The sequence below is a fragment of the Promicromonospora sp. NPDC060204 genome (assembly GCF_042728455.1).
Classification (GTDB): Bacteria; Actinomycetota; Actinomycetes; order Actinomycetales; family Cellulomonadaceae; genus Promicromonospora.
Map to the genome: position 1 here is coordinate 1 of NZ_JBHWZO010000002.1, position 56,189 is coordinate 56,189.

General features: G+C 72.1%; 49 protein-coding genes and 1 tRNA gene (1 of these 50 running past the window's edge). 23 read left to right on the top strand and 27 right to left on the bottom strand.

The genetic code is table 11. The annotated features are described in order from the left end of the window. Positions 1-143 precede the first annotated feature (143 nt). On the bottom strand, positions 144-857 hold the full coding sequence (locus ACFWEJ_RS00335; protein ID WP_377227208.1) for an SDR family oxidoreductase: 714 nt from the start codon (positions 855-857) through the stop codon (positions 144-146). Positions 858-891: 34 nt separating this feature from the next. Beyond that, complete coding sequence (locus tag ACFWEJ_RS00340) at positions 892-1,971, bottom strand: alkene reductase (RefSeq protein ID WP_377227209.1); 1,080 nt, start codon at positions 1,969-1,971, stop codon at positions 892-894. A gap of 278 nt (positions 1,972-2,249) precedes the next feature. On the opposite strand from ACFWEJ_RS00340, the gene ACFWEJ_RS00345 reads away from it, so the two are divergent. The 6 genes from ACFWEJ_RS00345 to ACFWEJ_RS00370 all read left to right on the top strand — a co-directional run bounded on the left by ACFWEJ_RS00345 (position 2,250) and on the right by ACFWEJ_RS00370 (position 8,513). Further along, the gene (locus tag ACFWEJ_RS00345) at positions 2,250-3,101 is read left to right on the top strand and encodes an alpha/beta fold hydrolase (protein WP_377227210.1); all 852 of its coding nucleotides are present in this window, start codon (positions 2,250-2,252) and stop codon (positions 3,099-3,101) included. 83 nt (positions 3,102-3,184) lie between these two features. Continuing rightward, positions 3,185-4,180: an NADP-dependent oxidoreductase gene (locus ACFWEJ_RS00350; RefSeq protein WP_377227211.1), complete on the top strand. Its 996-nt coding sequence runs from the start codon at positions 3,185-3,187 to the stop codon at positions 4,178-4,180. Between the two features lie 42 nt (positions 4,181-4,222). After that, positions 4,223-5,089 (top strand): alpha/beta fold hydrolase, encoded by an 867-nt coding sequence (locus ACFWEJ_RS00355; protein WP_377227212.1) that lies wholly within the window; start codon positions 4,223-4,225, stop codon positions 5,087-5,089. A 138-nt stretch (positions 5,090-5,227) separates the two neighbouring features. Further along, complete coding sequence (locus ACFWEJ_RS00360; RefSeq protein WP_377227213.1) at positions 5,228-5,842, top strand: TetR/AcrR family transcriptional regulator; 615 nt, start codon at positions 5,228-5,230, stop codon at positions 5,840-5,842. A gap of 540 nt (positions 5,843-6,382) precedes the next feature. Then, positions 6,383-6,955, top strand: a complete 573-nt coding sequence (locus tag ACFWEJ_RS00365; RefSeq protein ID WP_377227214.1) for a TetR/AcrR family transcriptional regulator — start codon at positions 6,383-6,385, stop codon at positions 6,953-6,955. A 37-nt stretch (positions 6,956-6,992) separates the two neighbouring features. Continuing rightward, positions 6,993-8,513: an aldehyde dehydrogenase family protein gene (locus ACFWEJ_RS00370; RefSeq protein WP_377227215.1), complete on the top strand. Its 1,521-nt coding sequence runs from the start codon at positions 6,993-6,995 to the stop codon at positions 8,511-8,513. 220 nt (positions 8,514-8,733) lie between these two features. On the opposite strand, the gene ACFWEJ_RS00375 is transcribed toward ACFWEJ_RS00370, so the two are convergent. From ACFWEJ_RS00375 to ACFWEJ_RS00405, 7 genes are all read right to left on the bottom strand, one after another. After that, entirely contained in the window at positions 8,734-9,183 is a 450-nt protein-coding gene (locus ACFWEJ_RS00375) for a roadblock/LC7 domain-containing protein (protein ID WP_377227216.1), read from the bottom strand. Positions 9,184-9,219: 36 nt separating this feature from the next. After that, positions 9,220-10,062, bottom strand: coding sequence for an SDR family NAD(P)-dependent oxidoreductase (locus ACFWEJ_RS00380; protein WP_377227217.1), 843 nt, complete (start codon positions 10,060-10,062; stop codon positions 9,220-9,222). 56 nt (positions 10,063-10,118) lie between these two features. Then, positions 10,119-11,384 (bottom strand): P-loop NTPase fold protein, encoded by a 1,266-nt coding sequence (locus tag ACFWEJ_RS00385; RefSeq protein ID WP_377227218.1) that lies wholly within the window; start codon positions 11,382-11,384, stop codon positions 10,119-10,121. Between the two features lie 593 nt (positions 11,385-11,977). Continuing rightward, on the bottom strand, positions 11,978-12,205 hold the full coding sequence (locus ACFWEJ_RS00390; protein ID WP_377227219.1) for a helix-turn-helix domain-containing protein: 228 nt from the start codon (positions 12,203-12,205) through the stop codon (positions 11,978-11,980). Further along, a complete protein-coding gene (locus tag ACFWEJ_RS00395; protein WP_377227220.1) occupies positions 12,205-12,681 on the bottom strand; it encodes a DUF2975 domain-containing protein in 477 nt (158 codons plus the stop codon). Before ACFWEJ_RS00395 ends, ACFWEJ_RS00390 begins: the two co-directional genes overlap by 1 nt. Before the next feature lie 52 nt (positions 12,682-12,733). Further along, positions 12,734-13,957, bottom strand: coding sequence for an FAD-dependent monooxygenase (locus ACFWEJ_RS00400; RefSeq protein WP_377227221.1), 1,224 nt, complete (start codon positions 13,955-13,957; stop codon positions 12,734-12,736). A 66-nt stretch (positions 13,958-14,023) separates the two neighbouring features. Further along, a complete protein-coding gene (locus ACFWEJ_RS00405) occupies positions 14,024-14,983 on the bottom strand; it encodes a zinc-binding alcohol dehydrogenase family protein (RefSeq protein WP_377227222.1) in 960 nt (319 codons plus the stop codon). A 69-nt stretch (positions 14,984-15,052) separates the two neighbouring features. On the opposite strand from ACFWEJ_RS00405, the gene ACFWEJ_RS00410 reads away from it, so the two are divergent. Next, positions 15,053-15,688 (top strand): TetR/AcrR family transcriptional regulator C-terminal domain-containing protein, encoded by a 636-nt coding sequence (locus ACFWEJ_RS00410; RefSeq protein ID WP_377227223.1) that lies wholly within the window; start codon positions 15,053-15,055, stop codon positions 15,686-15,688. 27 nt (positions 15,689-15,715) lie between these two features. Here ACFWEJ_RS00410 and ACFWEJ_RS00415 read toward each other — a convergent pair whose 3' ends face one another. Together ACFWEJ_RS00415 and ACFWEJ_RS00420 are read right to left on the bottom strand one after the other, a co-directional pair. Then, complete coding sequence (locus tag ACFWEJ_RS00415) at positions 15,716-17,227, bottom strand: carboxylesterase/lipase family protein (RefSeq protein ID WP_377227224.1); 1,512 nt, start codon at positions 17,225-17,227, stop codon at positions 15,716-15,718. Between the two features lie 20 nt (positions 17,228-17,247). After that, positions 17,248-18,162: an MBL fold metallo-hydrolase gene (locus tag ACFWEJ_RS00420; protein WP_377227225.1), complete on the bottom strand. Its 915-nt coding sequence runs from the start codon at positions 18,160-18,162 to the stop codon at positions 17,248-17,250. Between the two features lie 156 nt (positions 18,163-18,318). On the opposite strand from ACFWEJ_RS00420, the gene ACFWEJ_RS00425 reads away from it, so the two are divergent. Beyond that, the gene (locus ACFWEJ_RS00425; protein WP_377227226.1) at positions 18,319-21,093 is read left to right on the top strand and encodes an AAA family ATPase; all 2,775 of its coding nucleotides are present in this window, start codon (positions 18,319-18,321) and stop codon (positions 21,091-21,093) included. A gap of 114 nt (positions 21,094-21,207) precedes the next feature. Continuing rightward, positions 21,208-22,863, top strand: coding sequence for an FUSC family protein (locus ACFWEJ_RS00430; RefSeq protein WP_377227227.1), 1,656 nt, complete (start codon positions 21,208-21,210; stop codon positions 22,861-22,863). Here the strand turns inward: ACFWEJ_RS00430 and ACFWEJ_RS00435 are convergent. From ACFWEJ_RS00435 to ACFWEJ_RS00465, 7 genes are all read right to left on the bottom strand, one after another. Further along, positions 22,848-23,537 carry a LuxR C-terminal-related transcriptional regulator gene (locus tag ACFWEJ_RS00435; protein WP_377227228.1) on the bottom strand — a complete coding sequence of 230 codons (690 nt, stop codon included), beginning with the start codon at positions 23,535-23,537 and terminating at the stop codon, positions 22,848-22,850. The two genes, ACFWEJ_RS00430 and ACFWEJ_RS00435, sit on opposite strands and share 16 nt — an antisense overlap. Further along, on the bottom strand, positions 23,534-24,901 hold the full coding sequence (locus ACFWEJ_RS00440; RefSeq protein ID WP_377227229.1) for a sensor histidine kinase: 1,368 nt from the start codon (positions 24,899-24,901) through the stop codon (positions 23,534-23,536). The genes ACFWEJ_RS00435 and ACFWEJ_RS00440 overlap by 4 nt, the downstream gene beginning before the upstream one ends. Positions 24,902-24,996: 95 nt before the next feature. Next, positions 24,997-26,199 carry an FAD-dependent monooxygenase gene (locus ACFWEJ_RS00445; protein WP_377227230.1) on the bottom strand — a complete coding sequence of 401 codons (1,203 nt, stop codon included), beginning with the start codon at positions 26,197-26,199 and terminating at the stop codon, positions 24,997-24,999. After that, positions 26,196-27,614 carry an MFS transporter gene (locus ACFWEJ_RS00450; RefSeq protein WP_377227231.1) on the bottom strand — a complete coding sequence of 473 codons (1,419 nt, stop codon included), beginning with the start codon at positions 27,612-27,614 and terminating at the stop codon, positions 26,196-26,198. Before ACFWEJ_RS00450 ends, ACFWEJ_RS00445 begins: the two co-directional genes overlap by 4 nt. A 220-nt stretch (positions 27,615-27,834) precedes the next feature. Further along, positions 27,835-30,087: an FtsX-like permease family protein gene (locus ACFWEJ_RS00455; protein ID WP_377227232.1), complete on the bottom strand. Its 2,253-nt coding sequence runs from the start codon at positions 30,085-30,087 to the stop codon at positions 27,835-27,837. Further along, entirely contained in the window at positions 30,087-30,890 is an 804-nt protein-coding gene (locus ACFWEJ_RS00460; RefSeq protein ID WP_377227233.1) for an ABC transporter ATP-binding protein, read from the bottom strand. Before ACFWEJ_RS00460 ends, ACFWEJ_RS00455 begins: the two co-directional genes overlap by 1 nt. A gap of 139 nt (positions 30,891-31,029) precedes the next feature. Then, positions 31,030-31,890, bottom strand: a complete 861-nt coding sequence (locus ACFWEJ_RS00465) for an enoyl-CoA hydratase/isomerase family protein (protein ID WP_377227234.1) — start codon at positions 31,888-31,890, stop codon at positions 31,030-31,032. 55 nt (positions 31,891-31,945) lie between these two features. Here ACFWEJ_RS00465 and ACFWEJ_RS00470 point away from each other — a divergent pair, with 55 nt between their 5' ends. Next, positions 31,946-32,302: a winged helix-turn-helix transcriptional regulator gene (locus ACFWEJ_RS00470; RefSeq protein ID WP_377227235.1), complete on the top strand. Its 357-nt coding sequence runs from the start codon at positions 31,946-31,948 to the stop codon at positions 32,300-32,302. Positions 32,303-32,318: 16 nt separating this feature from the next. Here the strand turns inward: ACFWEJ_RS00470 and ACFWEJ_RS00475 are convergent, their stop codons facing one another. Continuing rightward, positions 32,319-32,780, bottom strand: a complete 462-nt coding sequence (locus tag ACFWEJ_RS00475) for an Lrp/AsnC family transcriptional regulator (RefSeq protein ID WP_377227236.1) — start codon at positions 32,778-32,780, stop codon at positions 32,319-32,321. Positions 32,781-32,889: 109 nt separating this feature from the next. Here ACFWEJ_RS00475 and ACFWEJ_RS00480 point away from each other — a divergent pair, with 109 nt between their 5' ends. Continuing rightward, entirely contained in the window at positions 32,890-34,206 is a 1,317-nt protein-coding gene (locus ACFWEJ_RS00480) for an amino acid permease (protein ID WP_377227237.1), read from the top strand. Positions 34,207-34,241: 35 nt separating this feature from the next. Further along, entirely contained in the window at positions 34,242-34,367 is a 126-nt protein-coding gene (locus tag ACFWEJ_RS00485) for a hypothetical protein (RefSeq protein ID WP_377227238.1), read from the top strand. A gap of 173 nt (positions 34,368-34,540) precedes the next feature. Here the strand turns inward: ACFWEJ_RS00485 and ACFWEJ_RS00490 are convergent. Together ACFWEJ_RS00490 and ACFWEJ_RS00495 are read right to left on the bottom strand one after the other, a co-directional pair. Then, positions 34,541-34,625 (bottom strand) — tRNA-Leu (locus ACFWEJ_RS00490). 176 nt (positions 34,626-34,801) lie between these two features. Next, positions 34,802-35,728 carry an SDR family NAD(P)-dependent oxidoreductase gene (locus ACFWEJ_RS00495; RefSeq protein ID WP_377227239.1) on the bottom strand — a complete coding sequence of 309 codons (927 nt, stop codon included), beginning with the start codon at positions 35,726-35,728 and terminating at the stop codon, positions 34,802-34,804. Between the two features lie 101 nt (positions 35,729-35,829). Here ACFWEJ_RS00495 and ACFWEJ_RS00500 point away from each other — a divergent pair, with 101 nt between their 5' ends. Further along, positions 35,830-36,723 carry a helix-turn-helix transcriptional regulator gene (locus ACFWEJ_RS00500; protein WP_377227240.1) on the top strand — a complete coding sequence of 298 codons (894 nt, stop codon included), beginning with the start codon at positions 35,830-35,832 and terminating at the stop codon, positions 36,721-36,723. On the opposite strand, the gene ACFWEJ_RS00505 is transcribed toward ACFWEJ_RS00500, so the two are convergent. From ACFWEJ_RS00505 to ACFWEJ_RS00515, 3 genes are all read right to left on the bottom strand, one after another. Then, positions 36,698-37,618, bottom strand: a complete 921-nt coding sequence (locus ACFWEJ_RS00505) for an NADP-dependent oxidoreductase (RefSeq protein ID WP_377227241.1) — start codon at positions 37,616-37,618, stop codon at positions 36,698-36,700. The genes ACFWEJ_RS00500 and ACFWEJ_RS00505 overlap by 26 nt on opposite strands. A 128-nt stretch (positions 37,619-37,746) precedes the next feature. Next, positions 37,747-38,493 (bottom strand): phosphotransferase family protein, encoded by a 747-nt coding sequence (locus ACFWEJ_RS00510; protein WP_377227242.1) that lies wholly within the window; start codon positions 38,491-38,493, stop codon positions 37,747-37,749. 52 nt (positions 38,494-38,545) lie between these two features. Then, a complete protein-coding gene (locus ACFWEJ_RS00515; RefSeq protein WP_377227243.1) occupies positions 38,546-39,364 on the bottom strand; it encodes a DUF427 domain-containing protein in 819 nt (272 codons plus the stop codon). Between the two features lie 191 nt (positions 39,365-39,555). On the opposite strand from ACFWEJ_RS00515, the gene ACFWEJ_RS00520 reads away from it, so the two are divergent. From ACFWEJ_RS00520 to recQ, 4 genes are all read left to right on the top strand, one after another. Next, positions 39,556-39,990 carry a hypothetical protein gene (locus ACFWEJ_RS00520; RefSeq protein WP_377227244.1) on the top strand — a complete coding sequence of 145 codons (435 nt, stop codon included), beginning with the start codon at positions 39,556-39,558 and terminating at the stop codon, positions 39,988-39,990. A 61-nt stretch (positions 39,991-40,051) separates the two neighbouring features. Next, positions 40,052-40,504 carry a hypothetical protein gene (locus ACFWEJ_RS00525; protein ID WP_377227245.1) on the top strand — a complete coding sequence of 151 codons (453 nt, stop codon included), beginning with the start codon at positions 40,052-40,054 and terminating at the stop codon, positions 40,502-40,504. A gap of 141 nt (positions 40,505-40,645) precedes the next feature. Further along, complete coding sequence (locus tag ACFWEJ_RS00530; protein WP_377227246.1) at positions 40,646-41,812, top strand: aminotransferase class I/II-fold pyridoxal phosphate-dependent enzyme; 1,167 nt, start codon at positions 40,646-40,648, stop codon at positions 41,810-41,812. Between the two features lie 70 nt (positions 41,813-41,882). After that, positions 41,883-43,766, top strand: a complete 1,884-nt coding sequence (recQ, locus tag ACFWEJ_RS00535; RefSeq protein ID WP_377227247.1) for a DNA helicase RecQ — start codon at positions 41,883-41,885, stop codon at positions 43,764-43,766. A 9-nt stretch (positions 43,767-43,775) separates the two neighbouring features. On the opposite strand, the gene dinB is transcribed toward recQ, so the two are convergent. The 3 genes from dinB to ACFWEJ_RS00550 are packed head-to-tail and all read right to left on the bottom strand — an operon-like array spanning position 43,776 to position 48,469. Then, entirely contained in the window at positions 43,776-45,032 is a 1,257-nt protein-coding gene (gene dinB / locus ACFWEJ_RS00540; RefSeq protein ID WP_377227248.1) for a DNA polymerase IV, read from the bottom strand. Between the two features lie 42 nt (positions 45,033-45,074). Continuing rightward, entirely contained in the window at positions 45,075-47,582 is a 2,508-nt protein-coding gene (locus tag ACFWEJ_RS00545) for a HEAT repeat domain-containing protein (protein ID WP_377227249.1), read from the bottom strand. Between the two features lie 59 nt (positions 47,583-47,641). Further along, complete coding sequence (locus ACFWEJ_RS00550) at positions 47,642-48,469, bottom strand: GNAT family N-acetyltransferase (RefSeq protein ID WP_377227250.1); 828 nt, start codon at positions 48,467-48,469, stop codon at positions 47,642-47,644. 71 nt (positions 48,470-48,540) lie between these two features. On the opposite strand from ACFWEJ_RS00550, the gene ACFWEJ_RS00555 reads away from it, so the two are divergent. From ACFWEJ_RS00555 to ACFWEJ_RS00580, 6 genes are all read left to right on the top strand, one after another. Next, positions 48,541-49,203 (top strand): GntR family transcriptional regulator, encoded by a 663-nt coding sequence (locus ACFWEJ_RS00555; protein ID WP_377227251.1) that lies wholly within the window; start codon positions 48,541-48,543, stop codon positions 49,201-49,203. Positions 49,204-49,368: 165 nt separating this feature from the next. Further along, complete coding sequence (locus tag ACFWEJ_RS00560; protein WP_377227252.1) at positions 49,369-50,733, top strand: MFS transporter; 1,365 nt, start codon at positions 49,369-49,371, stop codon at positions 50,731-50,733. Then, positions 50,730-51,638, top strand: a complete 909-nt coding sequence (locus ACFWEJ_RS00565) for a dihydrodipicolinate synthase family protein (RefSeq protein ID WP_377227253.1) — start codon at positions 50,730-50,732, stop codon at positions 51,636-51,638. Before ACFWEJ_RS00560 ends, ACFWEJ_RS00565 begins: the two co-directional genes overlap by 4 nt. Then, complete coding sequence (locus ACFWEJ_RS00570; RefSeq protein ID WP_377227254.1) at positions 51,635-52,795, top strand: mandelate racemase/muconate lactonizing enzyme family protein; 1,161 nt, start codon at positions 51,635-51,637, stop codon at positions 52,793-52,795. The genes ACFWEJ_RS00565 and ACFWEJ_RS00570 overlap by 4 nt, the downstream gene beginning before the upstream one ends. Next, positions 52,792-54,366 (top strand): aldehyde dehydrogenase family protein, encoded by a 1,575-nt coding sequence (locus ACFWEJ_RS00575; RefSeq protein WP_377227255.1) that lies wholly within the window; start codon positions 52,792-52,794, stop codon positions 54,364-54,366. The genes ACFWEJ_RS00570 and ACFWEJ_RS00575 overlap by 4 nt, the downstream gene beginning before the upstream one ends. A gap of 530 nt (positions 54,367-54,896) precedes the next feature. Beyond that, positions 54,897-56,189, top strand: partial view of a hypothetical protein gene (locus ACFWEJ_RS00580; protein ID WP_377227256.1) — the 5' portion only. It continues 192 nt past the right edge of the window; the window shows 1,293 of its 1,485 coding nt (coding positions 1-1,293); it begins with the start codon at positions 54,897-54,899; its stop codon lies beyond the right edge, outside the window.

Below are 56,189 nucleotides of genomic sequence, written 5' to 3' on the forward strand. Positions count from 1 at the left end.
CCGGGGTGGGTGCGGCCCCCGCGGTTTTGTTATCCCGCCCCCCCGGGCCCGGCTCGTGGGGCCCCGCCCCGGGTTTTGGCCTGGGGGGCCCCGCGCCCCGGGGTACCGGGCCCGCGGTCCCCCGGGTGCCCCCGCCAGGACCGCTAGGCCTGTGCAGTCGCCAGCTCGGGGTAGACGGCCTCGAGCGGGGCGCTGAGCCCGGCCTTCACCTGGACGGACGTGACGTCGGCAAGGACCTCGTACTGCCCCGCCTCGGTGGCGTCGAACACGACACGCACCAGGTCGGCCGGGTCGGTCTTGGGGTCGGTGGTGTGCGCGGCCATCGGGGTGTCGACCCAGCCGACGTGCACCCCGACGACGTGCACCCCTGCGGGTGCGAGCTCGAGGCGCAGGGAGTTGGTCACGGACCAGAGTGCGGCCTTGGTCGCGCTGTAGATGCCGGCGACGGCATACCAGCTCAGGGCGGAATGGACGTCGATGATCACCGCGCCCGGCTTCGCCGAGAGGAGCGGCGCGAACGCACGCGCCAGGAGCAGCGGGCCGACGAAGTTGGTCTCGACGCTGCGGCGGATCTCCTCGTCCGTGTGGGTGAGGATGCCCGCACTGGACACCGACGTACCGGCGTTGTTGATCAGGACGGTCACGTCGGAGGCCGCTTCGACCGCTGCCTGGATGGATCTTGCGTCGGTGACATCCAGGAGGAGCGGCACGATCCGCTCGTCGTCCCAGGTGCGGGGGTTTCGGGCGGTCGCGTAGACCTTGGCCGCGCCGAGGTCGAGGGCCTGCCGCACGAACTGGGTGCCGATTCCGCCGTTGGCTCCTGTGACCAGGACGACGGCTCCGTTGAGTGAAGGCATTGGCTTCTACTTTCCGAGGGATCTGGATGCGGGGTCAGGCGTGCGTGAGGGCTGGGTAGTCCGTGTATCCGGCCGCGCCGCCGCCGTACAGGGTGGCCGGGTCGAGCTCGTTCAGCGGCGCGTCGGTGCGCAGCCGCTCGACGACGTCGGGGTTGGCCAGGGCGAAGCGGCCCAGAGGCGCGATGTCGGCAAGCCCGGTGTCGATGTCGTCGGCGATCTGCTCACGGCCGCGCCCGTACCGGACCACGAGTACCGCCGTGGTCCACAGGTCGCGGAGGGAGCGCAGCAGGTCGTCGTCGCCGAGGTGGTGCACGTGCAGGTACGCCAGCCCCAGCGGGGCGAGCTCGCCGACCAGGTGCCGGTACTGCGCGCGGACGCTCTCCACGTCGCCCTCGTCGATCCCGCCCAGGGGGAAGGCGGGCGAGATCCGGATGCCGGTCCGGTCGGCGCCGATCTCGTCGGCCACCGCTCGGGCGACCTCGACCACGAACCGGGACCGGTTCTCCACCGATCCGCCGTACTGGTCGGTGCGGTGGTTCGCGTTCGGGGAGAGGAACTGGTGGAGCAGGTACCCGTTCGCGCCGTGGATCTCGACCCCGTCCGCGCCCGCGGCGATCGCGGACGCCGCCGCGTGCCGGAACTCGCCGATCACGGTCTGGATGTCCTCGACGGTCAGCTCGCGCGGCACCGGTGTCCTCTGCGGTCCGGTCGCGGTGAACATGTCCTGCTCGGCGGAGATGGCGGACGGTGCAACGGGCTGGCGGTGGTGCGGGGTGTTATCCGGGTGCGACATGCGGCCGACGTGCATCAGCTGGATGAACAGCGACCCGCCACCGGCGTGGATGGCGTCGGCGACCTTCCGCCACCCCTCGACGTGCTCGGGGGTGTAGATGCCGGGGGTGTTGAAGTAGCCCTGCCCGTCCTCCGAGGGCTGGACGCCCTCGGTGATGACCAGGCCGAGCCCGGCCCGCTGCCCGTAGTACTCGGCGGCCAGCTCGCCGGGCGTGCCGTCCGGGTTGGCCCGGTTGCGGGTCATCGGCGCCAGTGCGAGCCGGTGCGCGAGCTCCACGCGGCCGAGGGCGAACGGCTGCCAGAGGGAAGTTGACAAGGCCATGGGTACGAGTCCTTACGTCGATCGGTCTTGAGTGGCCGCCACTGCCGCGACGGTTGCAGCCCACGTGCAGTAGTGACTGCGCTCATAACTGAGCATAGTCATAATTTGTTCCCGCCGGCGACCGGGCAGGTCAGGCGAGGAGATCCTCGCCGGCAACCCCCGCTCCCCGGCGCTCGATCGGCGAGCGCCCCACACGCCCCCTTGACAAGTTTTTCTGAGCGTGCTCATTATTGACCATGCTCACATGAGCCGGGCTGGACGAGAACCAGGAGAACGACATGCCGCAGCAAGGGACGGCCCAGAGCTACGCGGACGCTCCGACGAGGACGGTCGCGGCGGGCGACGCCGTGTTCGCTTACCGGGAGCTCGGCCCGCAGACCGAGATCCCGCTGATACTGCTGACGCACCTCGGGGCGAACCTCGACGGCTGGGACCCGCGCATCGTCGACGGACTGGCACGCGACCGCAGCGTGATCGCCGTCGACTACCGCGGTGTGGGTGGCTCCAGCGGACGCGTGCGCACCTCGGTCGAGGAGATGGCCGGCGACGTCGTGGCCGTGATCCGGGCGCTCGGTCACGACCGCGTGGACATGTTCGGCCTGTCGATGGGCGGGATGGTCGCCCAGGCCGTCGCCGCGCAGGCGCCACGGCTCATCGACCGGCTCATCCTCGCGAGTGCGGGCCCCGCCGGTGGGCCCGGGCTGACCGCCATGACCGCCGTCATTGTCAGGACCGTGCTCCGCGCCGGACTCACCGTCAACGACCCGAAAACACTGCTCTTCTTCACCCGCACCACCGAGGGAGAGCACGCCGCCCGCACCTACCTCGCGCGGCTCAAGGAACGCACGACAGGACGCGACAGGCCGGTCGCTCCTGGCGTGTATCAGGCGCAGCTGGCCGCCGTACGCCAGTGGGGCATGCAGGAGCCCGCCGACCTGACGGCCTTCACCGGACCCGTGTTCATCGTGCACGGCGACAGCGACCGGATGGTGCCGCCCGCCAACGCCACGGCGCTGGCCCGGCGTCTGCCCGGCGCCGCCGTCACGGTCTACCCGAACTCCGGGCACGGCGTCGTCTTCCAGTACCACCGGGAGTTCGTCGCCGGAGCACGGGATTTCCTCCGCCGGTAGTCACCGCCGGCCCGTGGCCGCCTCAGACCGGACGACCAGACAAACCACCAGACCAAGTCACCAGAACGAGAAGGAAGAGCACCATGCGCGCGTTCGTCGTCCGCAAGTACAAAGGACCGATCCAGGAGGCAGACGTCCCGGAGCCCGTGGTCGGGGAGCACGACGTGCTCGTCCAGGTACAGGCCGCAGGGCTCAACATGCTCGACGAGAAGATCCGCGCGGGCGAGTTCAAACAGATTCTCCCGTACGAGCTGCCGCAGGTCCTGGGCAACGACGTCGCCGGAACCGTCATCGCGGTCGGCGGCAAGGTGCGGGGATTCGGGCTCGGCGACCAGGTGTACGCCCGGCCCGACAAGGAGCGCATCGGGACCTTCGCCGAGCGGATCGCCGTGGCCGAGACCGACCTGGCGCTCAGGCCGGCCTCGGTCAGCATCGAGGAGGCCGCGTCGCTCCCGCTGGTGGCCCTGACCGCATGGCAGGCACTCGTCGAGAGGGGCAATGTCCAGCCCGGTCAGCGGGTCCTGATCCACGCCGGCGCAGGCGGCGTGGGGACGATCGCGATCCAGCTTGCCAAGCACCTCGGCGCGACGGTCGCCACGACGGTCAGTGGCGGCAACGCCGACTTCGTCCGCGAGCTGGGTGCCGACCGCGTCATCGACTACCGCACCCAGGACTTCGAGCAGCTCCTGGACGGGTACGACCTCGTGCTGGACAGCCTCGGCGGCCAGAACCTGGAGAAGTCCCTGCGAGTACTGCGCCCCGGCGGCAAGGCGATCGGGATCGCCGGGCCGCCCGACCCCGCCTTTGCGAAAGAGGTGGGCCTGAACTCTGTACTGCGCCTCGCGATCGCGGGGATCAGCGGCAAGATCCGCAGGCAGGCCAAGCGCCTCGGCGTGACCTACGAGTTCCTCTTCATGCGCGCCAGCGGCGACCAGCTCCGCGAGATCACCGCCCTCGTCGACAGCGGCGCGCTGCGCCCCGTCGTCGGACGCGTCTTCGACTTCGGCCAGACCGTCCAGGCCGTGCAGTCCCTCGAGAGGGGCGGCATCCGCGGCAAGGCCGTCGTCACCAGAGCCTGAACGAGCCGCTCACCCATCACGATCCAAGAACAGGGGAACATCATGTCCACCAACGAAAGCTCGAACGAACCCGTCGTCACGTCCTACGCGCAGGCACCGGCCCGCACCGTCACCGCGGGCGACGTCAGCTACGCGTACCGGGAGCTCGGACCGATGGGCGGGATCCCCGTCGTCTTCTTCGTGCACCTCGCCGCGACCCTGGACAACTGGGACCCCCGGATCGTCGACGCCGTCGCGCAGAGCCGCCACGTCATCACCTTCGACAACCGGGGCGTGGGCGCCTCCACCGGCAGCGTCCCCGACGACGTCGAGGCGATGGCCGACGACGCCCACACGTTCATATCGGCGCTCGGCTTCGACACGATCGACGTGTTCGCCTTCTCCCTGGGCGGCATGGTCGCGCAGGACCTGGTGGTCAAGCACCCCGAGCTCGTCCGCAGGCTCGTCCTGACCGGCACCGGGCCCCGAGGCGGCAAGGACATCGACAAGGTCGTGGCCACCACCTACTGGGACATCCTGCGCGCGACGCTGACCCGGTCGGACCCGAAGGAGTTTCTGTTCTTCAACCGCAATGCCACCGGCAAGCCCGCGGCGAAGGCGTTCGTCAAGCGCCTGCAGGAACGCACCGTCGACCGTGACGAGGGCATGTCACTGAAGGGATTCCGCACCCAGCTCAAGGCGATCCGGAAGTACGGGCGCTCAGCCCCCTCGGACCTGTCTACGATCACCCAGCCGACCCTGATCGCCAACGGCGACAACGATCGCATGGTGCCCTCCGTGCTCTCCGAGGACCTGCACCGCCGCATCAAGGACTCCACGCTCATCATCTACCCGGACTCCGGGCACGGCGGCATCTTCCAGTACCACCAGAAGTTCGCCCCTGTCGCCGCCGAGTTCCTCGCCGGCTGACCCGGCCACCGACCGACTCACCGGGAGCGGGCCGGTCGACGCGTTCTAGCCGAAGCTGCGGGGCACCGGGGCGCCTCGGGTCGCCATGGGAGAATGAGCGCCGAGCGCCAGCCAGACCAGCAACGAAGGAGGGCAGCAATGCCACTCGCCTCCGGGTCGCCGTCCGCGTCCCTCAGCCGGCGCGAGCGGAACAAGCAGCAGAAGCTCGAACGCATCGTGGCCGCCGCCACCGAACTCTTCGCCGAGCGCGGCATGGACGACGTCACCACCCAGGAGATCGCCGACAAGGCCGACATCGGAGCGGGCACGCTGTTCCTCTACGCCAGAACCAAGGGCGAGCTCCTGCTGCTCGTGCAGAACTCCGCGTACGCCGAGGCCCTCGCCCAGGGTCGGCAGGCGGCCGAGAACGTGACGGATCCGCTGGACGCGGTGATGGCTGTCGTGCGGCCGGTCGTGGAGTGCAACCGCAAGCAGGTCGACAACGGGCGGACCTATCTGCGCGAGATGGTCTTCGGCGACCCGGCCGAGCCACACCACCGCGAAGCCCTCGGCCTGAGCGCGCAGACCGAGGAGGCGATCGCCGCCGTCCTGCAGCGCGACGGACGCCTCCCCGCGCACGACGCCGCGGCACGAGCGCGGATCGTCTCAGCGATCATGTTCCTGAGCATGGCCGTGTCCTTCAACGCCGCCATGCCGGTCGACGACGTCGTGCGCGAGATCCGGGACCAGGTACGGCTGCTCCTGCCGGAGTGACGTCATCGCTCGCGGTGAGCGGGACAGCTTCCACGGCGGGGCAAGCTCCACGAGCAGCGCGCCGGCGCCCGACGCCGGGATCAGAAGTTCCAAGTTCTCGCCTGACGGCCCGTCCATGCCGGTGTAGCGACTTAGAAGCTCGCCACAAGCATGGGGAACGCCGGGCGGGAGCCACATGGAGCGGGTCGTGCAAAGAGGCGCTCGCCCGATCTGGTGTTCGCCGTGGAAGCGCATGAGGACATCTCCGTCGTCCGAAGCCCACACATGGCCTACCCATTGAAGATCTTGCACAGCTGGTCGGGTCGTCCCAGCCGTCCGACCGCAGAACTTCGCTGGGACGAACCGGCGCAGGAGCGAGAGCCGGACCGGATCCTTCCGGACATGACCGTGCAGGAGCCCAGTTCGTCCGCCCGAAGGCGGTGTGCCGGCCCAGTCGTCACGCTCGTCCTGGCTCAGTTCGTCGCTCGACTGGCACGTGACCTTCTGCACCGCATAAACCGATCAGTTTCCGCTCTGGTTCTGCGTGACTAGACTCACCGTATGACCACCACGGAGGCGAAGGCGGGCCCTCGAGAGCGCCTGCTGGAGGCGGCAGCGTTACTGACCTACCGTGAAGGCATCAGTGTTGGCATCCAGGCGCTGTGCCAGGAGGCGGGAGTGTCGAAGCGCTCCATGTACCAGCTCTTCGACAGCAAGGACGAGCTGCTGGCGGCGAGCCTGGAGCAGGGCGCGCCCGCCTACACGGTGTGGCTCCTGCCAACCGCGGACGACGACCGGTCGCCGCGTGAGCGAATCCTGCACGTCTTCGGTCGGCTGGAGTCGCAGTCGGCCACTCCCGGCTACCACGGCTGCCAGTACCTGGCCGTCCAGATCGAGCTCAAGGACCCCACCCATCCTGCCAGCCGGGTGGCGCGCGGCGTGAAGGACGGCCTGGCCAGGTTCTTCCGTGCCGAGGCCGAGCGGGGCGGGGCGAGCGATCCCGACCTGCTGTCCCGGCAGCTCATGCTGATCTTCGACGGTGCCAGCGCTCGTGCCGGGATCGGCGTCGATGACCTGACAGGGCTCGTCTCCCCCACGGTAGGCAGCCTCCTGGATTCCGCAGGCGTGCACTGACGCCGCAGACGACAGAGCACGAGCAAGGGACAACCGGATGACCATCGCCGCATTGACCAGCCTCACCGAAGGCACCGTCATCCCCTTCGGCGGAGACCGGTACACGACGGTACCGGCCGAGCTCGCTGCGGCTTTCCGCGCGGGTGACCAGCTTCACGTGATCCAGTCGACCGGGGCCCTGCTGCACGTCCCGGAGGCTGTGCGTACGGCCGTGGCGGCCCAGGTCGACGCGGCGGTTGATGCGTTCACGCGGCTACGGTCCACGAAGCCCGGCGCGGTCCACGACTTCTACAGCGCGTTCGCTGGTGCCCTGGCTGACGACGCCGTGTGGGACCAGATCCAGGCCGCCAACGCCGAGGACGTGGCCCGCGCGGAGCGGCTCGGCCGCTCGACGACCAGGCTGCGCGTCTCGGAGCGGATGCGCCACGACATGATCACCGGCTTGCACGGCTGGGCGGAGCAGCAGGCAGCCCGCCCCGAGGACGGTTCCGCCGACCTGGTCGAGCAGGTGGCGCACGACGGCTGGTCCGTCGAGATCGTCTCCGCACCGCTCGGGGTGATCGGTTTCGTCTTCGAGGGCCGCCCCAACGTCTTCGCTGACGCCGCCGGCGTGCTGGCCACAGGCAATACCGCGGTGCTGCGCATCGGCGGCGACGCGCTCGCGACGGCTCAGGCGATCGACCGGCGAGCCCTGCGCCCGGCCCTGCATTCTGCGGGCCTGCCCGAGGGCGCCATCACCCTTGTTCCCGTGCGTGACCGGGCGGCCGGCTGGGCTCTGTTCAGCGATTCTCGGATCGCGCTGGCCGTGGTGCGCGGCTCGGGTGCCGCGGTGACCCAGCTCGGCAGCGTCGCCCGCCAGAGCGGGACCCCCGTCAGCGCGCACGGCACCGGCGGCGCGTGGCTGGTCGCCGACCATGGCGCGGATGCCGGGCGGTTTGCCGACGTCGTGCAACACTCCCTGGACCGGAAGGTGTGCAACACCCTCAATGTCGCGGTCGTCGTGCACGACCGCGCGGACGAGCTCGTGCCGCTCCTGCTGCAGGCCGTAGACCAGGCCGCTGCCGCCCGAGGCGGCGTCGCCAGGCTGCACGTGGCCAGGGGCAGCGAGCAGTGGGTGCCGCCAGTCGAGTTCGAGCGCCGCATCCTGGTTCGGCGGCCCGAGGGTCCGTACGACGAACCCCGGGCGAGCCTCCTGCCGCTCGACGAGCTCGGCACCGAATGGGAGTGGGAGGACACGCCGGAGCTGAGCCTCGTCGTGGTCGACGACATCGACGAGGCAGTCACGCTGTTCAACACATACAGTCCCCAGTTCGTGGCGTCCCTCGTCTCGGCGGACCCCGTCGCGCATGCCCGGTTCCGCGACCTGGTCAACGCCCCGTTCGTGGGCGACGGGTTCACCCGCTGGGTCGATGGCCAGTACGCACTGGCACGACCGGAGCTGGGACTGTCGAACTGGGAAGACGGGCGGCTGCTGGGTCGCGCCGGCGTGCTCACCGGGTCCGACCTCACGACCCGGCGCATGTTCGCCCGTCACGACAGCTCCGACCAGCACCGCTGACCGACGCCATCATGGCTCGCCCACGGACGGACCTTCCGGGCACACGCGACCAGCCCCCTCACGATCCTCGACACGGGCCGTATCCTGCGGGCGCAGCAGTCCGACCTACTCGTCAACGCCGTCCTGAGCCTCGGTCAAACCGCCACCGCCACGCTCTGAGCCAACAGGGCTGGGACCCCTCGCCACACCGTGGATCCCAACCCTGTCCTCCGCGAACGTGTCAGTGCCGCGCGGGACCCCGCACGTGTCCGTCGGCGGGCAGGTTGCCGCGCATCTCGGAGATCAGCTGCGGGGTGAGGGTGGCCTCGGTGCGAGAGACAAGGAGGGCCATCTCGTAGCCGACGAGGCCGATGTCACACGTGGCCTCCGCGACGACACCGAGCACGGACCCGTTGGAGACGCTCATCAGGAAGAGGAACCCGTTGTCCATCTCGATGATCGTCTGACGGACATTGCCGCCGTTGAGCTGACGCGACGCTCCGCGGGTCAGGCTCGACATGCCGGAGACGATCGCGGCGAGCTGGTCGCCGCTGGTGCGGTCGAGCTGGTCGGACATCGCCATGAGCAGGCCGTCAGCCGACACCACGAGCGTGTGCCGGCTGCCCGGGACCGTGCGCACGAAGTTGTCGAGCAGCCAACCGAAATTAGTTGCCTCGGTACTGAGTGTCACTCTTTGCTCCTCTGGTGCCCGTTGCCCATACAGGGGCTAGCCGGGCAGCTGGTTGTACTTCCGGACGGGGGCGTCAAACATGTGCGGGGCACGGATCTGAGCCGGGGCGACGCGGCTCAGCGCCAGCGCCTCGAGGCGACCTCCCGGTATCGCCGCGGCATACCGCGGCCGCGGGTCAGGCGTGGTCGCTGCGGTCACAACAGCTCTCGCGATGAGAGCCAGGGGCCTATCGGCCTGAAGGCTGGCCGCCCCTTGTTCTGTGATGCGCCGTCTCTTGCCCTCCAGCGGGCGTGCGTCGTCCGTCGCGCAGGTCACCGCCGTCGTGCGTCCCAGCCGGGAGCCGTCACCGCTCGCCCCGGGCACGACGACGAGCACGCGCACGCCGTCCTGCCGGACCTCGTGGTCCACCGCCGTCGAATACCCTTCGACCAGTTGCCGGGACGCTCGCTCAGCGGCCAGGTACGGCCCGTCGACCAAGCCAGCGATCGAGGGGAGGTTGATGATGCGGCCGCTGCGCTGAGAGCGCATGAACGGCAGGACAGCCTGTGTCATACGGACCAGGCTCAAGAGGTTGCTGTCGAGGTCGCACTGCGCCCGCGCGCCCGAACTCAGCGGACGCTCCGAGCCAACGACGGCCGTGTTGACCAGGACGTCAATCCACCCGAAACGCTCCACCACCCGCTCGACCAGCGTGGTGATCGACGCCCCCTTGGTCACGTCGAGGCCATCGACGCCGACATCGCCCCCAGGGTCGACGACCGCCCCACCGCGGTCGGCGCCCACCACGTCGAACCCAGCAGCGACGAGGGCGCGCGAGACCGCTTGGCCGATGCCTGACGACGCACACGACACCAGAGCGACGCGGCGACGCGCTGCCATCTGAGCTCCTCGCCCGTTGATCCGATCGACTGCCGCCAACCGTAAACTGATCGGTTTCAGATGACAAGCCCGGTGTCGTTGACGATTCGGGCTCGCTGCCCGATGCCGCCCAGTCCATCGCGCGGCGAGCAGGCTCGGAAGGGACACGTTGTCCCCTCGAACGCCTCTTCCCTGGTCACGCCAGTACCCCATTCGCTGCCCGAGCATGATCGGGACTGCTGCACGGATAGGTGGCAGGTCAACCTGTCACCTATCCGTGCAGCAGTCCCGGCTGGCTGATCTCGCATGGTGCGGCCGATGTGGCGCAGCAGGTCGGTGGCGTCGCTGGTGCCGAGTTTTTCGAGCTCGTCATCGGTAACGGACGCACGCTGGCGAGTGGACTCCGAGAGGAGGTTGGCAGCGATGTCACGCAGCCGCTCCGGCAAGCTGTCGTCGATCAGAGTGATGCCGGCGAAGGTCGCGGCAAGGGTCAGATACGGCGACAGGTCAAGTCCGCGCAGCGAGGGCGCGAGCTTTGCCCATCGCACCATGGCCTGCGAGAACTGCCCAGACACAGCCACCGCATCCGTAGTGCTCGACGTTGCGCGGGCGGCTCGACGCCCGCGCTCCATTGGCTCGGTGTCCGCTCCTGCCGCGTCGCTGGACCTGTCATGCCCTTCCACGGGCGTCTCCACGGGTGCTGGCCTGCCGGCCTCGTCCTCGAGCCGGCCTAGCTGATCGCGCATCTCGCCTTTGGCGAACCAGCCGAGCAGCAGCTTGAACTCTGGCTTCATCAATGCTTCGAGGGTCATGAGTTTCGCGACCACCGCCGCGTCCAGGCTGATGCCGCGCCGCGAGGCCACAGACTGGCGGACGTGGAGGTCGTTGAGGAAGCGCTTGATGTAGCGCGGATTTCCCCCGAGCTTCTCGTAAAGCAGAGGTGTGAGACGGGTTGCGAACGCCAGTTCGTCGTCCATGGCGAGGCCAGCGATCACACCGATGTCATCGACGGAGCCGCCCTCGCGGCGCACTTGGGCGCAGCGGCCGATGAGCGTCGCGAGCTGCGGCGCGGTGGCGGTGGCTTCTAGCTGGAGAAGCAGCAGGTAGGCCTGGGTATCGAAGTGGCTGAGCGCAGGTAGCGGGATCGTGGTCTGCACGATCTTGTGCAGATAGAGGGTGGCGGGGTCCTGCTGATCGTCGTCGCTCTCCTCCGGGCGACCGGTCGCCTTGAAGCGCGTCCGGATCCGCGAGCAGACCACCCAGAAGAGGCAGGAGATCGACAACCTTGTCGGCATCCTCGCGAGCGGAGTCACATCCGAGGCGATCACTGCCTCGCTCGTCACGAAGGAGGCGGAGCTCAAAGCACTCGAAGTTCGCCTGGCGGCCGCCCAGGTCCCGGTCGAGGCGGTCGATCTCAATCAACTCACCAAAGACCTGCAGATCGTGGGCGGCTCCCTTAAGGTGCTGAACCGCGCCACAGACACAGAACGCCGAGACCTCTACGAGGCACTCGGCGTCCAGATCGACTTCGACGCCACAGCGTCAAGAGTCGTTCTCAGCGTGTCATCCCTGGTCACGCCAGAGAAAAAGTGTCCGGAGGGGGACTTGGCAGGTATCGTCCCGCCCTTACCTGATTGCAAGGGCGGCGTGACCTGCGAAGACGCGGCCGTCAGGAATGCCGTACCGGCCAGCGAGCTCAGCGTGCATGTCACTGCGCGAACGCTCTCCGCCCTCAGTGCTCCAGGACTCGGCGGCAATCGTCATGCCATCCAGTTCTCCATGTCAGGCGAGGGTCTCGAGTCAGTTCTGTCGACCTGGTCAGGCGCGCCGACTCCATCCATCTCGCGAGCACGCCGCAGACCATCGAAGACCGTCTCGTCATGCCCGTCGGTCGCGAGGCAGGGCGGGACCGACCTCGCGCAGAGCGCCGATCGGTTCAGGGACCCCCGGGCTCCTCACTCTCGGCGACCCACCGCAGCACGTCTCCCGGCTGGCAATCGAGAACCTCGCAGATCGCGTTGAGGGTCGAGAACCGAACCGCCTTCGCACGGCCGTTCTTGAGCACCGACACGTTGGTCGGACTCAGACCGATCGCGTCAGCGAAGTCGCCGACCGACATCTTCCGCTTCGCCAGGAGCACATCGATCTCGACGACGATCGCCATCAGAGCACGCCGTCCAGCTCGGTCTGTGCGTCCGTCGCACGTTCGACGAGTCGATGAGTCACGAACACGACACCAAGCAGTGCGACACCGACCAGAGATCCCAGCCCGCTTGCCATCCACAGCCCCAGCTCCCCCATGTCCTCGTCCGGCATCGGGATCCCCACGAACGTCAGGTAGAGGAAGAAGCCGCCGGTGAGCAGCGTCGCGGCGCCGACCGCCGCGCCGATAGTGATCACCCAGAGCTGGGTGCCCGGGCGGAAGAAGGTGCCCTCCTGGGCGCGAAAAACAAGGACCCCAAGGGATGCGAGGGACACCTGCGCGCAGGCGATGACCGCGATCCCGGCGGCCAGGAGCGGCACGCGATAGGGCTCGTACGGAGGAAAGTGCCTGACCTCGTCGGCGGCGATCCCGGGCAGGATCACGGCCTGGGCGAACAGGCCGAGGGCGATTCCGCCGAAGATCAACAGCGTGAGCATGATGAACATTATGCGACTCATGCAGCGATCATCGTTGTCGATCTAACGATAGTCAACTGATTTCTGGTGAGTTTCGACCGACGGGGCCGCTCCCGGCCGGCGCGGCGGTGAGCCCCCTGGCCATCTGTCGTCGGCGTGCCGCACCACCGAGTCGCAGGACGAAGGACCGCACCGCCTCCGTCCACCGGCTCGACGGAACGAACATCTGCTGTTTGAGACGCGCGATCCGCTGATGCCTCAGGATCGACGGACGCAGCCTCGACTCCCAGACGGTCAGCGCGGCGCGAAGGTCATCCGGGGTGTCGCGCAACACCTTGCCCAGCTCCGCGCCGCCCCGGAGCGCGCTCGTCGCACCCATGCCCGAGTAGAGGTTCAGGCACCAGGCCGCGTCCCCCACCAGCACCACCCGGCCCGCGCTCCACCGCGGCATCCTGACCTGGTCGACCGAGTCGAACAGGAACTCGGGCGCTCGTTCGAGCTCGTCCAGGACGTACCGCACGACCGGGTCGCCCATACCCGAGTAGACGGCGCGCAGCCGTTCGACCCAGTCCCCCGTGAACTGTTCGGAGACGCTCGCCGTGCGGTACGTGAGCAGGGCGGTGGGCGCCCGGTCGGCGAAGCCGAACACCCAGGCCGCCCGGCCCGCACGGGCACTGATGATGCTGTCCTCGCCGCCGTAGCCCGGCACCTGGCCGGGAAGCTGGAAGGCGCAGATCATGGCGTTCCAGTCGCGGACGTACCGCGTGTGCGGACCGAAGACCAGGCGGCGCACGTCGGACCGCAACCCGTCCGCACCGACGACGAGGTCGTACTCCTCGCGATACTCCTGTCCGGTCCCGCCATCCCGGAACAGCACCCGGACGGCTGCGCCCTCATCACTGATCTCGACAGGTGTGGTGGCGAACCGCACGTCGATCCGCGGGCCGGCGCCTGGGCGGCCGAGGCCCTGCCAGAGCGCGGCCTCGATGTCGCCGCGGACCACCGCTGCGGGCCGCCCGGGCTGGTGCAGGAACCCCGGCCCGGGCGTGCGGTTGCCGCGCCGGTCGAGTTCCCAGGCGTTTCCGCCGCCGGCCGGGTTGCGGGTGTGCAGGTCCTGGGCAATGCCCAGGTCGATCGCTGCCTGCCTGCCGTCGGGCAGCAGCCCGACGAAGTACCCGCCCTGACGCCGTTCAGGCGCCCGTTCGACGATCACCGGCGCCCACCCGGCCGCCCGGAGCCCGATCGCCGCCGACATGCCCGCGATCCCCAGCCCGACGACCAATGCTCGCTTCCGCATCACGCTCTCCTGTTCCTCGGATCTTCGTCGGCCGCGGCTCGCCCGGGCCGGCCAGTCGGTGCGTGGTCAGTCCGGGACGATGACGGAACGGGTGCTCCCCCGGTGCGCCCAGGCGTCCCCGACCCGACTCAGCGGGTAGGCGGTGTACGGCATCTGGAGCGTGCCGTCGGCGAAGGCAGCGAGGACGGCGGGCGCCTCCTCGAGCAGGTCCGCCCTGGAGACCGCGCCGATGCCGCTACCCGTGACCCGGACGCGGCGACTGCGCAGCAGGGCCGCGGGCAGTGCCGCCTCGGGACCGGCGAGCGAGCCAATCTGCACGTAGGCGGTGTCCGGCGTGTCGGCAGCCATGCCGCCTCGGCCCAGTGCGGCGAAGGCGGCCTCGGCGACCGGGCCCCACACGAAATCGAGCACGAGGGCGGGCGGGGCGTCGTCGACGACATCGGCGAGCGCGTCCGCCAAGGTGTCGGGATCGTCGTGCGCGAGCGAGACAGGCACCGCGCCCAGGCCGCGCAGCCGCTCCAGCGACTCCGGGTCACGGCCGGCAGCGACCACTCGCTCGGCACCGAACGCCAGCGCCGCCCGCACTGCCAGGGTTCCCGAGGCTCCGGTGGCCCCGAGCACCAGGACCGTGCCGAGCCGGCCGACCTCCTTGCGCCGGGCGGCGAGGACCATCCAGCCGGACATGCCCGGGTTCATGCCGGCCGCTACCTCGAGCGGGTCCGCGCCCGCCGGAAGCTCGAGCTCGAACGGGGTGACCATCCGCTCGGCCATCGTGCCCCACGGCGCTCGGGCGAAGCCGGTGTAGACCAGCCGCCCGTCAGCGGTCCGGGCCACGGCGTCGACCCCGGGCACCATCGGAAAGGTGTGGTCGCTGCTGTAGTGGCGGCCTGCAGCCACGCCACGCACGACGTGGTGCAGGCCGGCGCCGACCAGGCGCAGCAGCTCCTGGCCCGGCCCAGCCTCCGGCTCGGGAAACTCGGCGCAGAAGGGCGGTTCCCCGGGGTTGTCGACGACGGCAGCACGCATCAGATTCTCCTTAACTAAGTTCAGTTCCTGGCCTGCCCAGGCTGCCTGAACTTTGTTAAGGTGTCAACCATGGCCAAGGGCATCACGCGCGAACGGATCGTGGGGGCCGCACTCGAGCTGCTCGATGACAAGGGCATGGACGGCATCACCGTCCGCGCGCTCGCCACCCGGCTCGACGTCCGGCCGCCCGCGCTGTACTGGCACCTGCGCAACAAGCAGGAACTGCTCGACGAGATGAGCACCACCGTGATGCGGCGGGTCAGCAATGCCCTGTCGCAGACCTCGCCGGGCGCCACGTGGCGTGCCGACCTCGCCGCGTACGCCCGCATCCTGCGCACGGAGTTCCTGCTCCACCGGGACGGCGCCCGGATGTTCAGCGGCACCCGCATCACCGACCCCGACGTCGTCCGGGCGCGGGAACCCTGGTTCGCGCGCTGGACCGCACAGGGCCTGACGCTCACCGAGGCCGACGACGCCACCGACCTGATCGTCGCCTTCGTGGTCGGCTTCGTCATCGAGGAGCAGGAACGTCGGCAGTCGGCCGAGACCGACCCGGATCGCTACTCCGTCACCAAACGGGACGTCTGGCTCGGCCCGGACGTGCCGCTGGTCAAAGAGGCCGGCCACCTGCGCGACGACGGCGACGCACGATTCGAGCGGCACCTCGGGATCGTGCTGGAAGGGCTCACGGCCCGGCTGGTCTGAGGGTGTAGCTGCAGCCGGGCGACGACGTCACCCCCGCGCGCGGCGGTCGACGGACCAGGCCTGCCGTTCCTCGCTGCGTGGGTCCTCCACCTCGGCCCACTCCGCGTCGATGTGCATGGTGGATCGACGCTGGTCGTCGTACCGGACCCACCCCGGGTCACCGGTTCGGGCGAAGCGCACCCACGCCTGGTGCATACGCGTGGCAAGCGCGGGCGGGGCGGAGCGGGGACCGAGCAGCGCGTGCGGCCCGTTCAGGACCGGTAGGCCGGTCGTGTCGAAGACGAAGGGCAGCTCGATCGCGTGAGTGGCGCCCAGCTGTCCGTCGAGCGCTTCCGAACGCCACGCGAACTCGTAGGCGAACGTGGACGACGGCGCATGCGCGGCGTGCCCCTCGGCGAGCGCCCAGCTGCCGGCGCCGAACAGGGCGTCACCCATGATCGCGGACCGCAGCTCACCGAAGGTCGCCCGCGGCCTGGACGCACGATAGGTCTCGACGAGGTCCACGGGGCTGGGGTGGGACGCAGTCGCAGCACGCGTGACGTCGGCCGCGGCCGAGGACGCGAACTTGCCGACCGGGACCAGGTAGAGGTGACCTTCTTCCGTGTTGGTCCCGATCAGCAGGTCCACGTCAGCGGCGGCCCCCGCGGCGACTGACGCGGCGGGTTGCTCGTCCAGGACCAGGCTGAACGGGCTCAGCCCGATCAGCGGGTCGTAGTGGCTCTCGGTGTGCAGGTCGATGCCGCCGAGCCGGGACGCGGCCTCGACGAGCTGGGCGTCCGAGAGCTGAGCGAACTCGTCAACCTGGGGTTCGATCCCGAGAACCTCGGTCGCCGCCCGGGTGACCCGGGCCGCCTGCTCGGTGCTGAAGGCGCCGAGCCCGCTGCCGCTCTGGACGATCGCGCGGCGGAAGAGTCCCGAGGCCGGACGGTACGCGAGAACTCCGCCGACGATCGTCGCCCCGGCCGACTGGCCGAACAGGGTGACGTTGCCCGGGTCTCCCCCAAACGCCGTGATGTTCCGCCGAACCCAGTGCAGCGCCGCGACGACGTCGAGCAGACCGCGGTTCGCAGGGGCTCCTGGGATGTCGAGGAACCCGGCGATGCCGAGCCGGTAATTGACGGTCACCAGGACGACGTCGTCGCGGGCGAAGGCGGAGCCGTCGTAGATCGCGGCGTTCGTCGACCCGGCGACGAATCCGCCCCCGTGGACGAACACCATGACCGGGAGGTCGCCCGACATCGTCTCGGGTGCCCAGACGTTGACGGTCAGGTAGTCGTCGCCCTGGCTCCAGCCGGTGCCGAAGTAGGGCGACATGTCGACGCTGCCGAGGCGACGTTCGGCCTGAGGCGCGGTGGGGCCGGGCCGGGTGGCGTCGCGGACGCCGTCCCACGGCGCATGCTGCTGCGGCGGCGCGAACCGCCCCGCGCCGCGGGGTGCGGCGGCGTACGGGACGCCGAGGAAAACGGCCGCGGCGCCCTGGCGGGTGCCACGAACAGCCCCACGCTCCGTCGTGACGACGACCTCGGTGTCACTGTTCATCTGCTGCCTCTTCATCGGTGTCAGGCCTGCTCGGTCGAGTAGAGGGAGAACGGCGCCCAGCTCTTCACCGTGAAGGCGCTGCCGTCGCGGGAGACCTCCGCGGCGCCGTGGCCGCCGAGGTGTGCGGGGATGACGAGCACGTTGTTGTCCGCAGCCCAGCCGAGCACCTTGCGCCGGGTCGCTCGGGCGAGCGCCGGGTCCTCGCAGAAACAGCTGTTGGAGTCCGGCTCGAGGAGCTGCACGGGGTTGTGCAGCATGTCGCCGACGAAGACGGCGCGGTCGGTCCCCGACGTCAGCGTGAGCGTCGACGATCCGGGAGTGTGCCCGGGAGCGGCGTCGAGCCGCAGGTGCTTGTCGATCTGGTGGCTGTCCTCCCAGAGCAGCACCTGGCCGGCCTGGTGCACCGGAGAAACGCTGTCCTCGAACACGTTCTGGTTGCCGCGGCCGAGGGCAGGCTGGTGGTTGTTGGCCGGGTTCCAGAAGTCGAAGTCGTCCTTCGGCATGAGGTACGTGGCGTTGGGGAAGGTGGGGACCCAGATCCGGCCGTCCAGGTACGTGTTCCAGCCGACGTGATCGACGTGGAGATGCGTGTTGATCACGATGTCGACGTCCTCGGGCCGGACGCCGGCGCGGGCGAGGTTGTGCAGGAAGTCCGTCTCCAGATGGCTCCAGACCGGAGAGTACGGACGCTCCTTGTGGTTCCCGACGCCGGTGTCGACGAGGATCGTCCTGCCCTCGCTGCGCACCAGCCAGGTCTGGATCGCCGAGTTCACGATATTGGTCATGGAGTCCACGAAGTGCGGTGCCAGCCAGGGAGCGCCGTCCCACACCTCCTTGGAGCTGTCCGGGAAGAATGTCTCGGGAGTCATCTCGACGGGGCCGAAGTACTCCCAGACCCGGGTGATCGTGACGTCCCCGAGGGTGATCTGCGACATGAAGGTCCTTGTCTCTGCGGAAGCCTGTTCCGCGACCCTAGGAAGACAGGCCGCTCCGCCGGTATCCGTCAGCCGACTGCACGTACCGGTGGGCGCCGCAGCGGACCGCCGGGCTCGTAGGATGACCAGCGGCCCCCGAGATCTTCAGGAGACGCCATGGAGCCGCATGCCGGCCATCGGGACCAGGTCTGGGACTTCGCCCAGCTCACGAGCTCACGGAGCGCGACGTCGGCCAGGGCGGACGGCGTGGTCCCCCTTCTGCACGCGGTCGAGGAGCCCGGCAGCGCGGGCACCGTGCAGCTGCTCGTGGGCGATGTCGGGATAGGCAGGACCACCCTGCTCGACGCCTTGGCCCGCCACGCCGAGTCGCGCGGATCTGTCGTGCTGCGCGCTCAGGGGAGCGAGTCCGAGCGGACACTCACCTTCTCCGCACTGCACCAGCTTCTCCGTCCCGTCACGGACCGGATCGACGTGCTGCCCGCACGGCAGAGGTCGGCGCTGCGCTCGGCCATCGGAACGGGCACCGGCGTGGCGAGCCCGGACGTCATGGTGACGGGGAACGCGGTGCTCGACCTGCTGTCCGACCTGGCTGCGCAGCGGCCGGTCGTGCTCCTGCTGGACGACGCGGACCGATGCGACCAGGTCTCGCTCGACACCCTCGCCTTCGCGGCACGACGGCTGGGCGGAGAAGCCGTCACGGTGCTGCTGGCCACCGAGACCGGGCACGCGGTCAGGGGTGCCAAGCGTGACATGCCGGTCACCGTCCTCGAACCCCTCGACGGCACCGAGGCGTCGCGCCTCCTCGAGGGGCTGTCGGCACGGCCCACGGCGCGACTCGGCGCCGACATCCTCGAGCAGGCGGCCGGCAACCCGCTCGCGCTCACCGAGCTGTCCAAGGCTGCCGCTCTGGACCCGGCGGGCCACCAGACCTCGGCGGGCCCGCTCCCGCTCACCGACGAGCTGGCACGGGTGTTCGGCGCGCGGGCGATCGAGCTGCCGCGCCTCACCCGACACGCACTCCTGTGCCTGGCGGCGATGGACCCCGTCGATGCGGCGATCATCCCCGCACCGACACCGCCAGGCACCTCGCACGACGTGTGGGAGCCCGCGGAACGGGCAGGGCTGATCCTTCGCACGGACAGGCGCGTGCGGTTCCGTCACCCCCTCGTCCGCTCCGCGATCTATCAGACAGCCGCTCCGGACGATCGCCGTGCAGCCCACCAGGCTGTCGCGGCGATGCTGCACGACGAGCCCGACCGGCATGCCTGGCACCTCGCCGCATCCTGCACGGGGCAGGACGCCGCGATCTCGCAGCTGCTGGAGCGGACCGCCGAGCAGGCACGCCGCCGCGGGGGCCCCGCGGCCGCGGGGAAAGCCCTGCACCGCGCGGCGGAGCTCACGCCGCACGCCGAGCACAGCGGCCGGCTGCTTGCCGAGGCCGCCAGGAGTGCCGTGCTGACCGGCGATCTCGCCTGGGTGGAGCACCTGGCGCAGGCGGTGCACACCCGGACCGAGGATGCCTCGCTCATGGCCGCCGCAACCGTCCAGCTGAGCCGGCTGACTGTCCTGACCGCCCGGCACACCACGGCGTTCGCTCGACTGATGCGGGCGGCCGCCCAGTTCGCGACGACGCGGCCCGACAGCGCGCTGAACATCCTCGCGGACGCCGCCGTGGCCCAGTTCTACTCCGGGAGGGAGGCCGAGCGGCACGCGATCTACGCCATGCTGCGAAGCGTCCCCGAGCACGCCGGTCAGGACTGGCTGCGGGCCTGGGTGAGGATCGTCTGTGATCCGTTGCACGACGGGCGCGCGGACCTGCAGAGGCTGGCCGCGCAGCTCGCCGCCACGAGGCGGACCCGACCGGAGCAGCTGACGTACCTCGGCATCGCGGCGTGGCTCCTGGACGAGACGCCGAAGGCGGTCGACACGTTCGACCTGGCCCAGGACGCCGTGCACGCGGGAACCGCCCTTCCGAACGGCCTGGGCGGCGCGGCTGCCTGGGCCTACCTGGAGCGAGGGCGTTGGGACCAGGCGCGAGAGGTCAGCGAGCGCATCGTCGCGACCGGGACAGCAGCCGGGCTCGACCATGCCGTGGCCTGCGCGACAGCGGTGGACGCCATGGTGCTCGCGCTTCGGGGCGACGTCCTGGGCGCCCGGGCCCGGGCAGCGCGCGCCCTCGCGCTCGTCGATCCTCTGGAGAGCCGTTCGGTGTTCGTCTACGCCCGGCGCGCCCTTGCCGCCGCCGCGTCCACGGAGGGCGACCACGACACCGCTTACCACCAGCTGCGCGCGGCCTTCACCGAGGACAACAGGCCCTTGCACTACCACGCCTCGTACGCCACCCTCGCTGACCTCGCGGCCGCCGCGGTGCGCAGCGGTCAGGTGCAGGAGGCCACTGAGATCGTCGAGATCGCGGCGCAGGATCTGGGCGAGGGCGTCTCGGCCCGGCTCGGTGCGCTCCTCCACAGGGCTCGCGGTCTGCTGGCGGACCCCGAAAGCGCGGAACCGCATCTCCGGGCCGCCCTGGAGGACCCGTTCATCGAGCACTGGCCGTTCGAACGGGCGCAGGCACGGCTCGACCTCGCGGAGTGGCTTCGTCGTCGCCGACGTGTGGCCGAGGCCAGGGCGCCGCTGGCCTCAGCGCTGGAGACCTTCCGGCGACTGGGTGCCGAGCCATGGACCGAGCGGGCACAGAGGGAGTCACGTGCCGCCGGCGTCGACCTCGGCGCGCCGGCGAGCAACACACTCGCCGATCTCTCGCCGCAGCAGCAACAGATCATCAGGCTCGCCGCCCGCGGTCTCACCAACCGCGAGATCGGGGAGAGGCTCTTCATCTCCCCCCGCACCGTGGGCTCCCATCTCTACCGGAGCTTCCCCCGCCTGGGGGTCACTGCGCGATCGCAGCTCCGGACCGTCGTCGAGGGCGCGTGATCCTCGGCACGCGGGCGGCACCTCCCTCCCTGCCGGCAGTCGGCTGACGGATACCGCTCGGCGTCGCGCGGGACCACGCTTGCTCCGTCCTACGGCGACGGAGGTTCTGGGAACGTGGCGAACGCCCGCATCGGACGGGCCAGGAAGCGGCTCCTGGCGCTCGACCCGGGACTGCTGCGACTGTCCGCGGGAGCACGGACCGTTCTCGGTCTGGCCGGCGCGCTGACCGTGCTCGTCGCGCTCGGCGCGCCCCAGAAGGGCGTGCTCGCGGGCGGGTTCATGGCGGTGGCGACGGCTCTGGCGATCAGTGAGCATCACGTGCGCCGACAGCTCACGGCGCTCCTACTGGGCAGCTCGGTCGCCGTGCCGACCCTCACTCTCGGAACTCTGCTGGCCGTGGTCCCCGCCGCGTGGGGTGCCGGGCTCCTCGTGGTCGTCCTCGTCGGGACCTACGCCCGTCGCAACGGACGGCGTGGCACCGATCTCGGGATCTTCGCCTTCATGGCGTACCTGCTCTCCCAGTTCGCCGGACTTCGGCCACCGGACCTTCCGATGGCGACAGGCGCCGCCGCGGTCGCCGCGGCCACCTTCGCGACGGCCCGGTTCTGCGTGCTGCCCGTCCGGTCGCGCCGACGCTTCCGGACCCTGCTCGAGGCGCTCGAGGCCTGCCGGTCCGACGCGCGGAGGGCGTCGACCGAGCCGGCGCGGCACACCGGGTCTCGCGCACGCCGCACGGAGCGCCTGCTGAGGCGACGACTGGTCAGGCTGCACGCCTGCACCCGGCTCGTCCAGGAGTTCCTGGACGAGGCACCGGCGGGCTCGCTCCCCGGAGGGGCAGCAGCCGCCCGCCGGGCGGAGAGGGCCGCCGCCGCGACCTGGGCCCGCGGAACGCTCGCGATCCTGGACGCGCGGGCCGGATCAGCGCGCGGCCCGGGTCCGGAACGTGTGTCGACGAGGGGCGAGGCGCCCCTCCACGCCCGCCGCCCCGGTACGAGTCCGCGAGCGGCACCGGTCTGGCCGTGGGTACGACCGGGGCGCACGACGCGGCAGGCGCTCCAGGTGACGACGGCCGTCGCTCTGGCCCTCGTCGGCGGGCACCTGGTGTCGCCCCAGCTGTGGCACTGGGCGGTCGTGACCGCCTGGGTCGTCTTCCTCCGGGCCGAGCACACCGAGGACGTCCTGCTGCAGAGCGGCCGGCGCCTCGTGGGCACGGTAGCCGGCGTGCCCGTCGGTTACGGTCTCGCCGTGGTGGCTGCCGGCCACGAGCCTGTGCTCGCCGCCCTCCTCCTGGGGTTCGTCCTCGGAATCTTCTCCACCCCTCCGAGGAGGTACTGGGCAGTGACCTTCTTCATCACCGGGGCCCTCAGCATGGCGCTGACCCTGCAGGGCGCCCTCTCGGCAGCGGTGCTCCTCCTGCGCGTCCACGAGACGCTGCTCGGTGCGCTCTGCGCCGTCTGCGCCGCGGTTCTCGTGGCACCGCTGGGCGCGGGCAGGATCGCGGACGAGCGGCTCAGCGAGCTCCTCCGGGTGGCCGGCGGCCTCACGGGGCCGGGCCTCGTTCACGACGGCCCGCGATGCGCCGGGAGCTCGCGGGACCTGCGGCTGTCGCTCGAGGCCTACCGTGAAGCCGTCCGCCCGCTGCTGCATCCGCTGAGCCTCCGTCGCCGGGAACGCGTCCGGGTTCGCCGCACGCTGGAACGTGTCGAGACGTCGATCTTCGGTGCGAGCTGTCCTGTGGTGCCGACACGGCGACCTCAGTTCCCCAGGTAACGCAGCACGGCGAGCACCCGGCGGTTGTCCGCAGCGTCGTACGGCAGGTCGAGCTTCTGGAAGATCGCCGCGACGTTCTTCTCCACAGCGCCCTGGGAGAGGAACAGCTGCTCCGCGATGCCGGCGTTCGACCGGCCCTGCGCGACGAGGCCGAGCACCTCGCGCTCCCTGCCGGACAGTCGCCCCCGGCCGACATCCCGGTCGGCGGCGCCCATGAGCTGGGAGACCACCTCCGGGTCGAGCACCGTCTCACCCCGGGCCACACGCCCGAGCGCCTGGGCGAACTCCCCCACGTCGACGACGCGGTCCTTGAGCAGATACCCCACCCCACGTGCGTCACCCTGGAGCAGCACACCGGCGTACCTCGTCTCCACGTACTGCGAGAAGAGCAGCACGGGCAGCTCGGGAAACTGCTCCCGCAACGCGACCACGGTGCGCAGGCCCTCGTCGGTGAACGTCGGTGGCATGCGGATGTCCGCCACCACGACGTCAGGCAGCGACGACTCGCTCGCGAGGTGCAGGACCTCGCGCTCCAGGCTCTCGCCGTCCGGCACGGCCGTCACCTCGTGCCCCCGCCGCGCCAGCAGGGCGACGAGCCCGTCGCGCAGGATCCCGGAGTCCTCGGCGAGCACCACCCGCAGGCCACCCGACGGCGTGCCGTCCGGCCCGGTCATGCGCGCCCACCGGTGCCCGTGCGGTACGCACCCGTCGTGCCGGCGCGCACCGCAGGGAGCGTCATCGTCACGACGGTCGGCCCGCCGACTGGGCTGGACAGGTCGAACGTGCCGTCGACCGAACCGACGCGCTCGGCGAGCCCCGCGAGGCCCGACCGCAGCCCGGACCCGTCGGGGGCGACGACGGTCGCGCCCCCGCCGCCGTCGTCGCGCACCTGGATGTGCAGGACGCCGCTCCCGCCGTCGGCGACCGCCTCGACCCGCACGTGGACCCGCGACGCGCGCGCATGCTTGGCCGCGTTGGTGACCAGCTCGGCGATCGAGAAGTAGACGATCGACTCGATCGCCGGAGCCAGGCGGCCGCCCGCCTCGACCGCCGGGTCGATGTCCGCCGTGACCGGTAGCGGCGCGCGTGCGGCGAGCGTCTCAAGGGCTACCCCCAGGCCGCTGTCCAGGGCCGGCGGGTGGATGCCGCGGGCCAGCTCCCGGAGCTCGGCCAGGGCGTCCTTGGTCGACGCGTGCGCTGTCTCGAGCAGCTCGCCCAGGGTGCCCGTCTCGCCGGAGACCAGCTGCTCGCGTGCCTCTCCGAGCTGCATGCCGACGGCGACCAGGCGTGCCTGGGTGCCGTCGTGCAGGTCACGCTCGATGCGACGTAGGCGGGCGTCCGCGTCGTCCACCGTGCCCGCGCGCGAGCGCTCCAGCTCCGCGACCCGCAGGCTGGCGGCCGTCGGTCCGAGCAGCACCCTGGTCAGGAGTTTCAGCAGTGCGACGAAACCAGACTGGGCGAACGGCCACAGGACCAGCAGCGCCAGTCCGCCCACGGCGACGAGGGCCAGGCCTACCGGGTTGTGCCACCGGCTGTCCATGGCCAGGTCAGGGGGCAGCGACCAGAACCAGGTCCAGTAGGTCACGCCGCCGAGCCCGAGCACGAGACACGCGGTACTCACGATCGACCCGAGGAGAGTCACGGGCAACGCCGCGATCATGAACAACAGTGCTCGCCAGCCCACCGGGTCGCCCAGCGCTCCGCCGAGCCGCGGCCAGAAGCTCGTACGCGTCCGGCGGGGCAGGGGCGCCGCGACGTGCGTGTCGAGCAGGTCGCCCGCCAGCCGGCGGTAGGTGGCGCCCCACCATCGCCCGCCCACCACGAGCCCGCCTGCCACGAAGAGCCCGACGACCGTCACCGCGGCCCCGGCCGTGACCGCCAGGGTGACCAGCACGTAGGCCAGCGCGACGGGCGCCAGGAGCAGCATGAACCACAGGTAGCCGTACGAACGCCAGGTGACGGAGGACAACGGCGCGCCGAGCAGGTGCGACCAGCCGGGCCGCCATCCGGACCGCCGCGGTCGCGGGTGGAGGGTCATGGTTTTCATCCTGCCAGCCTGCCGCGCGGACGCCTGACCGGGACAGGGTGCGGTCCCCCGGGAGTGGTAAGGATTTCCTCCGCGCCGGAACGGGCTCACGGCGCGGGCGCCGGGAGCACGAGGGCCGAGTGGGCGGGCTGCGGCGTCGTCGCCGGCATGGCGACCAGATCACGGAGCGTGGCGTTGCGCTGTTCCAGCGCCTCGGCGGTGGTGGGGAACAGCCGGGCACCACCCTTGTCGACCAGTGCCTGGTTCATCGTGACGAACTCGCGGGTGTCACGCTCGTAGGCGGCGAAGGCATCGACGTGGTTCCCGTGCGTGGCCAGCGACCTGGCGAGCATGTACGCGCCCACCAGGGCCAGGCTGGAGCCCTGTCCGGTCAGGAACGACGGCGCGTAGGCGGCGTCGCCGACGAACGCCACCCGGCCGCTCGACCAGCTCGGCATGCGGATCTGACCCGCCGTGTCGAAGAACAGGTCGTCCGCCTGGTGCATGGCCTCGACGATGCTCGCCACCTCCCAGCCCGCACCGGCATAGGTGCGGGCGACCAGGTCCCGCTGGGCGTCCGGGTCCCGCAGGACGTGGAGCGGCTGTTCCGGCTGGTAGAAGTTCAGGAAGGCGTGCAGGTCGTCGTCCGCGTCCCCGGTGGCGTAGAGCGCGGCGGCCCGGCCCGGGGTGTTCCACATGAGGAGCTCGCGCGACAGTCCGAGGGTGTTGGGCATGGTGAACACGGCGAAGCCGTAGCCGAGGTAGCGGTGGAACTGTTCTTCCGGCCCGAACAAGACCTTGCGGGTACCCGAGTGCATGCCGTCGGCACCGACCACCACGTCGAACGTGCGCTGCCCACCGCTGCGGAAGGTGACGTCGACTCCGCGCTCGTGCTGGTCGAGGGTGTCGATGGAGTCGTCGAACACGAACTCCACGTCGTCCCGGACCGTCTCGTACAGCGCGGCGGTCAGGTCCCCGCGCCCCACCTCGAGGTCCTGCCCCGCGATGCTCCCGGCAACCGCGTAGGGATGGAGGGCGGCCACCTCACCGCCGTCGGCGTCGAGGAAGGTGAACCGTCCCGTATCGATGTGCGCGACCTGCAGCGCCGGCAGGATTCCCATCCGCCGGACCACCTCGATGGCGGTGCCGCGGACGTCGATCGGGTATCCGCCACCACGAGGCGCGTGTGCTTTCTCGACCACGGTGACGGCGAAGCCGTACCGGTGCAGCCAGTACGCCAGCGTGGGGCCGGCGAGGCTGGCGCCGGTGATCAGGACCTTGCGCCGGGCGGCGTCGGACTGAGATGTCATGACTGGACTTCCTTCTTCAGGTGACGGACGACGAACAGGGACAGCGCGGCCACGAGGGCGGCGACGAGGAAACCGGTGACGAAGGCCGACTCGGCCGGCAAGCCGGACGCCGGGTCGTTGCCCGCGTCGAGGACCGAGCCGGCAACCTGGCCGCCCGCGACGGCGCCGATCAGGCGGATCACCACGAGGAGGCTGGTGGCGATGCCGGTGTCCTTGGCGGCCACGGCGGTGGCCGTGCTGGCGAGCAGCGCTGTGGTGATCAGGCCGCCGACGAAGGCGGCCAGCGCGCGGGCGACGACGAGCTGCCACACCGTGTCGTGCAGCGCCGCAACGGCGAGGAGGATGCCGGCGGTGGCCACGGCGCCCGCGGTGGCTACGGCGCGCGCGCCGTAGCGCTGCACGGCGAGCCCGCCGACCGAGCCTGCCAGCACACCGGCGATGGAGGCGGGCATCATGAACAGCCCGATGTCGGTGGTGTCGAGCCCCAGGCCGTAGCCGTCGCCCGAGACCTCGAACAGCTTGGGAACATAGGTCTGCAGCATCGCGGAGATGGCGGCGATGGCTGTGGTGAGCACGGCCGCGCTCCACATGGCGGGTGCCGTCAGCATGCGCAGCTCGACCATCGGCGAGACCGCTCGGCGTTCGACGGCCACCCAGACCACGGCGAGCGCGGCGACCACGAGTACGATGCCGCCGACCGCCAGTGGCGGAAGACCGCCGCCCGTCACGACCAGCAGCCCCAGCATGAGCGCGACCAGCGTGGCGCTCAGCAGGGCCACGCCCGCCCAGTCGATGGTGGCGCCCTGTTCGCTCGGCGGATCGTTCGGCATGAGCCGGAACACGACCGCCGTCGCCGCGACGATCACGATCGTCGGCGCCGCGAAGATCCAGTGCCAGGACAGCCCCTCCGCCAGCGGCCCGGCAACGAGCGTTCCGACGATGCCCCCGGCGGTGAACAGCGCGCTGACCACCCCGACGGCCACCTGCGTCTGGCCCTTCGGGAAGTTCTTGCGCACCAGGATGAACGAGAGGGGCAGTGCGCCCACCATCGCGCCCTGCAGCGTCTGACCGACCAGCAGCACCGGCAGGTTCGGTGCGAGGCTCGATACCACGCCGCCTGCCGAGACCAGCGCCATCAGCACGAGCAGCACCCGCTTTCCGCCGTAGCGGTCGCCGAGCTTGCCCGCGATGGGCGCGACGATCGCGCCGGTGATCAGCAGCGTGCTGGCGATCAGCGCGGCCGCCGCCGTGTCGACGCCCAGCTCGCGCTCCAGCAACGGACGGGCCGGGTCCACCACCGTCTGCAGGGTGCCGAGAGCGAGGGCGAGGACGCCCAGCGCCCCGATCGCGGGCCCTCCGATACGTGCAGGGGTCGGCCTCTCGACGGGGGCCGGAGAATCAAGGGCGATGGTCATCTCAGTCCCTTTCTGAGGTGGTCGTGGGCGAGAACACGGACGAGGCTGGTCTGATCTCCATGTCCTCGAACCTAGGTTCGGGGCCTGGGCCACTGACATGGTGGAAACCGCCGAAGGACCGGGAGTTTTCCTCCGCACGGCAGATCGCTGGCCCCAGCCGCGTAGAAACAGAGAGCCGCCCCCACCGTTCTGCGGTGGGAGCGGCTACCCGGGCACGCTGCTACTCGACCGAGACGGCCGCCTCGGCAGGTCGCCCGCGCGTGGCCCGCCATGCAGGAAGCAGCGTCGCGCCGAGGGTCAGCAGGACGACCAGCGCGACGATCGCCGCGTACACCAGCGGGGACCCGGCGGGTATCACGGAGCCGAGCCGTTTGAGGCTCACCGGGACCAGGATGCCCAGCGCCGCGATGGTGCCGAGGGCGAGACCCGTGACCGCGACGATCGCCGCCTCGATCCCGACCATCTGCATCACCTGACGGCGGGTCGAGCCCACGAGCCGCTGGAGCCCGAACTCTCGCTGCCGCGCCGACGTGCTGGACACCAGGGTGTTGATCATGGTGATCGCCGAGTACCCGACGAGCATGAGCACCATGATGTAGATCGCGTAGGACGCTGTCTTCTTCTGGTCCTCGTACTCGTCGAACAGGATCTCCCGGTCTGCGACAGTCAGCCCGTCCGTGGCCGCGGTCAGCCGGGTCAGGTCCGCCACCAACTGCTCTGGATCGGTGCCGTCCTGCGCGCTGACCAAGATGCGTGTCGGGAAGCCGGCGGTGGTGTGAGCAGCCAGCGTGTCGGCCGGGAGCAGCAGCGTGTCGTAGTCGTCCGCGGCGGAGAACAGCGCGGCCACCCGCACGTCGAGGAAGGTGTTGTCCCCCATCCGGAGCGTGATCGGGTCACCCACGCCGACGCCGAGGGTGCCGGCGTGCCCGTCCTCGATCGCGACCGTCGCGCCGTGCAGGTCCGTGAGCGCACCGGCAGTGACGTCGACCGGCGTGCTCGCGGCCGCGTTCTCCGCGGTGACCCCTTGGAGGGTCCACCCCTCGCCCATCGGTGACACGTCGTGCGGGCTCTCGACGAAACCGACGCTGCTGACGTACTCGGATGCTCCGGCGACGCCGGGCAGCTGGTTGATCTCCTCGACCAGCTGTGGGTCGATGCGGTCCTCGGCCGTCAGCACTGCGTCGGCGACGATGCTGCCGGTGAACGCCTCCTCGTCGGCGGCGTCGTTCGTCGTCTGCAGGTACAGCATTCCGGTCGACACCCCGGTCAGGAGGATGACGGGGCCCATGACGGCAGCGAGCCGACTGGTCCGGCCGCGTGCGTTGAGCACCGCGAGGTCGCCCGTGAGCCCGCCGAGAGCACGCACCGGCCACTGGACGGCGAAGATCATGACCTTCGCCAGGACCGGCGCCAGCAACGCGAGCCCGATGGTGAACACGATCACCGCGGGGGCGGCCGTCGCCGGGGCGAGCGGGCCGCTCAGCACCGCGACGGTGACGATGGTCAGCGCGATCCCGGCCGCGACGAAGAGCAGCCCGGCCAGGACTCGCCATCCGCCAATCGCCCGGTTGTCGAGCGAGGCCTCGGCGAGCGCCTGGCTCGGCTTGGTCCGTGCCGCCCGCCGTCCCGCGCCCAGTGCACCACCGAGGGCCGCGAGGATCGCCACCGCCATCGCCGCTATCGACGGTATCCAGCCCTGGTGGAAGGCGACACCCACCGTGGCGATGCCCTGCTCGGCCAGGAAGTCGAACACTAGCTCGCCCAGGAGCTGGCCCGGGAAGTAGGACGCGGCGGTGGCGATCAGCGCGAGCACCAGCGTCTCGCGCAGGACGAGCCGACGCACCTGTCGCGGGGTCGCCCCGATGGCACGCAGCAGTGCCAGCTCCTTCTGTCGCTGAGCGATCGACAGCCCGAGCATCGATGCCACCCCGAAGATGGACACCAGGAGTGCGAAGGCGCTGAAGGCGCCGGCGAGAGAGACCACGTTCACGCTGGTGGCGGTGGCGTCACGCAGCTCGGCCCGGCCTCGTTCGTCGCCGACGAGGGTCAACGTCTCGCCGTCCAGCTCTGCGTCGATCCGCTCGCGCAGGTCTTCGACGTCTGCCGTCGGCTCGGCGACCACGCCGATGGCGTCGACGGTCCCCGCCGGCGGGCTGCCCTCGAAGACGTAGCTCCTGGTCTCTCGCACGCCGGGTAGCGCCGAGATGACGCTCTCGAGCCCGGCGTCGATGCGGACCCGCTCGGGCAGGATCGCCGGCTCGTCCTCGTCGCCTCCGGGTGCGCGGTGCGTCTGGTCGCCAGCGACGACCACGTCCGCAGCGCTCAGCTGCTGCGGAGGGGCGGCCGCGCGGATGCCCGTCTCGATCAGTCCGCCGCAGGCCATCAGGACGATCGCGGCGAAGAACATGGCAAGGAAAGCGGCCACGAACGTGCCCGTGCGGAAACGCAGGGTGCGGAGCGCGAGCTGGAGCATCAGTACTGTCCTCCCACGGCCGTCGACGGCGCCAGGGGCGATTCGTCTGCGTAGGCGCCCAGATGGGTCATCCGCTCGGCCACGGCGTCCGCCGTCGGCGAGCGGAGCTCGCCCACCACGCGCCCGTCGGCGAGGAACAGCACACGATCGGCGTAGGACGCCGCGACCGGGTCGTGCGTCACCATCACGATCGTCTGGCCGGTCTCCTGCACCGAACGGCGCAGCAGACCGAGCACGTCCCGTGCGGTCCTCGTGTCCAGCGCACCGGTCGGCTCGTCGGCGAAGACGACCGCCGGCTCGGTGATCAGTGCCCGTGCGATCGCCACCCGCTGCTGCTGCCCGCCGGACAGCTCCGCCGGGCGGTGCTTGCGCCGTTCGCGCAGACCCACCTGTTCGAGCACGTTCGCCACCCGGTCCTTGGCCGGGCGCCGGCCTGCGAGCCGGAGCGGCAGCGTCACGTTCTGCTCCACCGTCAGGACCGGGAGCAGGTTGAACGCCTGGAAGATGAAGCCGACCCTGTCCCGCCGCAGCTCGGTCAGCTCGGTCTCGCTCATCGTGCTCAGCTCGCTGTCCTCCAGGACGACCGAACCCGACGTCGGCTGGTCGAGCCCCGCCGCGCACTGCAGCAGCGTGCTCTTGCCGGAGCCGGACGGACCCATGATCGCGGTGAACGTGCCCCGCCCGAACTCTGTCGTCACCTCGTCGAGCGCGACGACCTCGTTCCCACGCCTGCCATAGACCTTGCGGACAGCCGTCAGCCGGACCGCGTCGGTCGCTGTGCCTGTGCCTGTGCCTGTGAGCATTCCTCGCACCGTTCCCCCGTGCCGCGCCGGGTTGCGCGGGCACGTCATGACGCTACGAACGCGAACGGACAGCCCACCATGGTGCCAGCCGGTCAGCCGCGGTAAGGAAAACTGCATTCTCGGCCGAGCGGGGCCACGGTCAGATCGAGTTCACGATCCGCTCGTGCTCCAGCTCCCCCTCGCGAGTCTGGATCCCCGCCGCCAGCAGCTCGTGCGCACGCCGTGTGACGTCCGGTCCCATCGTCGTCATCAGCCCGTCGTTCTCCACCGCGTACGCCGCGCGTGGGACCGCCGGCGCCATCGCGTTCACCGCCGCCTTGATCGCGGACACGACCTCCGGCCGGAGGTGCGCGATCCGCCCCGCGAGCTCGCTCACGAAACCGTCCAGCTCCGCGGCCGGAAGAGCCCGGTTCACCAGCCCGTATCGCTCGGCCAGCTCCGCGTCCACGAGTTCGCCGCCCAGGATGAGCTCAAGGGCACGGGCACGGCCCGCCAGGCGGGTCATGTTCACGGTCCCGCCACCTCCGGGAAGGATGCCCATCAAGGCCTCCGTCTGCGACTGACCCGATCTGCCGGTCGCCGCGAACCTCATGTCGAGGTACATGAGGAACTCGTTGCCGGCACCGCGCGCGAAGCCGGACAGCTTGCCGATGGTGACCTGTGGCAGCTTGTGCACCTCCTCGCTCATGGCCTGCAAGATGTTCATGCCGTCTGGCACAGGGGCGTCCTCTGCGGCGGCGATCGCGGCTCGGGTGGCCGTCGACAAGGCGTCCGGGTCGGTGAGGTAGCCCATGTCCCCGTGCGCACTGAAGAACTCCGGGTCGGCGCTCTCGAACACGATCACGCGGATGCTCTCGTCCCTCCCCACCCGGTTGATGAACCCGCGCAGCGACGGCAGCAGGACGCCGTCCATCAGGTTGAGGGGAGGGTGGTCGAGTGTCACGGTCGCGACGCCGTCCGATGATGTGATCCGGAGGCCGGGCGCGTTGTCGTAGCTCATGAGTCGTGACCCTAGGAAGCGCCCGGGTTACCGACCGGGAACCTAGACTCGTGCTATGTCCGAGCTGGCTGTCGACATGTTCGACGAGATCTGCCCATCGGCGATGCAGCCCCTACGGATGAAGGACAAGTGGGCGCCGATGGTCCTGCGCTGTCTGGAGGAGGGACCACGCAGGTTTTCCGAGCTACGCGTCCCGCTGCACCGCACCAGCGCCAAGGAGCTCACCCGGTCGCTCCGCAACCTGCAGCATGACGGCTTCGTGTGCCGGACCTCGGCAGGGCGCACCGTGACCTACGAGCTCACTGACCTCGGGCGCAGCCTGCTCGACCTGCTCGACACGGTCTATGCGTGGAGCGACGAGCACGGTGCGGACCTCCTCGACGCCTACGACCCTGACACCGAGGGCGGCTGAGGCAGACCCGAACGGATCATTCCTCGGACAACCGTTGGTGCACCCGCTTCTGCGCGCTCTGGAAGACGATCTGGCTCCGGAAGGTGACGACCTCCCGTGGCTGGCTGAGGCGGTCGATGAGGAACGCGTGCAGGTGGTCGAGGTCCCGGGCGGTCACGTGGGCGAGTAGGTCCTCGTCTCCGGCGAGGACGTAGACGGCGATGACCTCGGGCAGCTTGATCAGGGCGGCCTTGAACGAGTCGATCACATCGCGGTTGAGCGGGCGCAGCCGGATGGAGACGAACGCCTCGACCCTGCGGTTCAGCGCTGACGGGTCGATCTCGGCGTGATACCCGAGGATGACGCCGCGGGCGCGCAGGAGCCGTACCCGTTCCAGGCAGGTGGATGGTGCGATGCCGAGGCGGCGGGCCAGGTCCCGGTTGGTCTGCCGCGCATCGCGCTGGAGTTCCTGCACGATCGCCGAATCAAGTTCGTCCATGGTCGGGAGACTATCGACTGTGCCGAATGAAGTTCGGCCTTGGCTCCGGATGCACGTTCTTCTGCTTACGCTCGCGCTGAATTTATGGCCATACAGCAGAGGACGGTACATGGAAGAGAACGCTCGCCCGGGCACGCACCGCGCCCAAGGGCTCGGCGTCGTGACGGGTTCGGTCATGCTGCTCGGCGCGGTCCTCGGGCCGGGAGCGCTGGCTCTGCCCACGCTGGCCGCCGACGCCGCCGGGCCCGCGTCCTTGCTGGCGTGGGCGCTGTTGCTCCTCGCCAGTATCCCGGTCGCGGCGACCTTCGCGGCGCTCGGTGGCACCTATCCCGACGGCGGAGGCGTGGCACACTTCGCGGCGATCGCCTTCGACGGACGGATCGCCGCGGCGGTCAGCTGGTGGTTCCTGGCGGCTGTGCCGCTCGGCGTCACGGCCGCCGGACTGATGGGCGGGCAGTACGTCGTAGCCGCTCTGGATGCGGGTCCCGGGTTTGCCATGGGTGTCGGCTTCGGCCTGCTCGTGGCGTCGTTCGTCCTGAACGCCGTCGGCCTCCAGGTGACCGGACGGATCCAGGTCCTGACCGCCGCCATCATGGTGACCCTTCTGGTCGTGGCCGTCACGGTCTCGCTCGACAGCGTGCGCTCCGAGGCGTTCACACCGTTCGCCCCTCACGGGTGGGCCGGCGTCGGCACCGCCGCCACCGTGCTGTTCTTCGCGTTCGCCGGCTGGGAGGCCGCCACCCATCTCTCGGCGGACTTCGCGGACCCTGGTCGTGGCCTGCGTCGCGCGACGGCGCTCACTCTTGCCCTCGTGATCGTGCTCTACCTCGGGCTGGCGGTCGTCACGCTCGGTGTCCTGGGCCCTGCCGCCGGACACGACCCGGCGCCGCTGCTCACCCTCCTCCAGCGGTCGTTCGGCACCACCGGCACCGCGCTGGCCACCGCTGCCGCCCTGCTGCTGACCTTCGGGGCCGTCAACGCCTACCTGGCCAGCGGCGCCCGGCTGGGCGCGGCGCTCGGACGGGACCGGACACTGCCGCGCTGGCTCGTGGGCCGGACGACGCCGGCTCGCGAGCCACGCCGCAGCCTGGCGTTCCTCGCCGCCTGCTGCCTCGTCGTCACCGTCCCAGTCTTCGGCGGTGTCGTCACGCTCGACGGACTGGTCCGCGCCACGTCCGCGCTGCTCGCGGCGGTAACCCTCACCGGCACCCTGGCCGGTATCAGACTGCTGCGCGGATGGCAGCGCGGCAACGCAGTCGTGGCGTCGGTGTTCCTCGGTGTGGTGCTGGTGTTCTGCGGTGCGCTGCTCATGATCCCCGTGGGCATCGGTGCCGCCGCAGTGCTTGCTCAGCTGCGGCGCCATGACGGCGAGCGCCCCTCACCCGCGTCCGACGGGACTCATGCAGCAGCCCGCACACGGCGATAGGCAACCGATGCCACCCCCGCAGACGGTCGTCGCGTGTGGCGCACTCCTACGCGACGACCGGCCGTGCCGTCGCGCCGATCATGGTCGAGTACCGGACCGAGGCCGAGCTCGCCGAGGTGGGCCTCCGCGGGCAGCGCGGACCGGCGGGTCGATCGACGTGAAGCAACGAACCCAGGACCTGGCGACCGTCGGTGGATCGCTCCGGGTGCTGAGCCGCGACACAGACAAAGAACGCCGAGACCTCTACGAGGATCTCGGCGTTCGTCTCGGCTCCGACGCACTGCATCGGAGACCGCCTGCTGGGTAAACCCGCTGGTCACAGCGGGTTGAAGAGTGTCCGGAGGGGGACTTGAACCCCCACGCCCGATAAAGGGCACTAGCACCTCAAGCTAGCGCGTCTGCCATTCCGCCACCCGGACAGGTGACCCGTTCTCGGCGTTTCCGCCTTCCCGGTGCGTGGAAAAACATAGCACGCAGAACGGGTCGGGTCCGAATCGAAAAGCGTGTGACCTGGGCCGCTCTGACGGCGGGCGGCCCAGGTCCCGCCCGAACACCGGCGCGGGGCCACGCGGACCAGGCCCCGGCGCCCCGCCCATCAGCCCAGGAGCTCCTCCGTGACCTCCCACAACCGCCGCTCTCGCTCCGGATCAAGCGCGAACGGTTCCACCTCGCGCTCGGCGGTCTTGACCACGAACGCGCCGTCACGCAGGTGCGCCCAGCGCTCGTCGAGGGCCACGGCCGCCAGCAGCGGACCCGAGCGCTCCGGGGTCGAGACCCCGGGGATGCGTCCGACCGCGCGTCCCACCCGCTGCAGCGCGGGCCCGTGCTCGCGCGACAGGCCGCTGCCGGGCATGAACCCCGGCTCGAAGACCGACACGGCGACGCCGTCGGGCAGGCGCCGCTGCAGCTCGTGCGCGTAGTAGAGGATCGCGAGCTTCGAGTTCGAGTAGGCGACGCCCGCGTCCCGGGTGCCGGGCTCCGCACCGGCGTCCGCCGGCCGCGCGAGGTCCAGCGGGTCGCGCCACTCGGCGGGCGGCACGCCGAGCAGACGGCGCGGGGTGTTCAGGTAGTACGTGTTGGAACCGAGCAGCACGATCCGGGCCGGAGCCGCGAGCGCACCCGCCACCTCGCGCACGAGCTGGGCGTGCGCCAGGTGGTTGACCGCGAAGGTCAGCTCGTGGCCGTCCGCGGACGCCGTGCGGGTGTCCGCCACGGACACCCCTGCGTTGCCGATGACCGCGCGCAACGGCCGCACGGCGCCGTCGGCCAGGAGGCGCCTTGCCTCCTTTCCTGCGGCACGGACGTCGGCGAGGCTCGCCAGGTCGGCACCGATGGCGTGGGCGGTGGCGCCCGCCGCCCGGGCATCCGCCGTGATCGCGTCGAGCCGTGGGCCGGGCCGCCCCACGAGGAGCAGGTCGGGACGGCGCTGCGGGCTGCGGTTGGCCATGGCCAGCACCGCGGACCGGCCGAGGCCGCCCGTCGGTCCGGTGATGAGCACGGTTCCGGTGGTCGAGGTTGTCATGCTGCCATCGTGGGTCGGCAGGATGCCGCGGGGCAGTCGTCGGGTTGTCGTAGGACCGGCAGGGCCACCACAAGCGCGCAGCCGGGGCGCAGACTGGAGCGATGGAGCTCGGACCAGCGATACGACACTGGCGCGACCGCGTCTCGCCCGACGCCGCCGGGATACCGGTCGGCTCCCGCCGGCGCGCCGCGGGGCTACGCCGGGAGGAGCTGGCCCAGCTCGCCGGCATCTCCGTCGACTACCTCACGCGGCTGGAGCAGGGGCGGGCCACCGCGCCGTCGGACCAGGTCGTCGAGGCGCTCGCCCGGGGTCTCCGGCTCAGCGAGCCCGAGCGCGAGCTGCTGTTCCGGCTCGCCGGCCTGACCGCCCCGGGGCGCGGACTGGTCTCCACCCGCATCACCCCCAGCGTGCAGCGGATGCTCGACCGGTTCGACGGGCACCCCGTGGTCATCTTCGACGCGATGTGGAACCTCGTGACCGCCAACGCCGCCTACGACGCCCTCATGGGCCGGACCACCGCGTGGCGCGGGCCGGAGCGCAACGCGGTCTGGCGGCACCTGCTCGGACCCGCCTCACGCGTGGTCCACTCGCCGCAGGAGGAGGCCGACCTGGTGGCGAACCTCGTGGCCGACCTGCGGCTGACGGCGACGCGCTACCCCGCGGACCCGCGCCTCCGCCGGCTCGTGGCGGACCTCAAGGCGCAGAGCGCCGAGTTCGTGCGCCTCTGGGAGGCGATCGACCTGATCGCGCAGGAGGCACCGGCGAAGCTGAAGACGGTCGACCACCCCGAGGTCGGTCGCATCCGGATCGACTGCGACACGCTCGTCGTCGCCGGGGACGACCTGCGGATCATGGTCTACTCCTGCGAGCCCGGCACCGAGGACGCGGAGCGGCTGGCGCTCGCGATCGTCCTCGGCAACCAGGCCATGCGGGAGCGGGCACCGAGCAGCCAGGGGGCCGACGCCGCCGTCACTCCCCCGCCGCCACCTCGATGATCGTCTTGCCCGGCACGCGCCGTCCGGCGAACGCGGCCGCCGTCTCGGACAGCGGCCGGACGGCCCCGACCACGGGCCTGAGCCGGCCGGAGCGGACCCGCTCGGCGAGGTCGGCGAGCCGGGCACGGTCGGGTTCGACGACGAAGAAGATGGCCCGCCCGTCCTTCGGGTGCACGGTGGGCGGCGCGGCGATGGTGACGACGGTGCCGCCCGCCCGCACCAGCTCGGTCGACCGCTGGAGCACCTCTCCGCCGATGACGTCGAACACCAGGTCCACCTCGCCCGCCTGACCCAGCTCGCCGGCGTCCAGGTCGAGGAACGTGTGCACCCCCAGGTCACCCGCGAGGTCCCGGTCCCCCGCACGGCCGGTGCCGATCACGCGGGCGCCCGCCGCGCGCGCGAGCTGGACGGCGATCGAGCCGACGCCGCCCGCCGCGCCGTGCACCAGCACGGTCTGCCCGGACCGCAGGCCGCCGTGGTCGAACAGCCCCTGCCAGGCGGTCAGCCCGGAGATGGGCAGCGCGGCGGCGACGGTGTGGTCCAGGTCGGCCGGCAGCGGTGCGAGGTTGCGCGCCTCCACGGCCGTGAACTCGGCCAGGGACCCGTCGCGGCTCCAGTCGGTCAGCCCGAACACCCGCTGGCCCACCGTCAGGCCCGTGGTCCCGTAGCCGAGGCCGGCCACGACCCCCGAGAGCTCGTGGCCGGGGATGGTCGGCGTCCGGTCGCGGCCGGAGCGGTCGACCCAGGTGCCGGGCCAGTCGAGCTCGCCCGGCGTGAAGCCCGCGGCGTGCACGCGCACGACGACGTCGTTCTCCGCTGCGTGGGGGTAGGGCGCGTCGACCAGGACCAGGCCGCCGATACCGGCGTTCCGGTCCTTTGCGGTGATCGCTCGCATGGTGGTTCCTCTCGGTGTCTCGGGTGCTGCGGACTCCATGCTGCCCACGGCCCGGCGGTCCGCGCCGCCCGAGTCCGGCCACGACCCCCCGAGATCCGGACCCGGTCCGCAGCGGTACCGGCGCCGACCTACGGCTCCCGCATCCGGGACCTGAGCACGTCGAACTCGCACCCCGGCGCGTCCGGGTCGAAGCCGTGCTCGACCAGCCAGCGCGACGCCGTCAGGCTGCGCAGCGACCACCAGGCCCGGATCACGTCCCGGTCCGCGCCTGGGCCGTAGCCGGCGAGCAGGTCGTCCAGGCGCTCCTCGTGCCCCAGGGTCAGGATGGCGAGGTCCAACATGGCGTCACCCGGCGCGGCCTCGGACCAGTCGATGACGCCGGTGACCTCGTCGCCGTCCACGAACACGTGGGTGATCTGCAGGTCGCCGTGGACGAACGCGGGTCGGTACGGCCGGAGCGCGGCCTGCGCGATCTCGCGGTTGCGCCGGACCACCTCGGCGGGCAGCACCGCGTTCTCCAGCAGCCACGCGCACTCGCGCTCCAGCTCGGCCGCGACGTCGTCGAGCCCGCGCCCCGGCCAGGGCGGGGGCGGCGCGTCGTGCAGCCTCCGGATGGCGGCGCCCGCAGCGGCCCACGCCGCCGACGACGCCGCGGAGGGTTCGCCGAGCACGCCGAGCGCCGTCCCGGGCACGGCGGCGATCGCGAGCACGGGCGGCTCGTGCCAGCGGATCGCCGGGGTCGGCACCGGCGCCAGAGCCATCGCCCGGATCTCGACGTCCGCGTGCGCCGGGTCGCCGTCGACCTTCAGGAACACGTCGCCGACCCGCAGCGTCACGCGCTGGCTGTGGGCAACGACGACCTCCACCTCGTCCATGGCGGCCATCCTGACGGAACCGGCCGCCGATCGCGCCGGTTTTTCCTGCCGTCTACGGCTGGCCGACCCGCACGCCGTCGACCCAGACCTCCAGGTCCGGGTTCTTCTCCTGCCAGAAGCAGACCATCCCGGCGATCCGCAGCCCCTCCCGCAGCGGGGTGTCGTAGCCCCAGACGACGTCGCGCAGCCGCAGGTCCCCGACGCGGACCGTCCAGTACGCCGCCGTGCCCTTGTACGCGCAGTAGCTCACCGTGTCGGTGGGCGTGAGCAGGTCCATCCGGACGTCGACCTGCGGCAGGTAGTACCGCGGCGGCTGCCCGGTCTGGACCAGGACGACCGGTCGGCGCGACTCGGCGACCACCTCCCCACCCGCCACCACCCGGACGTGCCGGTTCGACGGCATCGCGTCCACCCGCACGTACGGGTCGCGGGCATGGGTGTGGATCACCTCCTCCTCGGCGAGCCACGTGTCCAGTGCCGACCAGTCCAGCGTCACCGCGTCGCGCAGGGCCACGAGCGGGGCCTGCGGGTAGCGCTGGGCGGCGCCGGGCAGCACCGTCTCCCCCACGCCGTCAGGGACGACGACGTCGAACAGCTCGCCGGGCCCGAGGCTCCTGGACCGGCGGCCGGGGCCCGCGGGGCGCAGCCCGACCCTCAGCTCGCCGGGGGCGAAGAAGTACTGGGGGTAGAACCGGTGCTCCCAGACCAGCAGCGGCGGGTCGGCGTCCGCGACGAGCACCCCCGACTTGTAGGCGCGCACCCGCACCGAACCGGGCTGGGCCGTGCCCGGCTGGATCACCACCGCGCTGCGCACGATCTCGCCCTGCGCCGCGTCCCTGCGCACGGTCTCCCGCTGCACGATGTCGCTCATCGTCTCCGCCACCCTTCGTCGTCCGTCGCGGCCCGCCGCCGCCCGCCCGCCGGGGGGCGGTTCTCGCGCACCGCTTCTGCCCACCCGACCGGCGAGCACCCCGATGTGTGACCGTCCCGGGCTGGGCGAGACACCGGGCGCCGGGGCGCGCCCGCCGGACGAGTGTCAGTGGTGGGGTGTTTCCTGGACCCATGAACAGACCGGACCCGGACGGCACGAGCCGGAGGACGCGGTTCGCGATCGACGCCGTCACCGCGGTGCGCCTGGTGCGCGAGGACCCCGGCGCGGGCGCCCACGTGCCGCTGGTCGCTCCGGCCGCGCTGCGCAGCCATGCCATGTCGATCCTCTACCGCGACACCGACGCGGGGCTGCTGGACGAGAAGACCGCACGGGCGCTGCTCGAACGCGTCGCCACGCTCAAGGTCCGGCTGCTGGGCGACCGGGTCTCGCGCGCGACGGCGTGGAAGGTGGCCCGGCAGCTCGGCTGGCACGACACGGGGCAGGCCGAGTACCTCGCCGTGGCCACCCTGCAGGCCGACGTGCTGGTGGCGGGCGACCGCGACATCGCGGCGGCGGCGCAGGGGCTCGTGCCCCTGGCCACGTACGACGACCTGCGCCGGGCCTGACCCGGCGGGGGGGGGACGGGCCGCGCGTGACCGGCCGCTGGCCGTGCGCCACAATCCTGCCGTGACCACCCTCAGGTTCGAGCTCAGCACGTCCGTCCCCGTCGGCCCGCGCGCCACGATCGACTTCCTGGCGGACCTCACCCGGCACCGCGGCCTGCACCCCTACCTGGTGTCCGCCGACGTCGTCGCGAGCGGCGCCGGCCCGGACGGGCCGTGGCAGGACTGGCACGTCGTCGAGCGGCCCCGGCTCGGTCCGCTGCGGTACACGATCCGCTTCCCCGCCCGGATGGTGCGGGCCGGCGACGACGTGCTGACGTCGGCCGTGCGGGCCGCACCGGGCTGCACGCTGCGCACGGTCACCCGGGCGACGGCGGCGGGCGACGGGGCCCTGCTCACGGAGACGACCGAGGTCACCGCCCCCTGGCCCGTGGCCGGGTACATGACCCGCCACGCCCGCGCCGCGCACGAGCGGACGTTCGCGCTGCTGCCCGGGGAGCCGAGCCGGCTCCGGTAGGCGGAACCGGGTGGGCGAGCCCTGCCGCAGGGTTCGCCACGCCGTGCGACACGCCGAGCGGCACGCCGTGTGCGCCCGGCGGTTCGGGGGCATCATGAGGAACATCGGGGGGCGGCCGCATCTCGCGAGAGGAGCCGCGGCATGGAGCTGTCCGACCGGGCCAGAGCAGCGCAGGACGCCATCGAGCCCGTCACGTCCTTCTTCGTCTCGCTGCGCACGATGGACCGGCAGGCCGGCGTCGTCGACCTGGCGTTCGGCGACCCGCACGAGATGCCGCTGCGGGGCCTGGTCGACGCGCTGCGGGCGAACCTCGAACCTCGCGCCACCGACTGGTTCGCCTACAAGTCGAGCCTGGCCCCCGCCAGGGAGACGATCGCGGAGGGCCTGCGCGGCGAGCTCGGCCTCCCGTTCGACTCGGACGACGTGGCCATGACCCAGGGCGCGTTCGGCGCCATCGCGCTGGCGTTCCGGCTCGTGGCCGACGCCGGGGACGAGGTGGTGTTCCCCGAGCCCGGCTGGTTCTACACCCCGATGCTGCGCGCGGCGAACCTGGTGCCGGTCCGCGCGCCGCTGACCCCCGACGGGTTCGACCTGGACGTCGACGCCATCGCGCGGGCGATCACGCCGCGGACCCGCGTCGTCGTCGTCAACTCGCCCGCGAACCCCACCGGGCGCGTGTATGCCCGGGACCGGCTGGTCGAGCTCGGCGCGGTGCTGGAGGCGGCGTCGGCCAGGAACGGACGCCGCATCTGGCTGCTGTCCGACGAGCCGTACCGCCGGATCAGGTTCGACGGGATCGGCTTCACGAGCCCGGCCGAGTGCTACCCCTGGACCCTGGTCGACTACAGCTACGGCAAGGTCCTGCTCGCGCCCGGCCAGCGCCTCGGCTACCTCGCGTTCTCGCCCCTGATCCCCGACGACGTGCGCACCGAGCTGCGCGCCGCCCTGCTCCCCCTGCAGATGGGCCTCGGCTGGACCTTCCCCGACGCCCTCATGCAGTACGCGGTGCCGGCCCTGGAGACCGTCTCGATCGACGTCGCCGAGCTGCAGCGGCGCCGCGACCTCATGGTCGCCGCGCTCGGCGCGGCGGGCTACGACCTCACCGTGCCCGAGGGCACGTTCTACCTGTGGAGCGCCGCGCCGGGCGGTGACGCGCCGGCGTTCGTCACGGCGCTCGCCGGGCGGGGCGTGTTCGTGCTGCCCGGCACCGTCTTCGACCGGGCCGGCCACTTCCGGATCAGCCTCACCGCGACCGCCGCCATGCTGGAGCGGGCGCTGCCGGCCCTGCGCGAGCTGGCGCCGCGCTGACCTGCCGGGAAACGCCCCACGCCGTCCGCCCGTCCCGCTCGTGTCAGCGTCCCCTGGCACACTGGCGGCCATGACTCCTCCGGACGCCGCCTCGACCGAGCTCGACGTGACAGGACCCGCGCTCGACCTGGCGCCGACGCCGCTCGACGTGCTGCGCACCGTGTTCGGCTACGACGCCTTCCGCGGCGAGCAGCAGGAGATCATCGACACCGTGACGAACGGCGGCGACGCCCTCGTGCTCATGCCCACCGGCGGCGGAAAGTCGCTGTGCTACCAGATCCCGGCGCTCGTGCGGCGGGGCACCGGCGTGGTGATCTCGCCGCTGATCGCCCTGATGCAGGACCAGGTGGACGCCCTGGAGGCCCTCGGGGTGCGCGCCGGGTTCCTCAACTCGACCCAGGACGCGGACCAGCGCCGCCAGGTGGAGCAGGCCTACCGGTCGGGCGAGCTGGACCTGCTCTACCTCGCGCCGGAGCGGCTCGGCGTCGAGTCCACCGCGCGGCTGCTCGACCAGGGCACGATCGCGCTGTTCGCGATCGACGAGGCGCACTGCGTGTCCCAGTGGGGCCACGACTTCCGTCCCGACTACCTGCGCCTCGGCACGCTGGCCGAGCGGTGGCCCGGCGTCCCCCGTGTCGCCCTGACCGCAACGGCCACCCAGCACACCCGCGAGGAGATCGCGGACCGCCTGGGCCTGGCGGAGGCCAGGCACTTCGTGGCCAGCTTCGACCGGCCCAACATCACCTACCGCGTCGCGCCCAAGGACAGCCCGCTGCGGCAGCTGCTCACCCTGCTGCGCACCGAGCACCCCGGCGAGGCCGGGATCGTGTACTGCCTGTCGCGCGCGTCGGTCGAGAAGACCGCCCAGCAGCTCACCGACCAGGGCATCCGCGCCCTGCCGTACCACGCGGGCCTGCCCGCGCCGGTGCGCGCGGCCAACCAGGCGACGTTCCTGCGCGAGGACGGCGTCGTCATGGTGGCGACCATCGCGTTCGGCATGGGCATCGACAAGCCGGACGTCCGGTTCGTGGCGCACCTCGACCTGCCCAAGTCGGTCGAGGGCTACTACCAGGAGACGGGCCGCGCGGGGCGTGACGGCCTGCCGTCGACGGCGTGGCTCGCCTACGGCCTGGCCGACGTCGTCCAGCAGCGCAAGATGATCGCCGAGTCCGAGGGCGACCTCGCCCACCGCCGCCGGCTCTCCTCCCACCTCGACGCGATGCTGGCGCTGTGCGAGACCGTGGAGTGCCGCCGCGCCCAGCTCCTGCGCTACTTCGGCCAGCAGCACCCCGGGGACTGCGGGGCCTGCGACACCTGCCAGAACCCGCCCGAGGCCTGGGACGGCACCGTCCCCGCCCAGAAGCTCCTGTCCGCCGTGTTCCGGCTGGACCGCGAGCGCAACCAGCGGTTCGGCGTGGGGCACGTGGTCGACATCCTGCGCGGCAAGGCCACGCCCAAGATCACGCAGTGGGGGCACGACAGCCTCACGGTGTTCGGCGTGGGCGAGGACCTGTCGGACGGCGAGTGGCGGTCCGTGGCGCGCCAGCTCCTGGCGCAGGGCCTGCTGGAGGTGGACTCCAACCACGGCACGCTGCTGCTCACCGAGACCAGCGGGGACGTGCTGGGCCGACGGCGCGAGGTGCGGCTGCGGCGCGACCCGGCCCCGGCTGCGGGCGCCCGCCGGTCGTCCCGGTCCGGGGGCGCGAAGGCGGAGGTGGCGGCGCTGGCCGACGCGGACCAGGAGGTGTTCGAGCGGCTGCGCGCCTGGCGGGCGGCGGCCGCCAAGGAGCAGGGCGTGCCCGCCTACGTCGTCTTCCACGACGCGACGCTGCGCACGGTCGCCACGGAGCGGCCGGGCGACCTGGACGCGCTCAGCGGCATCAGCGGTGTGGGCCAGGCCAAGCTGGAGCGGTACGGCGAGGGGATCCTGGCGGCGCTGCGCGCCGAGGAGTAACGCCCGTGCTCACACGTCGGGCTCGGCGAGCTCGCGGAACTCGTCGGGCACGGCGCCGCCGCGGCGCAGCACCACGGGGAGGTAGCCGACGGCGTCGCCGCCGAACCGCGTGCGGATCGCGTCCATCGACTCGTCGACGGCGCCCCGCGCCGCGCCCGGCGCGGAGCCGGGACGCCACGGGTCGGGCGGGTCGAGGTCGAGCTCCAGCTGCACCGCCGACTGGTCGGCGATGTTCGAGACGGAGACGCCGAGCAGCGTGATCTCGCACGGTGCGGCGTCGTCGATCGCGGACCAGGCCAGCCGCACCGCGACCTCGGTGAGGGTGAGCGTGGCGGACATCGGGACCGGCAGGGTGAGGGACCGCGTCGCCCGCTTCATGCCCGCGAACCGCACGGCGACCGTCACGGTGCGGCCCGCCCGCCCCTTCGCGCGCAGGCGCCGCGAGACCCGGTCGGACAGGTGCGCCAGGACCGCCCGGACGTCGTCGGGCTCGGGCCGACGCCGGCTCAGGGCCGACTGCGCGCCCACGGAACGTGCGCGGCGGCTGGTCACGACCCGGCGGGGGTCCTCGTCCTGCGCCATGGCGCTGAGCTTGTGCCCCACGGCATGCCCGAGGATGTGCTCGACCGCGGTCGACGGCGTCCGGGCCAGCTCGCCGATCGTCTTGATGCCGAGGTCCGCCAGGCGCTGCTCGTTGACGGGCCCCACGCCCCAGATCAGGCTGACGGGCAGCGGGTCCAGGAAGGTCCGCTCGGCCCCGGGGTCGACGACGACCAGGCCGTCCGGCTTGGCCACCTGGGAGGCGATCTTCGCGAGGTGCTTGGTCCGCGCGGCGCCGACCGAGATCGGGAGCCCCACCTCGGCACGGACGCGTTCGCGGATCCGCGCCCCGATCGCCGCGGGCGGGCCGAACAGGTGGGTCGCCCCGGACACGTCGAGGAACGCCTCGTCGATCGAGATCCGTTCGACGATCGGCGTGACGTCGGCCAGGACGTCCATCACGGCGTCGGCCAGCCGCTGGTACTCCCCGAAGTGACCCCGGACGAAGACGAGGTCGGGGCAGAGCCGGGCCGCGCGCCAGCCGGGCATCCCGCCCTGCACCCCGTAGGCCTTGGCCTCGTACGAGGCCGCGAGCACGACTCCCCCGCGCGGCCCGCCCCCGACGGCGATCGGCCGTCCGCGGAGGCCAGGATCCAGCAGCTGCTCGACCGACGCGTAGAACGCGTCGAGGTCGGCGTGCAGGATCGTGGCCTCGCGGACGGACATGACAGCATTCTACTCGAACACGTGTTCTATCAAACGAGCAGGTCAGGGGTTCGCGTACATCTGCACGACGACGCGGTCGAAGCGGCGCACCTCGAGGTCCTGGCGGGTGATCGTCCAGTACAGGATCCCCATCGGCACCCCGACCCACTGCGCGAGCACGACCCAGTCCTCCGGGCGGGACCACCCCTCTCCGGGCCCCTGGAACGCCGAGCCGCTCGCCGGATCCCCGTAGCCGTCGAAGTCGTAGGCGTGGCCGCCGAGCTCCCACTCGCCGCCCCCGTCGGACTGCTCGGACCAGACGGCCTGCAGCGTCTCCGCGTGGGGGTGCTCGGCACCGGCCTCGGCGTCGAGCGGGCAGGAGGGCAGGGACACACCGGGAACCAGGCGGAGGTCACCGGTGTGCCGCAGGGCCTCGTCCAGGTCCTCGGGAGAGTCGTACTCGTAGGGCTCGTAGGCGGGCGAGGCCTCGCGCTCCTCGACCGGCGTGCCCGCCGGGACGTACACCGCGCCGCCCGCCAGGAGCTCGTCCTCCAGCTCGACGTTCGCGAACAGGAGCAGGTGACCGTCGGGCGGCAGCGCCAGATCGGTCGCACCCGGCGCCATCGCCGCCAGGTCGAGCGTCGCGATGAGCTGGTACTCGTCGGTGCGGTCCGGGCCGTACACCGTGCCAGGCGTGGGCGCGTCCGGCGGGAGCATCAGGGGGCTGCCGAGCCGGCCGACGACCGGGCCGCCGCGGTCGGGCGCCGTCCGCAGCGTCGGGCGCGCCAGCCCGAGCCACCGGTCGACGTCGTCCGCCGGGACGCCCCGGTCGAGCGCCCGCTCCCGGAACCGGTCCAGCCACGACAGCGTGGACGGGGGCAGGTTCCGGACCGACGCGGGCAGCACACCCGGCCCGAAGTCCCACCCCGGCTCGGGTCCGACCACGCCCGGCTCCCCCAGCTCCACCAGCCACTCCGCGGCGGACGACCGCGTCGTCGCGTCGCCGTCGGACAGCGCCGCCCGCGCGGCGGCCCGAGCGCCGGGGTGGTCGCCGAGCACGCGGCGGGCGGCCAGGCGGTGGCGGTCCGCGGCCAGCGCGAACGACGTCAGGCGCGGGACGAGGGGCTCGGGGACGGCGGGGAACCTGGCGAGGATCGTCAGGATCATCGCCCTCGTGTCGACGGCCTCCTCGTCCGGGTGCCGCTTCCCGTCGCCGCCGTCGAGGTACTCGTCGGCGAGGTCGAGGCGTTCGGCGAACAGCGGCCACCAGCTCTCGGCGTCCTCGGGCGTCAGCACGGCGCCGAGCTTCCGGCCCCGGCGGCCCGTCCGGGTGACCAGCAGCTCCGCGGCCCACCGGTCCGCGTCGGCCCTGCCGGTGGCGCGGCGCGCGTCCCGCAGGGCCCGCACGTCGGGTATCCGCGCCAGCTGGTTCCCGATGGAGTGCCAAGGACCCCAGTCGCCCGGCCTGCTCACCGGCGGCAGGGCGTGCAGGGCCCGGAGCTCCTCCGCGACCTTAGCGTCCTGGGGCAGCACGACCGGGGGCACGGAGTCGGCCTGCGCCGGACGCAGCACCCGCACCCGGACGACGACCCGGCGCAGCAACCGTTCCCGGTCCGGGTCCAGCGGCCCGACGCCGCCGTCGCCCTCGGCCTCGCCCCCGGCCAAGGTCTCCTCGATCGCCACGACGCCCCCGTCGAGGCCGGCCAGGCGGGCGAGGGTGTCCGGCAGCCGGTCCGGCGGCGCCGTCCGCAGGTGCCGCCGCAGCACCTCGATCTGCCGGGGCCCGTCGAGCCGGGACAGCGCGGCCAGCGCCTCCACGCGGACGCCGGCGTCCGCGTCCACGGCCAGCTCGGCGAGCAGGTCCGCGTGCGCCTGCGGGCCGCGCTCGCACAGGGCTGCCACCTGGCGCCGGAGGTAGAGATCGAGCCCCCGGGCGACCTCCGCGAGCGCGTCGGTGTGCCGGGCGAGGAAGGCGGCGCCCGCGTCGCTCTCCAGCATCTCTCGGCGGGCGTTCACCCCGTGGTGGTGGTCCCCGTACAGCAGCGCCGACAGGGTGGCGTGCTCGGCCGACCGGCCGGGCGCGCCGCCGGTCCGGGCGATCTCCGCGACGACGTCGGGGCTCCACCGCAGCCGCACGTCCGCCGCGCCCGCCGCATCCTTGGCGCTGCTCAACCGCGCGACGTCGTGGGCCAGCATCAGCAGCCACGACGGTTCACCGTCTTGACCGGCCCGGGCGAAGACGGCGTGCAGCACCTGCCCGAACCGGGCGAGCACGTCGACCGGCGCGGTCCGGTAGACGGTGCGCAGCGCGGCGTCGGCGTCCTGCCGGGTCCATCCGGGATGCAGGTCGGCGACGGCCGCTGCCTGCTCCTTCGGGTGGTAGCCCTCCGGCTCGGCGATCAGCTTCGTGCCCTCCGGCCGCTCGCGCAGTCGCTCCAGGACGCCCGGTCCAGAACCATGCACCACGTACTCGACCGCCGGGTCGAACACCTGCGACACCTTCAGCGGCGCGAGGCAGTACCCCACCGCGGCAACCAGGGCCGACGCGCCGTCGGCGTCCGGACCCGCCATTTCCCGTTCATATATGTGCATATCGGGAGTTTACGGACGAGGTCTGACACGCCCCGGGCTCAGGCCGTCCGGGCGAACAGGTGCCGGCTCCCGATCACCCTGTACCCGAGGCGCCCGTAGAGCACCTGGGGCCAGTCGTCGGCCGCGGCGAGCAGGAACCGGGTGCCGCAGCCGGCCTCCTGGGCACGCCGGGTCGCGTCGTCGAGCAGGGCCTGGGCGTACCCGCGGTTGCGGTGCGCCGCGTCGGTCAAGACGTCCTCGATCTGCGCGAGGCCGCGGGCCGGGTCCAGGTAGAGGTCGGCGCGGGCGACGATCCCCCGGGGCGCGGCCCCGTTCGCGACGACGCCGGCAGTCCCGGCCTCCGGGTCACGGACCGCCAGGAACACGACGCCGTCCGCCCCGAGCGTCCGGGCCCGACGCCGGCCCACGAGCTGCTCGACCGCCTCCGGCGACGCGTCCGGGAGGGCCCCGCGCCAGTCGCGCCGCTCCATGTCCGCCAGGTCGTCGGCGGTGACCGGCTCGACCACTACCGGACGGCGCGGTGCGGCCGGCAGCGCCCCGCGCTCAACCATCACCAGCTCGACGTCATGGGTGTACCCCGCCTGCTCGAAGGGTCCGGCGAGCGCGGCGCCGAGGTCGTCGTCGTCCACCACCACGAGCCGGTGGCCGAGGCCGGCCCCGCCGAGCACGTCGTCCGCGAGCCGGAGCGCGTCCGGCGCGGCGACCTCGCCGCGGAGGCAGAGCTTGTTGTGGTCGTGGGACGCGGCGTAGCGGGGGCTGAGCACGGCGAACCCGCCGGGGAGATCGACGACCCGCTCGGCCTGCCGCCGTTCGACGTCCCGCAGGAAGTCGCGCACCAGGTCGAGGGTCATGCCGTCGTCGCTCATGGCACGAGGGTCCCAGGACCCGCCCCGGTGCACCCAGCTCGATTCACGACCACTCCCGCCCGTCATATATGATGTACGACGTGCCGACGACGCCCCCCGCCCCGATCTCCCTCCCCTCCCGGACGGAGCACGCGCTCGCCACCATCAAGGAGGGCATCCTCAGCGGACGGCTCGCCGCCGGGCAGGCGCTCGTCGAGGCGGAGCTCGCCCAGGAGCTGGCGATGTCCAAGACGCCGGTCCGCGAGGCGCTCAAGACCCTGGAGCTGAGCGGGCTCGTCGTGGTGCGGCCGTACGTCGGTGTGCGCGTGCGCGAGCTGACGCAGGCCGACGCCGTCGCCATCTACGAGACCCGGCTGCTGCTGGAGCCCGAGGCGACCCGGCGCAGCGTGCAGCGCGGCATGGACACCGCCGCCGCGCGCGCGGCGCTGGAGCGGGCCGCCGAGGTGACCGAGCCGGCGCAGCGCAGCCTTGCCAACCGCGCGTTCCACGCGGCGCTGTGGGCGGCGGCCGACAACACGATCCTGACCGGCATGCTGGAGGGCCTGCGGGACCAGACGGCGCTCGCCGCCGTCACCACCTGGGCCAGGCAGCCGAGCTGGCGCGGCGAGGCGCAGGAGCACGCGCAGATCCTTGCCGCCGCCGAGGCCGGCGACGCCGACCTCGCGGCGGACCTGACCCGCCGGCACATCGCCGGCTTCCTCGACCGGCTCCGCCAAGGAGGTGCGACCGCCTGACCCGCAGGACCCGCGCCGCGAGCGCCGGCGGGCCCGTGGGCCCGGCGTCGGCACGCGCGGCGACGCAAGCGAGGTGCAGCCCGTTCACCGCCAAGTTCCCGGGCCGCACCTCTGGAACGAGTGCTCCATGGCGGAGCACGCACGTCACTCGATGGAGGAGCAACGATGCTCAATAGTACAAAGCAGCCTGCGCCCGTCGCAGCCCGGGCGCGACGCAGCCAGATGCGCTGGACGATCGTCGCGTTCTCGGCGCTCGGGCTCACGATCGCCTACCTCGACCGCGCCGCCCTCAGCGTCGCGCTGCCGTTCATCTCGGAGGACTTCCACATCAGCCCTGCCGTGCAGGGTGTGCTGCTGTCCTCGTTCTTCTGGACCTACGCGCTGTTCCAGGTGCCGTCGGGCTGGCTCCTGGACAAGTTCGGTCCGCGCGTCATCTACCCGATCGCGGTGGGCTGGTGGTCGGTCTGGACGGCGCTGACGGCCTTCGCGACCGGCGTCACGAGCCTGATCGTCTTCCGGCTCGGCCTCGGCATCGGCGAGGCGCCCGTGCAGCCCGCGAACATCAAGGTGGTCTCCACCTGGTTCCCACGCCGCGAGCGGGCCTTCGCGTCCAGCCTGTTCGACATGGGCCAGCAGATCGGCTCAGCCCTCTCCATCCCGATCGTCACGTCGATCGCCGTCTTCGCCGGGTGGCGCTGGACGTTCGTCCTGATCGGCGGCGTCGGGCTGCTGTGGATCGTCGGCTGGCTCGCCATCTACCGCGCGCCGCAGAACCACAGGCGGGTCAACGCCGAGGAGCTGGACCACATCCGCTCCGACCAGGCCGAGATGGTGCGGCACACCGGGGAGCCGGTGCGCTGGAGCGCGCTGCTGCGCGACAACCAGACCTGGGCGCTCATGCTCGGCTACGTCTTCCGGTCGCTCGCCGGGGCGTTCTTCCTCACGTGGTACCCCAGCTACCTGCTCAACGAGCGCGGGTTCACCGAGGCGGAGTTCGGCATGGTCGGGGCCCTGCCCGCGGTCATCGGCATCGGTTCCACGGTGCTGGGCGGGATCGTCTCCGACCGGATGCTCGCCTCCGGCCTGTCGCCGAACGTCGCGCGCAAGGTGCCGATCATCTCGGGCCTCGTGCTCAGCGCGTGCATCGGCTTCAGCCCGTTCGTGGAGAGCAACGTGGTGCTCATGGTGGTCCTGACCGTCTCCAGCGCCGCCCACTCCTTCGCCGGGGCCGCGATCCTCAGCCTGCCGGCCGAGGTCTCCCCCAGCCCCGAGCGGGTCGGTTCCCTGGCCGGCTTCCAGAACTTCGGCTCGCAGCTCGGCAACCTCATCAGCCCGATCGCGATCGGGCTGGCCCTGACGGCGTCCGGCGGCTCCTACCTCTGGCCGCTCGTGTTCGCGGCGGTCAGCTGCCTCGTGAGCGCCGCGATCTACGGCCTCTGGGTGCAGATCAAGCCCGTGGAACAGCAGGCCGGCGCCCTGCAGGACGCCGGACCCGAGCAGAACAGTCCCCAGCAGAACGGAGCATCATGACCGGGCACCACGACGTCGTCGAACGCCTGAGGACGGTCGTCGGCATCCCCGTCGTCCCCTACGCGCCCGACGGCGGTGTCGACCTCGCCCGGACCGGGCAGCTCGCCGGCCGCCTGGTCGAGGCGGGCCTCGGCGCCATCACCCCGAACGGCAACACCGGCGAGTTCTACGCCCTGACCCCGCGCGAGCGCGCCGACGTCGCGCGGACCGTCACCGAGGTGGCGCGCGACCGCGCCGTCGTCGTCGTGGGCGTGGGGCTGGACCCCGCCACCGCGCAGGCCGAGGCCCGGGCGGCCGCCGAGCTCGGCGCGCACGCCGTGATGGTGCACCAGCCTGTGCTCCCCTACATGTCGCGCCGGGGCTGGGTCGAGTACGTGGCCGCCGTCGCGCACTCCGTGCCCGGCCTCGCCGTCCTGCCGTACGTCAGCTCCCCCGCCATCCGGGGGTCGGACGTCGCGGCGCTCGCGCACCAGGCGGGCAACGTCGTGGGGGTCAAGTACTCCGTGCCGGACCCCGTCGCCTTCGCCGAGACCGTGCAGGACACCGACGCGGACCTGCTCTGGATCGCCGGGCTCGCCGAGTCGTACGCGCCGTCGGCGTGGCAGGCCGGTGCGCGCGCGTTCACCTCGGGCCTGGTCAACGTCGCCCCGGACGTCTCGTTCGACCTGCTGGACGCGCTCCGGCAGGACGACGCCGCCGGGGCGGCCGGCGTCTGGCGCCGCATCCGGGAGTTCGAGCAGCTCCGGGCCCGCGACCGGTCCGCCGACAACGTCTCCGTGGTCAAGGAGGCCATGCACCAGATGGGGCTGTGCGACCGGTCCGTCCGGCCGCCCAGCACCACCCTGGCCGAGCCCGACCGCGCCGCCATCACGCGGATCCTCGACGACTGGAAGGTCTCGGTATGACGACGAGCATGACGGGCGGCACGACCATCGCCCGGCTCACCACCTACCTGCAGCGGGTCGGGAACCGTCCCCGCGTGCTGCTGCGCATCACCACCGACGACGGCATCGACGGCTGGGCCGAGATCTACAACCACGGCCCCGACCTCGCCTACCCGGCGATCATCGAGTACCTCGCGGACCAGATCGCGGGCATCGACGCCTCCCGCGTCGCGTACGTGAACCAGCTGCTGCACCAGTCGGCCCGGTTCCCGCAGGGGGCGCTCGGGCTGGCAGCCATCGCCGCGGTGGACCACGCCCTGTGGGACATCGCCGCCAAGCGGCTCGGCGTGCCCGTCTACCAGCTCCTCGGCGGCGCCGTCCGCGACCGGGTGCGGGTCTACGCGGGCCTCTACGACGCGCCCGACGTGCCCGAGCTGCGCGACCGCACCGCCGCGCTGCACGAGCACCACGGCGTGGACGCGTTCAAGCTCAGCCCCTACCGCCGCGACCTGCACCGGTCGAGGTTCGGGCTGGTCGCGCGGGAGCTCGGCGACTGGTTCGGCGAGATCCGCGCAAACCACCCCGAGGAGTGGGAGTTCGCGTTCGACGCCCACGGCTGCCTCTGGGAGCCGCGCCAGGCCGTGGACCTGGCCGCGGCGCTCGCCCCGAACGAGCCGATGTTCCTGGAGGAGCCCATCCGCCCGGAGCACCTGCCCGCCTGGGGCCGGATCCGCGCGGAGATGACGGTGCCGCTCGCCACGGGCGAGTCGCTGTACTCCCCGAACGAGTTCCTCGGGCTGCTGGCCGTGCAGGGGGCCGACATCGTCCAGCCCGACATCGCCGTGGTCGGCGGGCTCACGCAGCTGCGCAAGATCGCGACGCTCGCCGAGGCGCACGACGTCCCCGTCGCACCCCACAACCCGCTCGGGCCCCTCGCGACGGCGGCCAACGTGCACTTCGCGGCCGCGACCTGGAACTTCTCGATCCTGGAGTACAAGTTCGACGAGGTCTCCTGGTGCCACGACCCGTACGTACCGGTCGACGGGCACCTGGAGCTGCGGCCCGACCGACCCGGCTGGGGCATCGAGATCGACGAGACGGCGCTCGCGCACGACGACTGGGTGCACTGGGAGCGCAAGGTCCCGGTGCGGAGGGACGGGTCGACGGGATGGATGTGACAACGCCTGAGACGCACCCCGTGCCGGGCGCGAGCCTCGTGACCAGCCGGGACGCCCGGACCGGCGCGGTCCGGTCGCTCACCGTCCGGGAGTCCACCCCGGACCGCCTCGACGACGTCGCCCGGCGGGCCGCCGCCGCGGCCCCCGGCCTCGCCGCCTGGCCGCGCGAGCGGCGAGCCGCGCTCCTGGAGGCGCTCGCCGACGCGCTCGACGCCGACCGCGACGTCCTCGTCGCGGAGGCCGACCGCGAGACCGCCCTCGGCCCCGACCGGCTCGGCGGCGAGCTCACCCGCACCGCGTACCAGCTCCGGACGTTCGCCCGCGTGGTGCGCGACGGCGCCTACCTGGAGGCGACGATCGACCACGCGGGACCCACCCCCATGGGCCCGCGCCCCGACCTGCGCCGCATGCTGGTGCCGCTCGGCCCGGTCGCGGTCTACGCGGCGAGCAACTTCCCGTTCGCGTTCTCGGTGCTGGGCGGCGACACGGCGTCGGCGCTCGCCGCGGGCAACCCCGTGGTCGTCAAGGCGCACCCGGGGCACCCCGCGACGTCGGAACGCGTGGCGCGGCTCGCCGAGCGGGCGGTCGCGGCGACGGGCGCCCCCGAGGGCACGTTCGCGCTGGTGCACGGGTTCGACGCCGGGGTCGCGCTGGTGTCCCACCCGGCGATCCGCGCGGCCGGGTTCACGGGGTCGCTCGCCGGCGGGCGCGCGCTGGCCGACGCCGCGGCGGCGCGTCCCGCGCCGATCCCGTTCTACGGGGAGCTGAGCAGCATCAACCCCGTGCTGGTCACGCCGTCGGCCGCCCGGGTGAAGGCCGACGAGTACGGCGCCGGGCTGGCCGCCTCCGTGCTCCAGGGCGGCGGGCAGTTCTGCACCAAGCCCGGGCTCGTGCTGGTGCCGGCGGGAGCAGACGGCGACCGGGTGGTCGACGCGTTCGCGCGGGCGATCGACGCGGCGCCGGCGCTGCCCGCCCTCACGGCGGGCATGGCGGACGCGTACGGGCGCGGGCTGACGGCGCGGGCCGGCGACGCCGTCGTCCGGGCGCAGGGCGTGCCCGGGACCGCACCCGACACCGAGGCGGGCGGGCCCGCCGGGGCGGGGACGACGACGCGCCCCGCGCTGCTCGAGGTCCCGGCCGGGAAGCTCACGGCCCGGCTCGTCGAGGAGTGCTTCGGGCCGCTGGCCGTCGTCGTGCGCTACGCGGACGAGGCCGAGGCGGTGGCCGTCGTCGAGCAGGTGGAGGGGTCGCTCACCGCGAGCATCCTCACGGGGGACACGACCGACCTGGGCCTGCCCGCCGCGCGGGCAGCGCTCGCGGCGCGCGCCGGGCGCGTGCTCTACGACGGCTACCCGACCGGGGTGGCCGTGAGCTGGGCGCAGCACCACGGCGGGCCGTGGCCGTCGACCAACTCGCTGCACACGTCCGTGGGCGCCTCGGCGATCCGCCGGTTCCAGCGCCCGCTCGCGTGGCAGCAGGCGCCGGAGCACGCCCTGCCGCCGGAGCTGCGGGACGGCGCGCCGGTGGTCCCGGTCCGCGTCGACGGGGAGCTGGTGCTGCCGCAGGGCTGAGCCGCCCGGACGCGATCGAAAAACAAGCGGCCCCGTGGCTGTGGATGCCTCGGGGCCGCTCGATCCGCTGTCTCATTCGGATCCCGCCGGCACTCTCGCGCCGGAAGCCTGCACCCAGTCTAGCCGATTCACCCGTCATCGTGGCGGCGGGTGAATCCCGTCCCCACGGGGGCGGCGCCGGATACGCCGGCGTATCGTCGCAGGTGCCACAGCACCGGGCAGCGCGGCAGTGCCCGTCCGGCGGCCTGCCGTCGTCGGCCCGCCCGCGCACCCCGGTCCGTTCCCGCGGGAGGCTCCGCGGCCGGACGCAGGACACCGGTCGTGCGGTGGGCCCCGTGGAACGCCCGCGCGTCTCGCGCCCGGGCGTGACTGTCGCACAACTCGACCGCGAGCGGCGCACGGTCTCCCGACCCGCCACGCGATCGCCGGACTCCCGCGATCTGCGAGCCACCGACGCCCGGTACCGGCATGCCCGGTCCGGCACGAGGTCCCACCGGCGGCGCTCCTCGCGCGGCTGGAAGGAGAACGGGATGTCCACCTCGAACGGCCGGACCAAGAAGCACCGGAACAAGAATCGGAAGAAGAACCGCGCGCCACGCGGCCTCAGCTATCAAGCCTGCGCGGTGATCGTCGCCGTCGCCGGGATGTGCGCCTGGGTGGCGCACGACGTCCTGGGCGGCGCCGTCCGGACGGCGCCCGCGGCGGCGACCGCCCCGACGCCGTCCACCCCCGCGCAGGCGGGCGACGTGTACGTGACCACGCCGCAGGCGGCCGCGCCGCCGTTCGTGCTCATGGTCGCCCCGGACGGTTCGGGCACGACGGCGGTATCCGGGTCGACGGCGGGGGCGCAGCCGTCGGGTGCGCCCGGCGCTGGTGCGCCCGGCCCTGCGGCGACGGGCGGAGCGTCGGCGGGCGGTGCGGCGGCTCCGGTTGCCGCTGCGTCTGTCCCCTCCGCGTCCGGCACGCGCACCGTAGTCCAGGCAGCTCCCGGTGCCACGCCGACGTCGACGGGCGCGGCGGCCGCCGCGGGCGACCCGTCCACCCGGGTGATCGTGGTGCCGACCGGCCGGCAACCGGCTCCGGCGGCCCCGCCGCAGGACCGGCGAGTCAGCTATCAGGTCCTCGCCGCCGACGGCTCGATCGTCTACGTGGGGGCCGACGGGCGGCTCGTCGCGAACACCGGTGCCGTGTCTTCGAGCGGTGTGCTCGCGCTCGGTTCCGACGGCTCGGGGCTGCGGTCCGGCGAGTCGAGCGTTGCGGCGCCGCCCACTGCTGCGGCTCCCGCGTCGTCTCCGGCGTCGTCGGCAGCGCAGGGCGGAGCCACGGCGGGCACGCACCAGAACGACTCGTTCGGCGGCATGCTCCTGGGGTACGGGCCGGGCAGCTCCATGGCGATCAGCGGCTTCGAGGACCACTCGGTGAGCGTCGTCGGCAGTGACCAGATCGTCACGTACGACGACTCGAACGTGTTCCTGGGCCGGGACGGCCGGATCAACGCGAACACGGGCGACACCGACTCCAGCGGCCTCAACGCGGTCGACGTGACCGGGTCGGTCGTCCGGTCGGGCAACTCGGGTGACGCCGAGGACACGGAGGAGGACGAAGGAGACGAGGAGGAGGGCGAGGAAGAGGAGGGCGAGGAGGAAGAGCCCGGGGCCGGGGCCGAGGAGGGCACGGAGGACGAGGGTCCCGCGGTACCACCCTTGGGACCGGCCGCACCCGCCACGACCGGACCCACCGCGACGGGCCAGGCCACCGTGACGGACGAGGGCGAGTCGTCGGCGACCGGGAACGGCGCCCTCGTGGTGGGCGCCGACGGGTTC

Bases quoted from the DNA above. Each gene is read 5' to 3' on its own strand.
- ACFWEJ_RS00335 (WP_377227208.1), bottom strand. From the start codon at position 857: ATGCCTTCACTCAACGGAGCCGTCGTCCTGGTCACAGGAGCCAACGGC.
- ACFWEJ_RS00340 (WP_377227209.1), bottom strand. From the start codon at position 1,971: ATGGCCTTGTCAACTTCCCTCTGGCAGCCGTTCGCCCTCGGCCGCGTG.
- ACFWEJ_RS00345 (WP_377227210.1), top strand. From the start codon at position 2,250: ATGCCGCAGCAAGGGACGGCCCAGAGCTACGCGGACGCTCCGACGAGG.
- ACFWEJ_RS00350 (WP_377227211.1), top strand. From the start codon at position 3,185: ATGCGCGCGTTCGTCGTCCGCAAGTACAAAGGACCGATCCAGGAGGCA.
- ACFWEJ_RS00355 (WP_377227212.1), top strand. From the start codon at position 4,223: ATGTCCACCAACGAAAGCTCGAACGAACCCGTCGTCACGTCCTACGCG.
- ACFWEJ_RS00360 (WP_377227213.1), top strand. From the start codon at position 5,228: ATGCCACTCGCCTCCGGGTCGCCGTCCGCGTCCCTCAGCCGGCGCGAG.
- ACFWEJ_RS00365 (WP_377227214.1), top strand. From the start codon at position 6,383: ATGACCACCACGGAGGCGAAGGCGGGCCCTCGAGAGCGCCTGCTGGAG.
- ACFWEJ_RS00370 (WP_377227215.1), top strand. From the start codon at position 6,993: ATGACCATCGCCGCATTGACCAGCCTCACCGAAGGCACCGTCATCCCC.
- ACFWEJ_RS00380 (WP_377227217.1), bottom strand. From the start codon at position 10,062: ATGGCAGCGCGTCGCCGCGTCGCTCTGGTGTCGTGTGCGTCGTCAGGC.
- ACFWEJ_RS00390 (WP_377227219.1), bottom strand. From the start codon at position 12,205: ATGGCGATCGTCGTCGAGATCGATGTGCTCCTGGCGAAGCGGAAGATG.
- ACFWEJ_RS00395 (WP_377227220.1), bottom strand. From the start codon at position 12,681: ATGCTCACGCTGTTGATCTTCGGCGGAATCGCCCTCGGCCTGTTCGCC.
- ACFWEJ_RS00400 (WP_377227221.1), bottom strand. From the start codon at position 13,957: ATGCGGAAGCGAGCATTGGTCGTCGGGCTGGGGATCGCGGGCATGTCG.
- ACFWEJ_RS00405 (WP_377227222.1), bottom strand. From the start codon at position 14,983: ATGCGTGCTGCCGTCGTCGACAACCCCGGGGAACCGCCCTTCTGCGCC.
- ACFWEJ_RS00410 (WP_377227223.1), top strand. From the start codon at position 15,053: ATGGCCAAGGGCATCACGCGCGAACGGATCGTGGGGGCCGCACTCGAG.
- ACFWEJ_RS00415 (WP_377227224.1), bottom strand. From the start codon at position 17,227: ATGAACAGTGACACCGAGGTCGTCGTCACGACGGAGCGTGGGGCTGTT.
- ACFWEJ_RS00420 (WP_377227225.1), bottom strand. From the start codon at position 18,162: ATGTCGCAGATCACCCTCGGGGACGTCACGATCACCCGGGTCTGGGAG.
- ACFWEJ_RS00425 (WP_377227226.1), top strand. From the start codon at position 18,319: ATGGAGCCGCATGCCGGCCATCGGGACCAGGTCTGGGACTTCGCCCAG.
- ACFWEJ_RS00435 (WP_377227228.1), bottom strand. From the start codon at position 23,537: ATGACCGGGCCGGACGGCACGCCGTCGGGTGGCCTGCGGGTGGTGCTC.
- ACFWEJ_RS00440 (WP_377227229.1), bottom strand. From the start codon at position 24,901: ATGACCCTCCACCCGCGACCGCGGCGGTCCGGATGGCGGCCCGGCTGG.
- ACFWEJ_RS00445 (WP_377227230.1), bottom strand. From the start codon at position 26,199: ATGACATCTCAGTCCGACGCCGCCCGGCGCAAGGTCCTGATCACCGGC.
- ACFWEJ_RS00450 (WP_377227231.1), bottom strand. From the start codon at position 27,614: ATGACCATCGCCCTTGATTCTCCGGCCCCCGTCGAGAGGCCGACCCCT.
- ACFWEJ_RS00455 (WP_377227232.1), bottom strand. From the start codon at position 30,087: ATGCTCCAGCTCGCGCTCCGCACCCTGCGTTTCCGCACGGGCACGTTC.
- ACFWEJ_RS00460 (WP_377227233.1), bottom strand. From the start codon at position 30,890: ATGCTCACAGGCACAGGCACAGGCACAGCGACCGACGCGGTCCGGCTG.
- ACFWEJ_RS00465 (WP_377227234.1), bottom strand. From the start codon at position 31,890: ATGAGCTACGACAACGCGCCCGGCCTCCGGATCACATCATCGGACGGC.
- ACFWEJ_RS00470 (WP_377227235.1), top strand. From the start codon at position 31,946: ATGTCCGAGCTGGCTGTCGACATGTTCGACGAGATCTGCCCATCGGCG.
- ACFWEJ_RS00475 (WP_377227236.1), bottom strand. From the start codon at position 32,780: ATGGACGAACTTGATTCGGCGATCGTGCAGGAACTCCAGCGCGATGCG.
- ACFWEJ_RS00480 (WP_377227237.1), top strand. From the start codon at position 32,890: ATGGAAGAGAACGCTCGCCCGGGCACGCACCGCGCCCAAGGGCTCGGC.
- ACFWEJ_RS00495 (WP_377227239.1), bottom strand. From the start codon at position 35,728: ATGACAACCTCGACCACCGGAACCGTGCTCATCACCGGACCGACGGGC.
- ACFWEJ_RS00500 (WP_377227240.1), top strand. From the start codon at position 35,830: ATGGAGCTCGGACCAGCGATACGACACTGGCGCGACCGCGTCTCGCCC.
- ACFWEJ_RS00505 (WP_377227241.1), bottom strand. From the start codon at position 37,618: ATGCGAGCGATCACCGCAAAGGACCGGAACGCCGGTATCGGCGGCCTG.
- ACFWEJ_RS00510 (WP_377227242.1), bottom strand. From the start codon at position 38,493: ATGGACGAGGTGGAGGTCGTCGTTGCCCACAGCCAGCGCGTGACGCTG.
- ACFWEJ_RS00515 (WP_377227243.1), bottom strand. From the start codon at position 39,364: ATGAGCGACATCGTGCAGCGGGAGACCGTGCGCAGGGACGCGGCGCAG.
- ACFWEJ_RS00520 (WP_377227244.1), top strand. From the start codon at position 39,556: ATGAACAGACCGGACCCGGACGGCACGAGCCGGAGGACGCGGTTCGCG.
- ACFWEJ_RS00530 (WP_377227246.1), top strand. From the start codon at position 40,646: ATGGAGCTGTCCGACCGGGCCAGAGCAGCGCAGGACGCCATCGAGCCC.
- recQ (WP_377227247.1), top strand. From the start codon at position 41,883: ATGACTCCTCCGGACGCCGCCTCGACCGAGCTCGACGTGACAGGACCC.
- dinB (WP_377227248.1), bottom strand. From the start codon at position 45,032: ATGTCCGTCCGCGAGGCCACGATCCTGCACGCCGACCTCGACGCGTTC.
- ACFWEJ_RS00545 (WP_377227249.1), bottom strand. From the start codon at position 47,582: ATGGCGGGTCCGGACGCCGACGGCGCGTCGGCCCTGGTTGCCGCGGTG.
- ACFWEJ_RS00550 (WP_377227250.1), bottom strand. From the start codon at position 48,469: ATGAGCGACGACGGCATGACCCTCGACCTGGTGCGCGACTTCCTGCGG.
- ACFWEJ_RS00555 (WP_377227251.1), top strand. From the start codon at position 48,541: ATGTACGACGTGCCGACGACGCCCCCCGCCCCGATCTCCCTCCCCTCC.
- ACFWEJ_RS00560 (WP_377227252.1), top strand. From the start codon at position 49,369: ATGCTCAATAGTACAAAGCAGCCTGCGCCCGTCGCAGCCCGGGCGCGA.
- ACFWEJ_RS00565 (WP_377227253.1), top strand. From the start codon at position 50,730: ATGACCGGGCACCACGACGTCGTCGAACGCCTGAGGACGGTCGTCGGC.
- ACFWEJ_RS00570 (WP_377227254.1), top strand. From the start codon at position 51,635: ATGACGACGAGCATGACGGGCGGCACGACCATCGCCCGGCTCACCACC.